This window comes from Chryseobacterium sp. YIM B08800 (assembly GCF_026163565.1).
GTDB lineage: Bacteria > Bacteroidota > Bacteroidia > Flavobacteriales > Weeksellaceae > Chryseobacterium.
The window spans coordinates 1-57,671 of sequence record NZ_JAPDKN010000041.1; the positions used below are offsets into that span (position 1 = coordinate 1).

The following is a 57,671-nucleotide window of genomic DNA, read 5'->3' on the forward strand; positions in this document are numbered from 1 at the left end:
GAATAAATTTAGTCTTTTTTATAGAATCCAAAGTAAAGGCAAAGTTTAATAAAATAATTTCTTATTTTAAGGAGCAAAGAATAGCAAACAAGTTGCTTAAGCTTGAAGAATATGCGTTATTTTATTATGAAAGATTATCCAGGTTGAGCAGATTTTTAATTTAATGATCTGCGAAATTAGCTCAATCTGCGAGAGAAAACTCAATCCATATAAGCTCTTGCCTGCTTAATGTATAATTGCTTGTCATCACCCAAATATTTGAATTCAATATCTAAAGGATAGCTTCTTTTTGTCATTTTTCTTTTCTGCCAAAGCAAATACATTTTACGCTCCAAAACCGGAGAAATATCAAACAACTTTTTGATTTCAGTTTCTGTAAGAATTGGTTTTCCGTTGTTTAGGCTTGATGTAGAACGATAATCCACCACAAACGAACCGAATCCGTTGAAATTATGGCAGTAAAATTCGTCACAGGTTACTTCAGGTTCAGGCTTTACAACAGATTCTTCACCCAGCTGGACATTTACAGTTATGCCATAATATTGTTTGCGGTACAAATTTGTTGTGACTAAAACTCCGTTGGCTTTTTCGTCAGGAAAAGACCGATGTACTAAAACTCCCATTGCGCAACTTTCATGATTGATTCCAAACAAATCACGCTCCTGAAACGCACGGAAATTCCAAAAACTTGACCACACATCTAAAATTGCTTTTTCTACAGTTTTGTCTGCATCTCCGATGATTGCGGTTTTAGAATCGTACAATCCGGCTCCGTTGAATCCTTCCATATCTTCAGCATTGGTTGAAGAACGGAATCTGAAATTTTTAAAATCAGTTTGAGTATTGAGCTTTTCTTCTATTTTCTTTAAGAGTTCAGGATTTACTTTTGAGCTTTTCACCGTTTTTCTGAATGCTTTTAGTTCCCTCTCCAAGAGCTTTACAGAATCTTTTGGAATCGCATACAATGCATTAATCTTATCTTGAAAATTGTTTGCTTTAATATGCTGATCAAAGTAGTAAAACGGAATTGCAAAAGCGTATTCCGGAGTTTTATAGGACTTTAATTCTTTCTGGATCTGCTTTAAAAGTCCAAGATTTGTAGCTTTTGAACCGATAGAATTGACAATATTTAAAGGCATTGTTGTTTCTAAATCGACCAAATTGGTAACCGAAAGATCTTTCTTCAGAATAATTTCTTTCACTGCTTTTTTAGCAGGAATTGGTTTCTGAGAAGCTTTTAATGAATATGAATTTTCTTTGGTTATCAACTCCACTTTCTTACCTAAAAGGTTATTAACAGATTGTTTATCCCAAACTTTCGTATCAACATACACCGGAATATTTCTATTTTTTGCCAGCAAAACCAAATGGCTTAAAGGGGTCTGAAGTTCCGTAATAATAATCCCGCGCACGGTTGGAATAAATTCCGGAGTTGTATTAATGATGATAATTTCATCAGCTTTAGGATTGAAATCTTCTTTTTTCTGCAAATCATACTTTTTCAAAATTCCGACATTAGAAGCATTCTCAATCGACTGTTCTGTAATTCGTTTAAAAATAAAATCTGAGAAAACAGTTGGAATTTTTAATGTTTTTTTTGAATTTAAGCCGATTACATGCGGAGAATTCAGATAAAACTTCAGCTTATCTTTGAAAAACACATTTTTATTGACCTCATTAAAAAAGAAATTGATCAAACCTGCATTCATCTCGTCTGAAGCAGCCAGTTCCATCACCCAATCATCAGAATCTTCTAAATAATTGATATTGGCGAGAAGATAGGTTCTCTTGTTGGTCGGATTGTAAGATTCTTTGTTAAACTCTCCTATTTCCTGACTATATCCCAAAACCTGCGAACAGAAATCATAATGATAGGTATATCTTGTACTGTTAAAGAAGTATAATTTTTTCGCACCGTAATCATAAACCACTTTTACAGACTTCATATTCGTAAACTTATCGGTCAACGGTTTTCCGGAAAGATTGAGAAACTGTTGTTTCTTGGTGATAGAATGCACATAATTATCCTGTGAATACGATAAAAGTGAGAAAGTGAGAAATAAGAATAATAAAATATTTTTCATGTCTTTGTGAAGATTACCTCACAAATGTAGAAAATATCCTGAATGTGACAAATAGTAATAAACTTGGTGACATTTTGAATTCCCCTCCTTTGGAGGGGTGGATTCGACCGAAGGGAGAAGACGGGGTGGTTTTAGAATATCTTTTTAAAAAACAGGGAATTATTTTGATATACTCCTACCTTCTAGCCCCGATAAAGACGGCATCCTTTTGTGGAGCAAAGCGGAACAAAAGATATAGTGGATAGCGGGAAAAAGCTACGAAAAACATAAGTAATCGGTAATGATCAATAGGTAATGGTTCTTATTTATTTTTGATGGTGAATATTCTTCAAAAGCAAAGTCCCGTTTTGAAAATAAAACGAGACTTCACAGGTAAAAACAAGGTATCTTTAGATGACAGGTCCTGCTGCATCTTTTATTTCTTCTAATAATCTTTTGCGTTCTTGTAATCTTCTTCTGGCAATGACAGATTTCCCGCTGATGAGTCTTATCAATCTTGGGTATTTGAATTTTTCTTCCCCAAAATGATGCGTCAAAACAAACAATAAAATTCCGAAACCTGCAACGATGATGTAACCGAAAATTTTCTTGTTGGCAGAAAGGATCGCATTGAGCTGAATACTTTTTAAATTGGCTGAAAGATTTTGTGAAGTAAGCGTCATTCCATCTAAATAAACCGCTAAATTGCCCAAACTTTCAATCTGAAACTGATATTGAAACCACGAAAATAAAGCCGAGAAAAATCCTACCGCAAGAAATGTACGCCAAACTAAAACCAATCCGATAGCAGCCAACATATCATCGAGTTCCAACTTATCTAAAGTATAATACCACACAGAAATAAAGAGCGATCCCATCCCAAAACCTTTCAGAAACATCGGCAAATACCAACTTTCATAATTGAATTCGAGCACCATTGAAAAGTACATAATAATCATATACCCTATCATCGCTGAAAATCCTGAAAAGATGAACATTTTAAGAGGTTTTTCTTTTTTAAACCAATATACAGCGACAATTCCGGCAAGAATTAATCCAGGGATCATCATTAAATTCAGTTTGGCATTCGTCAATTGGTCATATCCTAAAACTCCGACTGAAAAAATATTTTGAATTGAAGCAGTTCCTAAAAACATTCCTAAACAAAACAGTAAAAACAATCCGTTTTGAACATTGTTTCGTTTGAAAATTTTGAATGACAAATAAGGTCTTTTCAAAGTCATCTGACGAATTGCCAACAAAGCAAAACTAACAAACGCAGCTATACTCGCATTAATGATCCTTGTAGAATTCAACCAATCCTGCTGTTTTCCAAATGAAAAAACATAAGCCGAAAACATGAAAGTAGAAACAAATAAAAGAATACTCAGCCAATCGATATAATGCAACGGAACTTTTAAAGCAAAATATTTATTATGCATAAAGATCCAGCAAATTAAAGCCATCGCAAAACACTGAAGCGATGCGATGATGAAAAACTGTTGCCAATTATAGAGCATCGAAATTTCTACCGCATAGTAACCGGAAATCTGCGTCAAAGTTAAAACGAATGTATAAAACACCCCGTAGAAAACCCCTCTTCCACCCATGATGACCATCAACGGAAGAAAAAGCTCGATGGTGATCATCATTTTTAAAAATCCAATAACCAAAGCACTTACAATGATAATTGCGGGCTCCATGGTAGTCCCATTGATGTAACTTAACAATCCTAAAAGCACCAATAAAAGCACCACTTTATCACGCACTTTATATCTCATTTTAAATCTGAGAACAACGGGCATACAAGCTCCCATCCCAATAGTTGTAGCGTAATTTGCCCACATAAAATATTCAGTAAGATGACCGGTTCCGCTCGTCATAAAGCTGATATTCCCGGCATAAACACCTCCTAAAGGCATTACGACCACAAGCAGCAAAACTATAAGTAACAGCTGAACAGGCTTTGGAACCCAATCGCTGAAAAGACCTTTGTTATACATTTTTTTATAGATATTAGATTTCAGATATTAGACATCAGATTTCCAGCATTCTTCATTTTTTCATACACCAGGTCTGGAATCTGATATCTGAAATCTTTTAGTCGTTAATTTTAATTAACTGAAACATTCATATTCATCCCTGCGCTAAGTTTAGCGATATCTTCCTTTTTGTTGGAGGCTGTAAACTCAATTCTTACTGGAATTCTCTGCTGTACTTTTATAAAGTTACCGGTAGAGTTATCTGTCGGAACACTTGAATATCTAGAACCTGTTGCTGCAGAGACCGCCGTTACTGTACCTTCAAATTCTTTTTTACCTAAAGCATCGGCTGTCATTTTCATTTTTTGTCCGATCTTAATATTGGGCATTTGGCTTTCTAAAAAGTTTGCGGTTACCCATTTTTGATCATTCAAAACGATAGTTCCTACTTGTTGACCCGGCTGGATCAGTTGTCCTTCAGCGATCAATCTTCTTCCCATTACTCCGTCGTAAGGTGCGGTAATCACAGTATATGAAAGATTGATTTTCGCCATTTCCAATGCAGATTTTGTTCTTTTGATTTCCGCATCGTTAATTCCTAATTTGCTTTTTACTTCAGTTGTAGAAAGATTGGCCGTCTGCTTCTGATTAACCAAGGTTTCGTATGCCGCTTTTTGAGCATCGTACTCTGTTTTCACCTGGTCGTATTGCTGTTTCGTAACTGCTTCAGAAGCTAAAAGATTTTTGTATCGGTTTAAATTCTGTTCAGCATTCCAAAGTCTGGCTTTTGCTCCTGCAATATTAGATTCCATAACACTTACGTTATTAGAAACCGTGTTTACCGATGAACTTGTTGCTGATCTTTGTGCTAAAGCATTTTGATAAGCCGCTTCAGCCTGACCCAATTGAGTAAGAATTTCCCTCTTGTCTAAAATCACCAAAGTATCTCCTTTTTTTACCGTTTGATGTTCGATAAATCTAATTTCATTGATATAAGCCGAAACTCTTGTATTGATCGGATTAATAAATTCCTCCACTTGAGCTGCTTCGGTATACGTTTTATCACCAATGTGAAAATATTGACGAATTAGCCAGAATAAGCCCAAACCAATCACCAGAAAAACGATGATATTTGAAAGGATAGCTCTTATTTTATTCTTTTTATTTTGCTTTTTCTTAGCTTCTGCGCTTGAAACCGCAGGTTGTGTATCTTGAGTATTTTGTTCCTTGTTTTCCATTGTTTTGATGTATGTTTTTGAACACAAAGTTCACAGAGTTTTTACTATTAATTGCTTTTTAAGTTTCACAAAGGCGTTTCACTTAAAAGATTTCCGTTTTGATTTTTTAAACGCAAAGATTTTATTCTGAGACATTAGATTTTTAAGTCTGCAAAGGCAAATAAATTTGCTTCGCAAAGCTTATACAGGAGCTTTATAAAACCAACTTGTTAATTCATCTTTGCCCACTTTATTTATTTTCATGAATCTTAAACTTTGCGTTTAAATTTTTCTATAATTAAAAATTGCTAAAGCGTTCCTGTTGATTTCAGCAGATTATAATATTGATATAGAACATTGATTTCGGCATTCGCCAAATCTAGTTCCGACTGTAGTTTTTGAAGTTGTGCATCAATCATCTCAGCTTGCACAGCCAATTGATTAAGATATTTAGCTTCTGTGATTTTATAGTTTTCTTCAGCTAAACTTTTAGCATCATTCAAAATTGCAGTTTGCTGGATCGCTTCCTGATATTTTGTGTACGCTGCATTCACAGCCATATCAAGATTCTGTTGCACCAAAGTCATTGCATCATTGGCCTGGTTTTTCTGTAGCTCACCAAGCTTCACTCTTTCTTTGGTTTTATATAAATTATCAATATTATAACTCAAAGAAACACCGCCTTGCCAACCGCTCGAATACATATCCAAAACAGGGTTTCTTGTGGTAATTGGTCGTTGTAAAGAATATCCTCCAAAACCTGAAAGTGTCGGCATTTTATCAGTTTTAATAACTTCTATGTTTTTATCGGCAACAGCAATATTGGTTTTTGCAGATTTCATTTGTTGATTGCTATCGTGAGCTAAATTCAGATAATAATCCATCCCGATTCCGGTTTCTTTATTGCCTAAATTTTCTACAGGAATTATCTGAGTTTCGGAATTTAATCCTAAAGCGATATTCAGATTATAATTGAGAATTTTTCTATTGTTGACTAAGGTTAACATTCCCTGGTCTAAATTTTTAATCGCCAATTCACCACGAATCACTTCGTTTCTGGTAACCATTCCTTGCTGGTAAAATTTTTGAATATTTTTCAGCCTTTCCTGAGCCAGCTTTTTATTGTTTTGAATAACAACTTCCTGATTTAAAATTTTATAAATATCTAAATAATTAGAAATCACCAAAAACTTGATATCCTGTTTTCTACTTTCAAAATCTAATTCTGAAAGCTGTTCGCGAAGTCCTGCCAATTCGATAGATTTATTCACCAAACCTCCTTTGAAAATGAGTTGAGTCGCCTGAACACCATACGAACTTCCGTAATGCGGCATCGGAATCGTCGTTGAATTGGAAAAATCTTTGTCGATTGCCATTACATTTCCCAAATAGAATTGGCTTGTTGAAGCTGTGATCGTAGGAAGCTTCTGAAGCTTTGTAATATCTTTCTGCTGTTTGGCAATATCGATATTCTGAGCTGAAACTTTAAGTTGCTGATGATTTTGAATTGCCAATTGGGCAACTTCATCCACTGTCATCTGTTTTATGTCTTGTGAAAAAAACAGCGCAGGAAAAAGACCTATCAAAACTGATAGAGCTGTTTTTATGTTTTTTACCATTTTACCTTGCTTTACAGATGCAAAGTTAGGCGAAGCATAGATTCAAACAAATGTTTGAATTTTGGAAAAAGATGTTCAAATGTAGGATTCGGTTATTGATATTGTTGTCTGTACTGACTCGGGCTCAGCTCTAAATGTTTCTTAAAAAAGTGTGAAAATGAATATTGGTCACTAAAACCAAGAATTGTAGAAATCTCTGAAACAGGCATTTTAGAAGAGTTCAAATACACTTTTGCTTCATTGATAACTATAGAAGAAATGATTTGGCTTGCTGACCTTCCTGTCACCGATTTTACTACTGATGAAAGATGTCTGGTTGTAATCGACTGCCGCTCGGCATAAAACTCCACCGTTCTGTTATTCAAATGATGAGACGACAAATCATTTAGGAAAACAAAAACAATTTCTTCCTGTCTCGACATCTGATTCATTGCGCTGTTGTCTTCATTAGAAATGATTCCAGCAATCTGATAGCAAAAAACTGAAAAAAGATGCTCTACAATCTCTTTTTTGTAAGTCATTTCGGTTTCAGAATCTAAAATAGATTTTAAAAAATTAACACTTTTCCAAATTAAATCTAAATCATCTTTAGAAAAAGGAACTCCCACATTCATTTGCTGACGGAAATACCGATAAGTGATTAACCTATTGAATTTCAAAGATAAAGCAGAAATAAATTCACGTTTATAAGAAACCATTCTCGACTGAAAATCATCACTTACAGAAATCATCTCATAAACCGTTTGCGGATCTGTCACCATAAACGTATTTGCAGTAAGCTCAAGATCATTGAAATGCTGACGAAGCTTTATAGAACCGCTTTTAATAAAGATAAAAGCAGGATTATCCGGACGGAAAGGCTTATCCACAGATATTCTTTCGAAAATATTATGTTGCGTAAAAACATCAACTCCGAACTTTTCTAAAGCATTCATTTTATCCATTTAAATTTAATCTTCCAAAGCATACACCGCAAAACTTGCCAACCAATGATCTCCACCATAATTTCCTTGAAATAAAAGTGGAAGCCCGTTGTTTAAAAAGATATTTGCTGTTTTTTGAAATTGTTTTTTCAACGGATGATTATCGGGAAGAGACTTAGCAATTCCTTTCATACACCAGGCTTTTGTAAAAGATAATCCAACTAAATGTACGGTTTGATAATCACTCAAATCACTTACTACAGGAATTTTCTCGATATTTTCGATACTTCTTTTCTCATAAAATTGGTCAAGCCATTTTACAAACTCTTTCTGAGGAAGAATTCTTCTCATCAAATCTGCAATTTCCAAACTTGGCGAGAAAAAATCGGAGCCATCGGGTTCTAGATATGCAGGAGTTTTAGTATTATTTAGATAGAAATATTTTGCCTTTTCAATCAGTTCATTCTCAAAAGTCTTGTCGCCTGTTGCTCTTGCCCAATCTAATGCAAAAACCATTGCAAACGCTGTGTTTGGATGAACTCCCGTTCTGTTGGGATACGTTTGTTTCGGAAGATAAGTTTTCCATGAATTCAAAATTTTGTCTGTCAAAGGTTTTAGATTCTGATGCCAGATTTTTGCTTTCGGGTGATTCCATGTCGTTAATTCTTCATCTAACTTTAATAACCACGCCCAACCATAAGTTCTTTCGAAAGTGGTTGTTAACTGATATTTCGTAAAATAATCAGCTTCAGTTTGTAGATTTTCTTTTGTAAATGAATTGTCGAGAATTTTTTCAATGTCTTCAGCAACTGATAAGTTCGGTTTTGTTTTTAGTAGTCGAACCAACATCCAATGACCATGAACTGAGCTGTGCCAATCAAAACACCCATAAAAACTTGGATGAAGATCTTTCGGGCTCAAAGTTACTTCATTCGCATTATTAATAATGTGTGCTGTTTTGTTCGGATACTCCTGATTGATACAATGAAGCGGTTTTTCCGATAACTTTATCGCCATTTCATCCGATAATTTCGGGCTTTCCTGGGCAAAAATTAAGAATGGTGAAAATGCAAATGCTAAAAGACTTTTTTTCATTCAATAAAAATATAAAAGTAATTCTAGATTTTAAGCATAGTTTTTAAAATTAATCTTAATTGTATTTATCACATAATTATAGCAAAAAAATGAAAAATCCGAACATCAAATAATATTCGGATTTTTATTTTGACATTACTTTATTGAAGATTGCTTCACTTTCGGTTCGCAATGACATTATTTTCCTAAGACAAAAACAGCTGGAATTTTATGTAGTTCCGGTTTTTGTTTTTGCCAGTCTTTAATGGTTTTTGTTTTGATGAACTCATGCTCAGGATCATTGATGTTTGCAGCAATACAAAGTTTTGTATTAGGCGATAAAAATTTGGTTAAATCTTCGAAAAGCACATTATTTCGATAAGGTGTTTCCATGAAAATCTGAGAATATCCTGTTTTCTGAACCATCGATTCCAAATGCATGATCTGCTTTTTCTTTTCGCTTTTATCGATTGGTAAATATCCGTTAAAAGTAAATTCCTGTCCGTTAAAACCGCTTGAAATTAACGCTAAAATAATCGAAGAAGGTCCTGAAATTGGAATAACTCTGATGTTTTTTTCGTGACACCATTTTACAATTAAATTTCCTGGATCAGCAATACACGGAAGTCCGGCTTCAGAAAGCAGTCCAAAATCCTGTCCGTTGAGCATTCTATCCTGCGCTTCTTTAATATCTGCGTTTTCAGTATATTTATCTAACAAAAAAAGCTTAAGATCTGACTGTTTTTTTTCCGGCGCAAAGAACTTTACGACTTTTCTGGCTGTTTTTTCGTTTTCAACAAAAAAATAATCCGTCTGCATAATATAATCTTTTATAACAGGCGAAAAATGGCTGATTGAAGTATTTTCTGAAAGATAAGCGGGAAGTAGAAAAAGCATTTTTGGTAAGTTATGAGTTGTGAATTATGAGTTTTGAGTTTTTGAAATGAGAAGTTTTTCAGCGATTTTTTCGCAGGCTTCATCTAATTGATGATAGACTTTTTCAAAACCATCGATTCCGTCCCAATAAGGATCGGGAACTTCTCCTGAAGCATGATTAAGATCTGCGGCTTCCATCAATAATGAAATTTTGCTTCGCTGCTCTTCGTTTTGAGCTAAAGAAATTACATTTTTCAAATTATTCAAATCCATACAGTAAATTTTATCAAAGTGATTTAGATCTTCTGTAGTAATCGGTCGGGAAAGTTGTTTTGAAATATCAATTCCGTATTTGGCAGCGGTTTTTACCGATCTTCTATCAGGATTGCTTCCCTGATGCATATCGATTGTTCCGGCAGAATCTACTATAAAATCTTCAGGAAGTTTTGATCTCATAATTCCTTCTGCTAAAGGACTTCTGCAAATATTTCCGAGACAGACCATTAAAATTTTCATTTCAATATCATTTACAATTTAATTAATAAAATTTTCTTCAAACAAAGCTAAATAAAAAAGGAGAATAAGCCTATTCTCCTTTCTATAAATATTTTGTACAGAATTAATTTTTGATTTTTTCTGTTAAGTCTTTTACGTATTTCTTAATTTCTTTATCAATTTTAGAAACGTCTTTTATGGTATCGCAAGCGTACATTACTGTTGAATGATCTTTACCTCCCATTTCTTCACCAATTTTACTAAAAGTAGCATTGGTATATTCTTTTGAAAAATACATCGCCAATTGTCTAGGAAGGGCAATTTCTCTTTTTCTTGTTTTAGATAAAAGCTGCTCTTTTTTAATCCCGAAATAATCGCAAACTACATCCTGAATATAAGGAATATTAATCACTTTTTTCTGGTTAGCCGCAATCTTATTAATCGTTTCTTTTAATAATTCTAAGCTTAAATCTGATTTATAAATCGTAGAATAAGCGATTACAGAATTAATAATTCCGATCAATTCTCTTACATTGGTTTTCGCTTCTGCAGCAAGGAAATCAAGCATATCTTCGGTAAGAACGATACCGTCTCTGCTTAATTTAGCCTGAATAATCTGTTTACGTGTATTTAAATCCGGAGATTTGATCTCTGCAGAAAGTCCCCATTTGAAACGGGAAACAATCCTGTCCTGAATATCCATAATATCAACCGGAGCCTTATCTGAAGTAAGGATAATCTGTTTTCCATTTTGATGCAAATAATCAAAAATATGGAAGAAACTGTCCTGAGTTGCAGATTTACCTGACAAGAACTGAATATCATCAATAATCAGAACGTCTACCATTTGATAAAAATTGGCAAATTCTGTCTGTTTATGAGCTTTAGCAGCCGAAATAAATTGCTGAATAAATTTTTCAGATGATAAATAAAGAACTACTTTATCCGGAAACTGACTTTTCACCTCCAAACCTACAGCCTGACCTAAGTGCGTTTTACCAACACCATAACCTCCATATAAAAATAAAGGGTTAAAAGCAGTTGCTCCTGGTCTTTTTGCGATTGATCTTGCAACGGTAGAAGCAAACTTGTTGCTTTCACCTTCTACATAGTTATCAAAAGAAAAATCTGCTTTAAGGTTAGAATCAATATTTACTTTTCTAATTCCCGGAACTACAAAAGGATTCACAATATTTCCGGAAAATCCTTGAGGCATGGTTTCCTGAACTTTCGGAGTGGAAACAGACTTCCCTTTCATATTCATGGTAACCGGTCTTTCTAAACCGCTTGGTTTATTTTCCATTACCGAATACCAAAGTTTTACTCCTTTACCGATATTTTTCTTTAGAGCAGCAGAAAGCAATGACAGATAGTTATCTTCAATATATTCTTTGTAAAAATCACTCGGAACCATCAACGTAAGATTGTTCTCAACCAACGAAATTGGTTGTACTTTGTCGAATAGTAAATCGAAAGATTTTTCAAGTTTTTTAAGATCAGAATTATCTTCAGCTGCGTTAAGATTATCACGCATAAACTGAAGGCACTTCTGCCAAATCATCATTAAATTTTCATCCATTTTTATGCCCTGATTAATTCTTTGGTTAGTCGTTTTTACGAGGAAGACAAAGGTCTCATTTTTTATTTTCAAAAAAAAATATTTCGCATATTGATTATTTAAAAATATATTTGTATGTATAATTAAGAGATAAAAATGATACACTCAACACACTCATTACGAGTACGTTACGCAGAAACAGACCCCATGAAATACGTCTATTACGGCAATTATGCAACCTATTTTGAATTAGGTCGCGTGGAACTTTTTCGAAGCATCGGCATCTCTTATGACGAGATAGAAAAGCAAGGAATTTGGCTTCCGGTTTCTGATTATAAAATTAAGTATTTAAAACCAGCACTATACGATCAAAAATTAGAAATTCACACTTTTATGAGAAAAATTCCGGGAGTAAGAATTGAATTTGAATATGAAATTTACAACGAAGAAGGTACTAAAATCACAGAAGCTTCCACTACTCTATTTTTTTTGAATGCTGAAACCAATAAAGTCATAAAATGTCCGGATTTTTTAATGAAATTAATTGAAGAAAACTGGAAAGAAGAAAATCATTAAATATGATTTAAGGTTTTTAAACGACTAAATTTTCAAATCACTATATTTGGTAGTAAATCAAGCCAATGATTTATGCACTTATCATAATATTAATTGTAATAGTTATTTTAGTTTATCAAAAGCTGAACAGAAAGATTCAAATTCTGGAACAGAAGATAAATGATTTATCGAAAGACAAAATAACAACTGAGCAACTTTTAGAAATTCCCCAGGAAACAATCAGGGCTGAAACTTTACCGACTGATAAAATTGATCTTGAACAAAAAGCAATTCCTGAAATCATTGAAGGAGATTCAGAACCTGAAAAAGACTGGCTGACTCCTCTTTTTGATTTTATTAAGCAGAATGTTCTTACAATTATCGGAATCTTTACATTGGTTTTAGGAATCGGGTATTTTGTAAAGTATGCCATCGATAAAAACTGGATTGGCGAAAGCGCAAGAATAGGCATTGGTTTTCTGGCAGGGTTTATTCTTATCATCACCGCTCATTTTATCAGGAAAAATTACACTATTTTCTCATCCATTATTATGGGCGGCGGAATTGCTGTGCTTTATTTTACCACAACGATTGCATTCAGAGAATATCATTTGTTTACGCAGAATACGGCATTTGTAATTACTTGTGCGATTACTCTGCTTTCGATTTTCCTTTCTTATCGTTATAACAGTGAGACACTGATTATTTTCTCTTTGTTCGGAGGTTTTCTGGCACCGTTGATGATCAGTACAGGGCAAAGCAATTATATTTTCCTTTTTACTTATTTATCTCTTTTAAATATCGGAATGCTGATTACCGTTTATTTGAAAAACTGGAAAAGTGTAGGCTGGATCGCTTTTATTTTCACGGCAATCTACCTTTATTTCTGGACCATCGAAAAAACCGATCTTACAAGTATTTTATTTTACATTGTTACTTATATTATATTTTACGCTTTTGCACTTCAGAACTATTTTAAAATCAGCCAGCTTTCTAAGCTTGATATTTTAATGTTGGTTCTGATTAATTTTTCAAGCATTATCGGATTGGTTTATATCTTTTCTATTTTAAAATATGAACCTTTAAGTGTTTTCCCGCTCAGCTTTGCGCTCATCAATATCTTTTTTGCGTTCAGAGAATATCAGAATAAAAAGTTTAAAAGAAATTATTCCGTTTTTGCAGGAATCGGAATCAGTCTTTTGACTTTGGCTGTTGCATTACAATTTAAAACCCATCTTATCACGAGTGTTTGGGCAATTGAAGCTTCTCTTTTATTATATATATGGAAAAAAACCGATCACAGTATTTTCAAAATATTTTTCTATCTGCTTTTTCCGTTGGTTATTTTGTCTCAAATGATAACCTGGACTGAGTATATAAATAATGAAAGACATTTGACTTTAATTTTCAATCCTGTTTTTCTAACGAGTTTGGTGGTTATTGCAAGTTGTTTTTTCAATTTAATTTTGCTGAAGAAAGAATCTAAAGAAAAAAATGATACCGAGTTTTTTGAAAGCGCCTTTAAAGTTTTATGCTTTGGAGCGATTTACTTTTCTATTTTATTTGAATTGATTTATCAGCTTTCTTCTCAAAATTTTGTTGTTATCATTACGTACAGCTTTTTATACAGCTTTGTTTTTACAAGTTTATTACTCATACTAAAGAAAAGCTTAAGCATTTCAGAAGACTTAGAAAACCTGTTGATTTATGGCTTGTTGTTTTTATTTATTGCGCACATTACAAATTCACAAATTGTAAACGCAGTAATAGCAAAGGAAATTAGATTAAGTTTCTATTGGATTCATTTGATTTATTTGGCGCCGCTTTTATATTTAATTATAAAACTGATTCCACAATCAGAGTTTCTAAAGCAAAAAGCCGGTTATTTACTTGTTTCATTAGTTTGCACCCTTTCTGTAAGTTTTGAGCTCTATCGAATTTATATTTTCTCAAACAATACGACTTCTCAAAATATCATGCAGCTGCAAGAGCATTTCAGTATTCTGTATCTTCCTATTATTTGGGCAGTTTTATCATGCGGATTTATTTTTGCAGGTCTAAAGAAGAATATTACAGAACTCAATAAAATTGGTTTTGGTCTACTTGGGATTACCATTCTTAAATTATATCTCTATGATGTTTGGCAAATGGATAACGTTTCTAGAATTATCGCTTTTATTATTTTAGGTATTATTTTGTTGTTAAGCTCATTTATGTTTCAAAAATTTAAAAACATGCTTAAAAATTTAGTTGAAAATAGTGAGAATTCTATCGATAAGGATATTTAAAATCTTTAATAAACTATGATTCATCAACATTTTACAATTAATCTAAAATTTTACTTGATATTTTACAAAAAGTAAGTATATTTATCACGTTTTTAACGTTTATATTATTAATTATGAAAAAAGTCCTATATTCCCTTTTCATCTTTGCTTCTGCCACACTATTTGCTCAGAAAAATACAAAAGTAAAATTTGCTGTTTTAGAAGACATGGTGGGTACAACAACATTGTTTGAAAACCAAAAACAATATATAAAAAGTACACAGGCATACAAGAGTGCCAATTTACCTCAAAAACTTAAAAAATTCAGCTTTATTGCAGATCAAGGTCTTACCGAGGTTAAGCTTAAAAATGATGCAGGTATTTTAGACAATATAAGTTTGGCACAGCTTAATGAACAAAACAATCTTCCTAAAAATACTCCTGTTATCATCGAAGGATATGAGTTTAAGGATACCGCAATGAGAATATTTGCAGAAATTGCACAAGTAGTAGACGTTAAAGACTACAACGGTGTAAAATCTCTATTCATTACTACAACAAGGAAATAAAAAATAAGATTTAAAAAAAACGGATGCTCTTTTGAACATCCGTTTTTTTGTGATTAATATTTGTTAGTCCATTTTTTCTTAAGCTCGTCGTAGATTTTCTTTTCGGTGGCATTATTTCCGGGTTCATAAAACTTAGCATCTTTTATTTCCTCCGGCAGAAAATCCTGATCTACAAAATTCCCTTCAAAAGAATGGGCATATTTATATTCTTTACCATAATCTAAATCTTTCATCAGCTTTGTCGGAGCGTTTCTCAAATGTAAAGGCACAGGAAGATTTCCGGTCTTCTTCACAAAAGCCAAAGCATCATTAATTGCCATATAAGCAGAATTACTTTTGGGTGAAACCGCAAGATAAATAGCCGTTTCGCTCAGTAAAATTCTTGCTTCAGGATTTCCAATAACATTGATCGCCTGAAAACAGTTATTGGCAATAACTAAAGCATTCGGATTGGCCAAACCAATATCTTCAGAAGCAAGAATAAGCATTCGTCGTGCAATAAACTTGATATCTTCACCACCTGCAATCATTCTTGCCAACCAATAAACTACGCCGTTTGGATCGCTTCCACGCATCGATTTTATGAAAGCCGAAATAATATCATAATGTTGTTCGCCATTTTTATCATAAAGCGCCATCGTTTCCTGAAGAACCGACATCACATCATCGTTTGAAATTTCTTTAGTATCAGAATTTTTAAACTGATTCAAGACCAGTTCTACAGAATTAATCAACTTTCTGCCATCACCTCCGGAATATTGTATGAAAGCTTGTTTTTCTTTAATTGTAAAATCAGTTCCTTCATCTTTATTAAACCTTTCAGATGCAATATCAATAAGCTCTTCCAGTTTTTCGTGGCTTAAAGCTTTCAATATATAAACCTGACTTCTTGAAAGCAATGCAGATACCACTTCAAAACTTGGATTTTCGGTAGTGGCGCCAATAAGAACTACCCAACCTTTTTCTACGGCATGAAGAAGAGAATCCTGTTGAGATTTATTAAAACGGTGAATCTCATCAATAAAAAGAATGGGTGATTTTCCCGAAAAAAGATTTTGCTTTTTGGCATCTTCAATCACATCACGCACATCTTTTACCCCAGAAGAAACTGCAGAAAGTTTAAAAAACTTCCTACCCGATTTTTCCGAAATAATTTCCGCCAAAGTCGTTTTCCCCGTTCCCGGAGGTCCCCAAAGGATAAGAGAATTTAAGGTGTCATTTTCCAGCATTTTCCGGATGGTACCTTTTTCACCGGTAAGATGCTCCTGCCCTAAAACTTCATCTAAGGTTTTTGGTCTTAATCTTTCTGCTAAAGGAGTGTTGTGATTCAAGATTTTATCTATTTGAATTTTAAATATTTGGCGAAAGTAAACAGAATTGATAAAGCTATCAATTGATCCGACGAATCATTTGTTTACTCTCTGAAACTTCAAACAAATTTAAACTAAATTTCAATTTTTTACCCTACTTTTGCAATGTTTTGAAACTTTCATTTAACAAAATCATCACTTCTCCTTTGGTAATTCTCATCAAATTTTACCAATGGTTTATTTCGCCCTTACTTCCCAAGAATTGCCGATACGAGCCTACCTGTTCACATTATATGGTAGAATCTCTGCAAGTTCACGGTATTTTTAAAGGATTTTGGTTGGGTGTAAAAAGAATTTCAAAATGTCATCCTTGGGGCGGAAGCGGTTATGATCCTGTTCCTCCAAAAAAATAAAATATTCAATAATAAACAAATAAAAATGAGTAATATTTTCTTCCGAATTTATTTTGTGCTGTTTGCATTGGTTACCCAATGTTTTTTTGCACAGAATCATCAAGACAGCTTATCAGACGGAACATTAAAAATCAATTCTGCCGAGTTACCTGTAAAAATTTATGCCAGTACAGAATTTAGAAATATCAATAAATTTGCTGAGGTGGTAACCAATGACAATACTTTGGTTATTTTCACCAAAACCAATGTAGAAGCAGATCCTTATCATTCTAATGCAATTCTTATTAATAATTACAAGAACGCAAACTATCAGTTTTTTGATAAAGATTTTAAGCTTGTAGAAAACTCAAACATCTCTGAAGATAAAATTGAAACACTCAAATATGCATTAAAAACCAAAAAACCGGTAACTTCAGGTGACACTGTTTCATTAGAAACTCCGTTTAAAATTTGGGATATCACTCCCGGAATCCAATTGGGACCTGTTACATTGCACTTTTATAGTTTGATGTTTATTTTCGCATTCGGAATAGGATATGTTTTGATGACAAAAATGTATCAAACTGATAATGTAAACCTGAAATATGTAGAACCTATTTTTACATGGACATTAATCGGAACAATTCTGGGAGCAAGAATGGGACACGTTATTTTTTATCAGCCCGAATTATTCAAAGAAGATTTCTGGAGTGTTTTCTTACCAATAAGTACAAAGAATGGTTTAAAATTTACCGGTTTTTCCGGATTGGCAAGTCACGGAGCTACAATTGCCGTGATTTTAACAACGCTTTATTATTCATTTAAAATTATCAAGAAAAATCCGTTTTGGGTTTATGACAGATTAGGAATTGTAGTTGCCATTGGTGGAGCTTTTGTTAGAATGGGGAATTTTTTCAATTCTGAAATCATTGGTAAACCAGTTGATCCTAGTTCACCATTTGCCATTCTTTTTCCACAACAAAGCAGTGAATATGGTGTAACCATTCCGCGTTATCCTACTCAGTTATTTGAAGCGGTAGGTTATGTTTTATTGTTTATTTTACTTTGGACTTTGTACAGAAAAACTGACAAAAAATATCAGCAAGGATGGTTATTTGGTTTATTCTTTATCATTTTGTGGGCAATCAGATTCTTTGTAGAATTTTTGAAAGAACCTCAAGGTGACGAATTTATTTCTTTTGCAGGATTAAATACCGGACAAATTTTATCAATTCCATTTATGATTGCAGGGTTCATCATTATGATCTATTCTAAAAATTTAAAAATTACAGAAGCTGAAAACGCTAAACCTGAATAATTTTTAAAACACATAAAAATCTGAAAGTCACAACTTAGTTGTGGCTTTTTTGTTTAAATAAAGAAAGACATTACCAATCTCATCGATTACATCTGTAGGCTGCATAGCTTCTTTAGAATGTTTTTCAGCAGCAAAATCAGCGGCTTTTCCATGAAGCCAGACTCCTAAAATAGCAGCTTCCTGTTCAGAATATTTTTGAGCTAAAAGTGAAGTAATAATTCCGGTAAGAATATCTCCGCTTCCACCTTTTGCCAAACCCGAATTTCCGGTGATATTGTAGAAAACTTTTCCTTCTGGAGTTACCACTTGCGTATGATGATCTTTTAAAACGATATAAATCCCCAATTCTTTTGCTTTTGTTCTGGCTAAATCTAACCTTTCAAATGAGTTTTCCGTTTTTCCGAAAAGTCTTTCAAATTCTTTCGGATGCGGCGTTATAATTGATTTTTTAGGAATTAATTCTAAATAAACCTTGTCTTTAGAAATAATATTTAAAGCATCTGCATCCAAAATCAAAGGAGCTTGGTAATTTTTAAGAAATTTCAGCAAAGCTTTTTCCGTTTCTTTTCCTGTACCTAAACCAGGACCAATTCCAAAAACAGTCTTTTCCTCATCTTCAATTTGATTGATAAATTTCTCACCGCCCTCAATAAACATTGCTTCGGGAACATTTGTCTGCAGAACTCCATAACCACAATTGGGAGCCAAAACAAATGTTAAACCCGAACCTGTTTTTAAAGCCGATTTTGTCGCCAAAACTACCGCTCCTATTTTCCCGTAACTTCCACCAACAATAATTGATTTTCCATAAGTTCCTTTATGAGCGAAATCTTGTCTTAATTTAAAAATATTTAGAATAACTTCATCATCAATTACAAAATCATTGGTTGGAGTATTTTCAATAAATTCCTGAGATAAATTGATATCTAAGACAATAACTTTTCCGGCAAAAACTCCAATTTCAGGATGAAGAAAAGTTTTTTTCCAGAACTGAAAAGTCAATGTATAATCTGCTTTAAATATTATTGAATTTTCATCATTGATTTGATCTGCAAATAGTCCTGACGGAATATCAATCGAAATTTTAGGATTATTTTTGGAGTTTAAAACTTCAATCACCGTTTTAAAAATACCTTCCAGTTTTCTTGATAATCCGGTTCCGAAAAGCGCATCGATGATTACTGTTTTTTCATCAAAATTGTATGTTGAAACTTCTTGAAAATCTTTCACCGAAATTCCGGAAATATCTTTCAGCCTTTTATAATTAATTAAAGCATCATCAGAAAATTTCAACTGATCTTTATTGATAAATACATCAATATCAAAACCTTTCAAATACAGCATTCTCGCAATGGCAAAACCATCACCGCCATTATTACCGTTTCCGCAAAATATTGCAAATTTTGTATGATATTTACAATTCGAAAAAATCCATTCTGCACAAAGTGAAGAAGCTCTTTCCATTAATTGAACAGACGAAATCGGCTCATTCTGAATGGTATAAAGATCAGCCAATCTGATATTTTCTACAGTAAAAATTTTCATTTTGCTTGTTTTTTTTCAATTTAATGATAGTTTCTGATAATTTAAAGCAAAAAAAATACCCAAAACATCTAAGATTTATTATATTTAAATGATACTTTTGTGTAAAACAACTAAAAATATAAATTATGGGATTTGTTAAAGAATTTAAAGAATTTGCCATTAAAGGCAACGCTTTTGATCTGGCGGTGGGTGTAATCATCGGTGGAGCTTTCGGAAAAATTGTAACGAGTATGATCGATGATTTAATCATGCCTATCGTTGCAGCAATCGTGGGAAAACCAGATTTTAGCAGTATTTATTTCGCAATGGGAAAAGGTTCTGAAAATATTCCTGCAGGATCAACGCTTGCAAAAGCTAAAGAACTTGCTCCGGATGCAGCAATTTTTGCCTACGGAAATTTCATTACAGTAGCAATCAATTTTATACTTCTTGCGTTTGTTGTTTTCATGCTTGTAAAAACAATTAACAGAATGAGAAAAACTGAAGCTGAAACTCCTGCAGAACCAGCTGCACCAACAACTACAGAACAATTACTTTCTGAAATTCGTGACGAATTGAAAAAGAAATAATAAAAATTTTACATAAAAAAACAAATCCGCCGCAACTAAAGTTGCGGCGAATTTTTATAACGATAAAACAATATTTTTACTGAATTTGTAAAATACTTGTAATCTGCTCTGCCAAAGAAAGCCCGATTCTATCCTGAGCTTCCAAAGTTGAAGCACCTGTATGTGGTGTTACAGAAATTTTAGAATGCGTAATAATTTCTTTTGATGGAGTCGGCTCATTAATAAAAACATCAAGACCTGCAAATCTTACTTTTCCTGAATCTAAAGCTTCAATTAAAGCAGTTTCATCAATCACACCACCTCTTGAACAGTTAACAATAGCAACACCATCTTTCATCATTTCAAACTCAGATTTGCCGATCATATAACCTTCTTTCTGAGCCGGAACGTGAAGCGTAATAAAATCTGAATGTCTTAAAACTTGCTCCAAAGGTTCAGTTTCAATATCTACATTGATGAACTGATTGTTGTAGAAAGTTACTTTAATACTTGCTTTCCCAACCATATTATCAGCAGCAATTACTCTCATCCCTAAACCTAAAGCAATTTTAGCAACTTCCTGACCGATTCTTCCCATCCCAACGATTCCGATGGTTTTTCCTTTCAATTCAATACCTGCAGCATAAGCTTTTTTTAGCGATGCAAATTCTGTATCTCCAATCAAAGGCATTTTTCTGTTGGAATCCTGCAAAAATCTAGCTCCTGAAAATAAATGGGCAAAAACCAATTCAGCAACCGATTCTGAAGAAGCAGAAGGCGTGTTGATCACATGAATTCCTTTTTCTCTTGCATAATCTACATCAATATTATCCATTCCTACTCCACCTCTACCGATGATTTCCAGTGACGGACAATTATCAATAATATCTTTTCTTACCTGTGTCGCACTTCTCACTAAAACTGTACGAATCTTGTGCTCGTTGATGTAATCTAAAAGAAGCTCCTGCGGAACTTTTGTAGTAATTACCTCAAAGCCTTTTTCAGTTAATGCATCAATCCCAGACTGATCTAAACCGTCGTTTGCTAAAACTTTCATAACTAACTTATAATCTATTTAAAATGTAAAAAGATTTAAAAATTAAAAGAATTTCTGGTTTTCACCTTTCGTTTAATCTTTAAATCTTTTCTATGATTTAATCTTCTTTAAAAACTTCTATGGTCACTTGCTTTTCAATCAAGTCGGTAAATTTACCTTTGTATCTTGTAGCTCTTACCAAGTGATTATCAATCCAGTGATAATTTCCTCCTCTTGGTTTACCACACAAAACACTGTGATATTTGAAACCATGTTTATCTAACCAATCTATTGTAATTTGTTTCAAATTTTCAGTTCTTGAAGTGAAAAAACAAATTTGGTGACCTTCATCATACCATTTGTTAATGGTTTCCAGCGCATCGGGAAAAGGCTCACAGGTTACCATTCTTTCTGGCTCTTCGTTTGGAACATCGTCTGTAATTGTTCCGTCGATATCTATCAGATAATTTTTAATTCCGTCTTTTAGAATCGGACTGATATGCTCAATATAATCTAGTTCCATCGTTCAAAAATTTTAAAGTGCAAAGTTACACTTTCTCATCCAAACAGATACATTAATCTTAGTTTATGTTAAAAATTTAACACAAAATCAATTTTTAAATTAACGAAACTTAATATTTCATTGCATTTTTCATAAATATAGAGAATGTTTTTCACATTCAAAAAAGCTAAAATTTCATAAATAATTAAAAAAACTAAACATTTATTTTACAAAATCACGTTTTAAACTTAAATTTGTAGGAATGGAAGAATTGGTAGTATTAGTAAATCCGGAAGATAAAGTTTTAGGTTTGATGGAAAAACAGCAGGCTCATATTAATGGGCTTCTTCATCGTGCTTTTTCGGTTTTTTTATTTAATGAAAACGGCGAAATGCTTTTGCAGAAACGCGCTGCAGAAAAATATCATTCTCCGCACCAATGGACCAATGCGGTTTGCTCGCATCCCAGAATTGAAGAAACCTATCTTGAAGGCGCAAAAAGAAGATTGAATGAAGAACTCGGAATAGAAGCTGAACTTTCAGAAAAATTTCATTTTATCTATAAAGCTGATGTTGGAGGCGGACTTTGGGAGCACGAGCTCGATCACGTTTTTACAGGAACTTATAATTCTGATTTCAATCTGAATAAAGATGAAGTGGAAGAAGTTCGCTATATTACACTGGAAAATTTAGATAAAGAAATATCAGAACATCCCGAACAATTTACAGAATGGTTTAAAATTATTCTGGAAGAATATAAACATCATTTTTAAAACACACAGATGAAAAAAATTGTATTAATCACAGCTATTTTATTGAGCATTTACTCGTTTTCTCAGAAACTGGGAACTGAGCTTTATGAAAGTGAAAACTATTCGATCACAATACCCGATACATGGAAAGCAACAAATGATGAAGGAATTGTAAACATTTTCCCCACCAATGAAATTGGCGCAGTTACCATTTCAGAATATCATAATCTGGATTTGCCAAAAGCAGAAGTGAAAAAATTCATCCTTGCTTTGTACAACTCTCCGGATGACGAAAAGAAAGTAAAAAATACGGGAAGTAAAAAAGGATATTCAGAATATCAGTATGAATATTTTGATGAAAAAGAAAAGCTGTTCTGGATTACAAAATTATATCAGAAAGATAAAAGTATGTTTTTGGTAAGCATCAATTGCCAACAAAAACACTGGAACGGAAATTATATGAAAGTTTTTAACGAGACTTTTGAAAGTTTTAAAATAAAAAAATAGAAAACATATTGTTGATTGTTTTTAGTTTACGGTTGATAGAATAACATTTCAAACTAAAATTATCATCTGCTATTTAATTAAAATATATAATAAGATAAAAATGAAAAAAACAGCATTGTACGACAAACACGTTTCTTTGGGAGCGAAAATGGTACCTTTTGCAGGATTTGATATGCCTGTACAATATTCCGGAGTAACGGAAGAACACTTTGCAGTAAGAGAAAAAGCAGGATTGTTTGACGTATCTCACATGGGACAGTTTTTCGTTGAAGGTGAAGGTGCAAAAGATCTTTTGCAGTTTGTAACGACAAACAATGTTGATGTTTTAGAAAACGGAAAAGCTCAGTACTCTTGTCTTCCGAACGAAAACGGAGGAATTGTAGATGATCTTATCGTTTATAAAATGGCAGATCAAAAATATTTTGTGGTTGTAAATGCTTCAAATATTGATAAAGACTGGGATCATATTTCAAAATACAACAGTTTCGGAGCAAAATTAACCAACGCTTCAGACGAAATGTCTTTATTGGCAGTTCAGGGACCGAAAGCGACTGAAATTCTTCAGAAATTAACAGAAACTAACCTTTCTGAAATTCCTTATTACAATTTCACTGTTGGAACTGTTGCAGGAGTAAACGACGTGATCATTTCAAACACGGGTTATACAGGAAGCGGTGGTTTTGAAATCTATTTCAACAACGAGTCTGCAGAAAAATTGTGGGATGCTATTATTGAAGCCGGAGCTGAAGAAGGAATTATCCCTTGTGGGTTGGCTGCAAGAGACACTTTAAGATTAGAAAAAGGATTCTGTCTTTACGGAATGGATATTGACGATACAACGTCTCCTATTGAAGCCGGATTAGGCTGGATTACAAAGTTTGATAAAGACTTTGTGTCGAAAGATATTTTTGCAAAACAGAAAGAAGTAGGTGTTTCGAGAAAATTGGTTGGTTTCGAATTGACAGACAAAGGTGTTCCAAGACACGATTATCCTGTAGTGGACGCTGAAGGAAATGTAATCGGGAAAGTTACCTCAGGAACGCAGTCGCCAATGAAAAAAATCGGTTTGGGGATCGCTTATGTAGATAAGCCTCATTTCAAATTAGGAACTGAGATCTTTATTCAGGTAAGAAATAAAAATATCCCTGCAAAAGTGGTAAAAATGCCATTCGTTTAAGCTGATATTTTTAATTAAATATAAAACCGCTTTATCATTTTGATGAAGCGGTTCTTTTTTACAATTGTGTCTTTTGTGATGCTCTTAGTGAACCTTGTGGTTAATAAATCTAAACACTAAGTTCACAAATATTTTTCACAAGATTCACAACGCACCTGTTAAGATTTCGTCTACTGCATCTTATTTCCCGCAAGTTGTTTGAAACTTCCTGCGACCGCATTTTCTTTCCCGTAATCTGTTTGAGACTTCCGTCAACTGTGTTTTGTTTCGCACAGTTTGTTTGGAACTTTCTACGATTGCATTTTGTTTCCCACAATCTGTTTGAGACTTCCGTCAACTTTATTTTATTTCCCGCAGTTTGTTTGAAACCAAACAACTTTTACTTTTGTTCCAAACAAGCTGTTAAAATTCTAAAAATCATTTTCGATTAAGCACACAAAAAAACCTCACAGGTTTTTAAAACCTGTGAGGTTTGGGTATATTTTCAAAAAGATATTTAAAATTAGTGAATTCGTGGCAGACTTACTCCACTCCAAAAAATATCTTCAAAGCTTCTACATTTTTCTTATCATTTCCAACAAAAATTTCTTTATCAGTAATAAAAACAGGACGCTTTAAAAAAGTATAATGATCTAAAATAAGTTCTTTAAAATCCTTTTCTGTTAAAGATTTTACATCCAGTCCTCTCAATTTGATCTGAGTAGATTTCTTGCTGAATAATGCTTCGTAAGACTTTGTATGCTCGTACATTTCAGCCAATTCTTCTTTGTTGATCGGTTCTTTTCTTATTTCTCTTTTTTCCCAGTCTGAAAGATCAAACTGTGCTAAAATCTTTCTGCAGGTATCACAAGTATTAAGATGAAAAACTTTCTTCATAAATTAAATTTTCCCCAAAAGTAAGGCTAAATATAAAATTCTGAAAATTATTAAATACCTTTATTAAAATTAAAAAAAATGGATAACAAACCTGTTACTTTTCAGTTTATCTCTGAGCCTTCAGATGTAAATTATGGTGGAAACGTACACGGCGGAAGTGTAATGAAGTGGATCGACCAAGCTGGTTACGCCTGTGCAACCACATGGAGTGGAAATTATTCTGTAACAGTCTACGTTGGAGGAATTCGTTTCTACGAACCTATTAAGATCGGTGAAATTGTAAAAGTAGAAGCACAGGTAATTTATACTGGTTCTTCGAGTATGCATATTGCGATCAATGTTTTTTCAAGAAATTTGAAGCAGCCTACTTTTGATAAGAAAACGCACTGCATCATTGTATTTGTAGCCGTAGATGAAAATGGAAAGAAACTTCCAGTTCCGAAATGGATTCCTGAAACTGAAGAAGAAAAACAACAGGAGAAATATGCAAAACGTCTAATGGAGCTAAGAACTCAGATTGAAGATGAAATGAAACCTTTTTTGTAAAGATTTATTGTTTAAAGTAAAAACCCTTCCAAAGATAATTTGGAAGGGTTTTATTATTTTAGTCTTTGCAATTATAAACTTGCGGACAACCCATATACTGAGTACAATATGAAGGTCCGGTAACGGCTCCTGTGCAACTGCATCCACAAAGAGATAAATCTGGATTTCCAACTTTAATTCCTCCTACGATGTTTTTAAGGTCAGCCTGCTTTAATTTTTTAGCGTTTTTTAAAATGTTTGTCATGTGATTTGTTTTTTTAATTAATATAGTTTGATGATCAAATTTAAATATTATTTACAAATAGAACGCAAATAAATGATAAATATTATCAAATCATTACACATAATTCAATTTTGAAGTTAAATTCCCTTGTAGCATTTACAATAAAATCAACTTTAAAAAGTATAGAAAGAATGAATATGACATTGAAACATAAAAAAATCTGCCTCAAAACTGAGACAGATTCATATTTTTTAACGTCAAGATCTAGTATACATCTTTGCAAGTATATACTTGCGGACAAGCGATATACTGTACACAATAGAAAGGACCTGTAACGGCTCCTGCACAATCGCATCCACAAAGAGATAAATCGGGGTTTCCGCTTACTCCTCCTACGATGTTTTTAAGATCTGCTTGCTTTAATTTTTTAGCGTTTTTCAAAATGTTTGTCATGTGATTAGTTTTTAGTTTAACAATATAGTTTGAGTACCAAATGTAAGCATTATTTAGAAATAAATCACCAACAACAAATTAATATTATCAAATTATTACACATAATTCAATTTAATACGAAACATCCATAAAAATAATATTTAATCTTCAAAAATTTTCATAAAAAAAACCTTTCAATTAAATGAAAGGTTTCTATGTATATTCTTGTATTAAACTTTAATTATCTTGCGATATTTACCGTTCTTGTTTCTCTGATTACCGTTACTTTTACTTGTCCTGGATAAGTCAATTCATTCTGAATTTTCTCTGAAATATCGTAAGAAAGCTGAGAAGACATTTCGTCGTTTACTTTACCACTTTCTACCATAACTCTCAGTTCTCTACCCGCCTGAATTGCGTAAGCTGAAGAAACACCTTCAAAGCTTAATGCTGCAGCTTCAAGATCCTTTAGTCTTTGAATATAAGATTCTAAAACCTGTCTTCTTGCTCCCGGTCTTGCTCCTGAAATTGCATCGGCAACCTGAATAATTGGAGACAATAAAGAAGTCATTTCTACTTCGTCGTGGTGAGCTCCGATGGCATTGATTACTTCTGCATTTTCACCATATTTTTCTGCCCATTGCATTCCTAAAAGTGCGTGTGGAAGTTCAGATTCCTGCTCAGGAACTTTACCAATATCGTGTAAAAGACCTGCTCTTTTTGCTAATTTTACGTTTAACCCTAATTCTGCAGCCATTGTTGCAGCGATGTTGGCTACTTCTCTTGAGTGCTGTAGAAGGTTTTGTCCGTATGAAGAACGGTATTTCATTCTACCAACGATTTTCACCAATTCAGGATGCAAACCGTGAATTCCTAAATCGATAATGGTTCTTTTACCAACTTCAATAATTTCTTCTTCGATTTGTTTTCTTGTCTTTTCTACAACTTCTTCGATTCTTGCAGGGTGAATTCTACCGTCTGTAACCAATCTGTGAAGTGATAATCTTGCGATCTCTCTTCTTACCGGATCAAAGCATGAAAGAAGAATAGCTTCCGGAGTATCATCAACGATGATTTCTACACCTGTAACCGCTTCTAAAGCACGGATATTTCTACCTTCTCTACCAATAATTCTACCTTTTACTTCATCAGATTCAATATTAAATACAGAAACTGAATTTTCAATCGCCTGTTCTGTACCAATTCTCTGAATAGTCTGAATAACGATTTTTCTTGCTTCACTTTTCGCATTCAACTGAGCTTCTTCCATAATGCTCTGAACGTGCGCCTGAGCTCTGGTTTTAGCTTCTGCTCTCATGGTTTCTACCAATTCTGCTTTCGCTTCTTCTGCAGTATAATTTGAAATTTTCTCAAGCATTTCAACTTTCTTGGCAGTTGCCTGATCCAGATCGTGTTGTTTTTTCTCTAAAATTTCGTTTTTCTTAGCATAATCAGCAATCTGTTTGTCAAGATCTTTTTCTAATTTCCCTGCTTTGCTAAGCTCGTCATTCAGCTTATTTTCTTTGTCTTTTGTTCTTTTTTCAGCATCTTGCATTTTCTTTTCGCGTGCCTGAATATCTGCATCGTGCTGTGACTTTAGTTCTAAGAATTTTTCTTTAGCCTGAAGATTCTTTTCTTTTTTTATGGATTCAGCTTGTACATTAGCTTTTTCTATTAAATTATCTGCATTTTTCTTTGCATCGTCTATAATAAATTTTGCCTTGGTATTCAGGGAGCTTTTAGAGAAAAACATTCCTGCTACTGCACCGATTACTAAGCAAATAACGCCTATAATAATAGCGGTTGTTGTCATATATATTGAGTTTTAATTGTCTTGTTAATTTAAAATAAAAAACCCACAGCAATCCAGTGATTTAGAGTAAACTCCTAATCTTCACGATTTGATCTGATTTCTTCTCTCTGTAATCTGCGTAATGCAGCACGCCATTGAAAAGACTTTCGAACATTAAATTGTTTAGCGTTGAGTTTACCTTAATGTGTTAGAATTACTGTAGGCAGTCTTTTTGGAAAAAAAAATCTATTTTCCTATATCGTCCAATGACCGATTAATTTCTGCTAATCTTTCGTTGGTTGATTTTATATTTTTATCATGATTCAGAGCCACTACTTCTGCGTTGGTTCCCAATTTTAGGGCACACATTGCCAAAGCATCCTGTTTATCTCTTACATCAAAATTTTGTTCAAAATCTTTAATCATATTTTCTATTTGCTTCCCCACTTTGCGCAGAGTTTCTTCTTCTGCTGCGGGTACATTTAGCGGATATACTCTTCCTGCAATGTTGATGGTTATTCTCCTTACCTCCATTATAATCCACTATTTTGAAGCTGTGCAATACAAAAGTCTACTTCTTTCACCAATCTGTTGATATGGTTTTTCATGAGTCTGTTGTGTTCAGGATTTCCTGATATTGCTGAATACAATTTTATATTTTTCTGTTCTTCTGCCAAGACCTGATTTTTCTTTCTCTCTTCATCATATTTCGTCTTCAGCTCAGCATGCTCCTTATTTAATTCTAAATATTTTTCAGATAGATTTTGATAGCTTTTTTGGAGGATCAAAATCTTTTTTTCTATTTCTGAAAAATTATTTTCTAATTCTTGAAGCATTTCAGGTTTATAAATTTTCTAACTATTAGCAAAAATAGGAAAATATTAGTACCGATGAAAATAATAATCTCTATATTTTAACAAAAATAAAAAAGGAGATGCCAAGCACCTCCTTTTTATATTAATTTTATATTATATTATTCAAATTTCAATACAAACATAACCGCTCTTGTTTGTAGTGTAGAAACTGCTGCAGACCAATATGGAGGTGTAGTAGCGTTATCTGCAACCATTTCGTTATTCATAAAGAATGTACCTCTGATTGCCGGAGTTAATTTAAATTTATTAAAATAGAACTGAATTCCCATTTCAGCAGACCAAGCAAAGTTGTGCGTTGTCGATCTGAAAACCTGTTGCATGTTATCGTCCTGAGAATCTGAGTTTGATTGTAAATTAACAATATAATTTACACCAGCTGCAACATAAGGTCTTGAATTGTACCATCTTTCTCCATGTAATTCCAACATTACAGGGATGTCTACCAAAGTAGATTTGATATCTCTTACCCTATCTTTTTCTGTTAAAGCAATAGGAATAAAAGGAGCATTCGTTAAACTTCCATCCTGATACATTGCATTGCTATCTGTATTAAAAGTCAGTTGTCTCTGAGCAAACTGCAAACCTGGCTCTACTCTTACATCTAAATAGTCATTTAATCTGAATTTGGCAATAAGACCCGCTCCAAAGCTTGTGCTTTCTTTTGAAGACACCAAATTATGATTTTCATACATTCCGTATCTTGGGTTGAGTACAATTCTATAATCCAGTAAATTACCATTCAGATAAAACCCCCAACTCACTTTTTTCTGGTCAAAGTCTTCCAACTTGTCCATCCTGTTACGGGTTCTAAATTGAGCATTTGCAACTGTTGCAAAACTTACTGAGGCTAAAACCAGAGCTTTTAATAGAAATTTATTCATAGGTTATTTTGTTGCTTTATAAATTGTGGCTATACCTAAACTTAATTTTTTGTATTCTACTTTTTTAAATCCTGTATCTAAAAGAATTTGTCTCATCTTTTCTCCAAAAGGAAATGCATTTACAGAATCGGGAAGATAAGTATACGCCCTGTTGTCTTTAGAAACCAATCTGCCGATTGCCGGCAAAATATTTTTGAAATAAAACATATAAAATGGTCCTAAAAAACCCTCTACCTTTGAAAATTCAAGAATATAAACACTCTTATTTTCTTTAACCACTCTTCTCAACTCTGCCAAACCTTTGGTAAGGTTCTCAAAATTTCTCACTCCAAAAGCAACGGAAACTGCATCAAATCTATTGTCCTCGAAAGGTAAATTTTCTGCATCGCCCTTTTGCATGGAAATTTTGCCGTCTAAATTAAGTTTTTTTATTTTAATAACGCCAACATTTAACATTTGTTGCGACAAATCTAATCCTACTACTTTTGCACCGGTTCCTTTTTCTACCGCAATGGCCAAATCTCCGGTTCCTGTAGCGACATCCAACGTTTCTTTCGGGTTGTCATGATTCATCCATTTTACCAGTTTATTTCTCCACAACACATCTATTTTCATAGACAAAACGTGGTTTAATAAATCGTATTTAGGCGCAATGTTGTCGAACATATCCTCTACCTGACTCTTTTTACTAGATTCAGAATTGTAGGGCGTTACTTGGTTGATATCTTTTGTCAAAACTTAAAACTTATAGTATTCTTTATAATAATTAAGATAATCCTGCTTGCGGAAAATCTTTGTACGGGACTCTACTTTCTGAATATTTTTGATCATCTGATCGTAATCTTCATCTACATTATAATAAAAATCATCTGTGTAGAGTTTGTTAAAACGTTTAGCTCCCCCATAATATTGTTTTCCGTCAATCATGGTTTTATCCAGTGCCAAAAGTAATGAATCTTTTTTAAGATTGTATCCATAATATTGCTCATTGATGTAATAATCTTTATGGGCAATATTTAAAAGACCACGAATTTTATTTACCTCAAAAGCAGAATCATAAAGCATTTTCTTATTCTGATCAAAAACTTTTATAGAATTTTTCCCTTTCTGTAAGTCTACCTGCACAGATTGCCCTGCAGAAATAATACCTTCAGGCTCATTATTTATCTTAAAATAGTAGGTATTGGGAGTAGGGTTATCTACAAGGTAATAATTTTTCTTTGCTAAAAAGAAGTTGTAAATGGCAAAAGCACCGATAAATACCACAACAGCAATAATTAAACCTTTTAAAGACGGATTGTTTTTCATAGATTGGCTGAAACAATTTTTGCAAATTTAATAATATTTTTAATTCTTTCTTATTAATATTAATTATTAACTTTGCATCTTTAAAAAATTACATAAGCGAATGCCAAATACGATCATTATTGGTTCCGGATCTTATCTTCCGAATAGAGTAATTGGAAGGGATTTTTTCTTAGATTCAGAGTTTTATACAGAAGACGGGGTGAAGATTGACAAGCCTGCTGAGGAAACTATTGCAAAATTTGTAGAAATTACAGAAATAGAAAACAGGAGATTTATTGACGAAGATCTTTCAAATTCACAAATCGGTTTTGAAGCTGCAAAAATTGCTATTGCAGACGCAAATATAGACCAGGAAGAGCTTGATTATATCATCTACGCAAGTAATTTTGGTGAAGTTACCGTAAACGGATATGTAGACTTTATGCCGACAATGGCAGCAAGAGTTAAAAATAAACTAGGCATTAAAAACAGAAAATGTATTACTTATGATATGATTTTCGGTTGTCCGGGTTGGGTTGAAGCGATGATTTTAGCTGATAATTTAATTAAAGCTAACGTTGCAAAAACAATTCTTGTTATCGGTGCAGAAACTTTAAGCCGAGTAACCGATCCTCACGATAGAAACAGAATGATTTTCGCAGACGGAGCCGGAGCTGTAGTAGTAAAAGCGACTGACGAAGAAAATGTAGGGATTATTGCTCATAATACAATTTGTGATAATGGTCCTGAATTGAATTATCTTGCAAACGGACCTTCTATCAACGCAGAATCAGATCAGACTCGTTTATTTGTAAGAATGCAGGGAAGAAAAATTTATGAGTACGCTCTTAAAAATGTTCCTGCAGCTATTAAAGAAACTATTGAAGACGCAAAATTATCGATTGAAGATATCGACAAAATATTGATCCACCAAGCGAATGCTAAAATGGATTATGCAATGATAGACAGACTTCACAAGCTTTATGATGTGAAAGATTACGATCATTCTGTATCTCCTATGACCGTTCAGGATCTGGGAAATACCTCTGTAGCAACAATTCCTACCATGTTTGATTTAATAATTAAAGGAAAAATGGAGGGTCATACGTTTAAAGATAAAGGGAACATTGTGATGACTTCGGTTGGAGCCGGAATGAACATCAATGCGATCGTTTATAAATTTCCGTAAGAATATTAATTAAACAATATAAAAAGCACAGGAAATTTATTTTTTGTGCTTTTTTTAAACCTGATTATGCAAAAAAACTTCTTATTTATAGCCGCAATCTTCTTATTTTTAGAAGTTTATATTTTTCAGGCGATAAGAACCTTAACAGACAATTTCTGGGTAAGGCTTGGCTATGTCGTTCTGTCTTTAGCCGTTTATGGCGTTTTTGCGTACGAAGTTTCTCATTTCGAAAGAGCAGATAGAAGTACAATGCGAGCTCAGATCATGATTTCATTATTTTTAGTCTTTATTTTACCTAAGATTTTTATTGTTATTGGTTTATTATTTGAAGATTTTATAAGAATACCAACAGAATTTTATAGAAAACTTATGTTTAACGAAATTTCTATAATACAAATTTTGATAATAATTGCATATATTTTATTTTTAATTTTGGCACCATTATCATTATCCACTAAAGCAAAAATAACAGCTGTTGTTTTAGTAGTTGTTTCAATTATTTATTATAAAGAAATTTTCATAACCGATCGTCCTTATCTGCCAGAAAGAAGAAAATTCATCAGTCTAATTGGTCTTGGTTTAGGCGGCGTACTTTCTGCCCTTTTCATAGACGGAATCACCTTTGGAAAATACCGTCACAAAGTAAGAAGAGTAAAAGTAAAGTTTGCTAATCTTCCTAAAAGTTTTAAAGGATATAAAGTCATTCAGATTTCAGATGTTCACAGCGGAAGTTTTTCAGACCCAAGCAAACTTCAACATGCGATTGATTTAATTAATGAACAAAATCCAGATTTAGTTTTATTTACCGGAGATATGGTCAACAATGTTGCTGATGAATTCAAACCATTTATTCCTTTATTTTCTAAAATTAAAGCGAAAGACGGGAAATTTGCAGTCTTAGGAAACCATGATTATGGTGATTATATAAAATGGAATTCTAAGGATGAACAAAACAAAAATCTTGAAACCTTAATTGATTATCAAAGACAAGCTGGTTTTGATATGTTGCGTAATGAAAACAGAATTATTGAAAAAAACGGAGAGAATATCTATATTTTAGGGGTTGAAAATTGGGGATTAAAGCCTTTTCCGCAATATGGAGATATTGATAAAGCTCTGGAAAACGTTCCACAAAATTCCACTAAAATATTAATGAGCCACGACCCTACTCATTTTGATTACGTTGTGAAAAAACACCCTAAAGATATTCATTTAACACTTTCAGGACACACACACGGAATGCAGTTTGGTTTAGATTTAAAAAATATAAAATGGTCTCCTGTACAATACCGCTATCCAAAATGGGCAGATTTGTACGAAAGTGAAGGAAAAATGCTTTATGTAAACAGAGGTTTCGGAGTTTTAGGTTATCCAGGAAGAGTTGGTGTTTTACCGGAAATTACGCTTTTTGAATTGAGTTAGAGATGCGAGCTACGCGATACGAGTTTCGTGTTCCGAGATTTGTGATGAGATATTCGATTTTTTCGGTTTTTAGTCCTAAATAAATTTCGAATTTCAATCTACGAATCTTTAAACTCGAATCTCGGAACCCAAAACTCAAAACTCGAAACTCGAAACTCGAAACTAAAAAATATAATCTTTCATTCTTGAAGTCGCCAATTCTTTTTCATTGATCCAAGAAAGAAAAGCTTCTAGTTTATCCTCCATTTTTTTTCCTAAATAAAACCTTCGGTAAAACGGAACTTTAAACTGATATTTATTAAGGTTGGTAAACTGCCAAGATTCAAGGTAAACCAAAACAAAATCATCATTTTTTAAGGTTTCAAAAACCATATTCTGATAATACTGCATTGGCAAAATCTGAAAAACAAAATCGTTATAAGGTAACTGACTGTATGGAGAAATACTTTCCGGAACAATGCTTAAACCGTTATCTTCGATGATTTCAGAAGTTCGTTTTAAACGTTTAAAAGGAAACAGAATATCCGCGTGATCGATGTTTGAGATATAATTAAAACCAATTGATTTTAAAGCTTCCAAAGAAAACTGGTTGTCTTTCTGGCGAATTCCTTTGATTTGTTTTTCAAGAAGTTCCTGAATCGTTTTTTTTACTTGATCGATCTTTTCAAGACTAGAATCTTTATTATAAAAAGCAATTTCATGCCCTTGAGCAGAAATTGCTTTTAGTAAATTCTGAAGTTTTTCTGCAATAGAAATTTCTACAAAAAAACTTGCTTTTATATCGTGAAGATCTAAGATCCTGAGAATTGCTTTGGTATTACTTTCGGTAATTTTCAATCTTTCATCATCAGAAATAATGCTGCTGTTTTTGGTTCCAGCTTCAAAGTTTATGATGTTAAAAGTGAGCAATATCATTCAATAGATTTTAGATGAAATTAATTATTAAAAGAGTGATTAGCACTCAGTTTAATTAATTTTTATTCAATTTTATTTTTAAATTTTTGATCATATCTTTCGACATCTCAGAAATTCCGAAATCATAAGATAATCCCCAATCTTTTTTAGCGACAGAATCATCAATTGAAGCTGGCCAAGAATCTGCGATTGCCTGTCTGAAATCCGGTTTGTAATCAATTTCAAATTCAGGAATTTCTTTTTTAATTTCTGCTGCCAATTCTGCTGGAGTAAAAGACATCCCACCTAAATTATAAGACGAACGAACGGTAAGACTTTCTTTTGGAGCATCCATTAACTGTAACGTAGCGTTGATGGCATCATCCATATACAACATCGGCATTCCTGTATTTTCAGAAATAAAACTTGTATATTTTCCTTCTTCGATTGCTTCGTAGAAAATTTCAACGGCATAATCTGTAGTTCCTCCACCTGCAGGAGTTTTCCAAGAAATCAAACCAGGATAACGGATACTTCTTACATCTACTCCATATTTATCAAAATAATATTCGCACCATTTTTCTCCCGCCATTTTAGAAATACCGTAAACAGTTGTAGGGTTTAAAACAACATCCTGACCTACATTTTCTTTTGGAATTCCTTTACCGAAAACAGCGATAGAACTTGGCCAGAAAATCTTTTTAAGCAAACCTTCTTTTGCAAGCTCACAAAAATGAAGAAGTGGCTCAAGATTTAATTTCCATGCGAAAATGGGTTGCTTTTCTGATGTTCCTGATAAAAGAGAAGCCAAATGATACACTGTTGTAATTTCATAATCTTTGATGACCTGTCTTACCAATTGCGTGTTGGTAACATCCATTCTTTCGTAATGTCCAGCAGAAGTAAGACCTTTCTGATATCTGTCAAGACCTGAAGCAACGACATTCTCAGCTCCATGTATCTCTACCAATCTGTTCGTCAGCTCAGTTCCGATTTGCCCTAAAGCCCCTGTAATCAATATTTTTTCCGTATAAGACTCCATTTTACTTTTTATTATTATGATAAAAGCAAAAATAGAAATTTTAGACCCTATTTTAAAACAAAATTGTAAATTCGATTACAATTTTTACAAATGAAAAAAATTATTATTTCGTTAATCTTGTTTTCTTGCTCGCTTTCAGCACAGTACACTGATATCAATATTGTAAAAGAAGTTAAGGTAAAAAATAAAGGAGTTGTAGTTTCTGCGCATCCTTTGGCGAGTGAGGCCGGAGCAAAAATTCTTAAAATGGGCGGAAATGCTTATGATGCAGTGGTCGCTACACAATACGCTTTAGCCGTTGTTTATCCTCAAGCCGGAAATATTGGCGGTGGCGGATTTTTGGTAGGTGTAAAAAATAACGGAGAAAAATTTACGCTCGATTACCGTGAAACCGCACCTAAAAATGCATCCAAAAATATGTATATCAACAAAAACGGAAAAGCCAATACCGATTGGTCTCAAAACGGGAGATTAGCGGTTGGAATTCCTGGAAGTGTGGCGGGATTTTTTGCAACTTTAAAGCATTGCAGTCTTCCGATGGAAAAACTGATTCAACCTGCCATTGATTTGGCTGAAAAAGGTTTTGCAATTACCGAACAGGAAGCCAGATTATTAAATTCCCATAAAGAATATTTTCAAAAATATAATAAAAACTCCAATGCATTTGTAAAAAACGAGGCTTGGAAATCAGGTGACATTCTGATGCAGAAAGAATTAGCAGAAACTTTAAAATTAATTCAAAGATCAGGATCAAAAGGATTTTATGAAGGAAAAACTGCCGAACTTCTGGTTTCAGAAATGAAAAAAGAAAACGGAATCATTACTTTAGAAGACCTGAAAAACTATAAAGTTGCCGAAAGAAAAGCACTCGAATTTGATTATAAAGGAAACAATGTTATTTCGATGCCTTTACCTTCAAGCGGCGGAATTCTTTTAGCACAAATGTTAAAGATGTCGGGTTATGAAAATCTAGAAAAATATCAACAAAATTCTACGCAGGCAGTTCAGATTATGGTGGAAGCCGAAAGAAGAGCTTTTGCCGACAGAGCCGAATATATGGGCGATCCCGATTTTATTCAGGATAAAACAGCCTATTTAATTTCTGATGATTATTTGAAAAACAGATGGAAAAGTTTTAGTTTTAGTAAAGCTACGCCAAGTTCGGAAGTAGGAAAAGTCATTAACCATCCCAAAGAATCTACGGAAACCACACATATTTCAGTGATTGACAAAGATGGAAATGCCGCCGCCGTTACCACAACTTTAAATGGTTTGTACGGAAGTAAAGTTGTTGTTTCCGGAGCAGGTTTTTTCTTAAATAATGAAATGGATGATTTCTCGATAAAACCAGGTGTTCCCAATATGTTTGGTGCAGTTGGCGGTGAAGCAAACGCAATTCAGCCTAATAAAAGAATGCTTTCCTCGATGACACCAACCATTGTTCTGAAAAACGGAAAACCTTATATCGTTGTAGGAACTCCGGGCGGAACAACCATTCCGACTTCTGTTTATCAGTCGATTGTGAATGTGATTGATTTTAAATTGAATACCAATATGACTGTTAATTCTCCAAAATTCCATCATCAATGGCTTCCTGAAACAGTATCTTTTGAAAAGAATTTTCCGGAAAGAACGATCAAAGATCTAGAAAAATTAGGTTATAAAGCTGAAAGAGTGAATCAATTGGGAAGAACGGAAATGATTGTCATAGACGATAATGGAAATATTCATGCTGTTGCAGATGGTCGTGGTGATGACTCCGTTGCAGTAGAATAAATTTTATTTGAGGTTCGAGGTTTGAGATTCGAGGTTCGAGATTCAAAGTTAAGATTGGAGATTTGGGGAATTAGGTGAAGCTTTTAAATTTAATTAAACTTTTCAACAAATTAAATTTAAGTTTGTTTCAAATTTTCCTATTTTTCGTTCTTAAAAAAGTAAATCCATCTCTTTTGAAAGCAAAAAAATTCTACCAGCAACTCTATTTTCAGGTAATTATTGCCATTACTTTAGGAATTCTCTTAGGAAATTTCTACCCCGAATTAGGCGAAAAAATGAAACCTCTAGGCGATGGATTCATTAAATTGGTTAAAATGATCATTGCCCCGGTCATTTTCATTACACTTACTTTAGGAATTGCCCACATGACGGACTTGAAAAAAGTGGGACGAATTGCCATAAAAGCAATGCTCTATTTTTTCACATTTTCAACGTTAGCATTGATAATCGGTTTAATTGTAGGGAATATTATTCAACCCGGAGCTGGTCTAAACATTGATCCGGCAAGTTTATCGGGTGACGTTTCTCAATACCAGCAAAAAGCACACGACACGACGCTCACCGGATTTATCATGAATATTATTCCGGAAACATTATTCAGTCCATTGATTGGAGATAATATTCTTCAGGTTCTTTTGGTAGCTATTTTAATGGGAATTGCTTTAGTTTTAACGAAAGAAAAAAGCGGAAAAGTCACAGAATTTTTACAGGTTTTAGCTGCTCCAATTTTCAAAATTGTTCATATACTGATGAAATTAGCACCGATCGGAGCTTTCGGAGCGATGGCTTTTACGATTGGAAAATATGGTTTAGCTTCCGTTTTAAATTTAATTTTTCTTGTTGGAACTTTCTATATCACCTCTATCCTATTTGTCGTTTTGGTTTTGGGAGCAGTTGCTTGGTACAATGGTTTTAATATTTTTAAACTGATGTATTATTTAAAAGAAGAACTTTTGTTGGTTTTGGGAACAAGCTCTTCAGAATCTGCACTTCCCGGAATTATGGAAAAGATGGAAAAAGCAGGATGTTCCAGAGCGATTGTAGGTTTGGTAGTTCCCACCGGATATTCTTTTAATCTTGACGGAACCAATATTTATATGACTCTCGCCTCATTATTCATTGCGCAAGCTTTAAATATTGATCTTTCTATTGAAAAGCAACTTATGCTTCTTTTGGTGGCAATGTTGAGTTCTAAAGGAGCTGCAGGTGTTACAGGAGCTGGTTTTGTGACTTTAGCAGCAAACTTTAGCCGTTGTTCCTGAAATTCCGATTGCGGGAATGACCTTAATTCTAGGAATCGATAAATTTATGAGTGAATGTCGTGCTTTAACGAATGTCATTGGAAACTCTGTAGCAACTGTAGTGGTAGCTAATTGGGAAAAACAATTTGATAAAGAACAACTTCAATATTGCCTGGAAAATCCAAATGAAATTGAGAAAAAACTGGAAGTTTAAAGATCATTTTAATGAAAATTTTCGCAAAATTCATATTACTATTTATTGCAGGAATTTGTTTAGCCTGCAACGAACAAAATAATAACAAAAAGATGAATGGAAATAATCCCGTTGTATATTTTGAAATTCCCGTTACCAATATTGAACGGGCAGAAAAATTTTACACCCATGTTTTTAATTTTAAATTTGAAAAAGAAATCATTGACGATTACGAAATGATGCTTTTCCCTTTTGAAGAAGCCCAAAGTGGAATTTCCGGAGCTTTGGCAAAAGGAGATGTCTATAAACCAACGAAAGATGGAGTGATTATTTATTTTAAAACCAAAAATATTGATTCTACATTAAAAAAAGTTTTAGAAAACAAAGGAAAAATTCTTTATCCAAAAACGATTAATGAGAAACATGGTTTTGCGGTTGCAGAATTTGAAGATAGTGAAGGAAACCGAATTGCCCTTCATGAAACCATAAACAATAGGCAATAGGCAATAGGCAATAAAATTAAGTTTTTTAATCTATATGATTAAAGCCATAAAAAATATAGGTTCTAAGTATTTACTTTGTAATACATTATTATCGTAATGATAATTTTTTCATCATTTGTGTTTTTAGCCTTCTTCACGGAAGGCTTTTTTATTTCACAATGATCTTAAATTAAAATATTCAGGCTTGAAGGCTGAACTTTCACATGAATAGGAGATTTTATTTTGTTAAATTCTCCATCAAGATGCCAGTTTTTAGTATTTACTTTAAACTCGATTTCTGAAACCGGAAGATATGTGATGTAATCATCTTCTTTCAATTTTTTGGTAAACATTCTGAACGCAAAAAGCGGTGAATACGTCAACGGAAATTTTTTCACCAAAACCATATCAACCAAACCGTCACTTTTACTCGCCATTGGCGCAATATAAGCGTTGTTGCCAAACTGACGGGTGTTTGCAATATTCACCATCAAATACTTCCCATTGTACTGCTTATAATTTTCATCAAAAAATTTAAGCTTGATCGGTTTATAATTAAAAAAAGTCTTCAAAGAAACTTTAATGTAATTTTTAAATCCGCGGTTAGTTTTTTCAAATTCTTTAACGACTTTCCCATCAAAACCAGTTCCCGAAACATTGATAGAAAGCCTGTCGTTTACCGTAAAAGTATCTATTTTACGAGATTTCTTCGCCTTTAATTTATCTAATAATTCATCCAAATTTTTGCTGAATTGTGTTTCATTAGAAAAACCATTTCCCGATCCTGCCGGAAAAATAGCCAAAACTTTTTCGGTATTAATGAGTTGTTTAGCAACCGTAGAAATCGTTCCGTCTCCTCCGATAGCAACAAAAAAATTAACCTCATCGAAGTGTGTTTTGATAAAATGATCAGTTCCCAAAATAGACTCAGAAATATAGTACAAAGGATTTTTGACCTTATTTTTAAGTTCGTTCAAGAATGGCTGATAATTTTTTTTTGCCGAAAAAGGATTGATGATAAAAGCTACTTTTTCCATTGCCACAAAAGTAAAAAATGCTTCCTGATTTGGAAGCATTAATATTAGTTAATTTTCATTCTCTTTTTAAATTCCGGATTAATTGTTCCGTCGAGCTCTTTCCAAGAGACAGGAATTACAATATCTCCGGCTGCAAAAGCTGCAATTTCATAAGGACTGTAATGAAAATATAAATTCTTTTCATCAAAATAAAAATCTTTGTTTGCTGGGATTACATCTACCAAAAGCATATCTGAGTTTTTAACTGAGCCATCAGAATCGGTTGTTCCGCTCGGAAGTTTGTCAAGATTTTTCATTAAAAGTTCTTCTAGTCTTGCTTTCGGCATTGTGGTAATATCTTTTAAATCTAATTTTTTGTTGTTGTTTAAATCGAAAACTCTTGTATCGAAAGAATAGTTACCGTGCGCTCCGCCTTGATATGAAGTATGTAAATATTCAATCTGAAGAAAATCGTCATTTTGAGAAATAAGTTTCATAAATGAGCCAGCTTCCCAGGTTTGCGGATTCTGAATATCGGAAATCCATTCTTTACTGTCTTCTTTTACAGATGAAACAAATTCAGCTTTATCTTTATCTAAAAAATTTTGTAATCCTTGTTTTGAATAGTCCGTAATTCCTGTTTTATCGTAATAAATACTGTCTAAAAGGGCTTTATCTTTTAAAGTTGGGAAAACCAATACTTTTGAAGCATAATTTACAGAAAGTTTATCGTTAATCTTCACAGAATCATTCACTTTAAGAGAATCTATTGTGAATTTTTCAGGACTTTTATTCTCAGCTTTTGTGTCAACTTTTTCTGATTCTGTCTTTTTACAGGCAGACAAAAGGAAAGCTGCCGAGAACAAGATTAGTACAACTTTATTTTTCATAATAATTTATTTTCCGACTAGAATGCAAAAACCATTCACAAAATGAATGCTTTTTAAATTTACATCAATAAATGATTATTTTTATCTATATCCGCTTTCAATCATAATAAAAATTTTAACGCAAAGAGGGCAAAGATTTCTTTAAACAATTCGCTGTTTGTAAGCTCGCAAAGGCGTTTCACTTAGCTAAGCTCACGAAGATTTTTTAATATGACAAAAAGCGGACAATCATATTATTTTTTAATTAAACTCATGACCTGGCTTTCAGAATCTGAAATTACTTTCCAGATTTGTTTGAATGCGGGATAATATTCTTTAGGGTAGTCTGCACTTGCAATTTTCACTTCAGATGTTACAGTAATTTTATTGTCTTTGTTTTCTACAATATAAGAATATGAAATTTCTTTATCATCTGTTATAATCTTTTTACTTTTTGGCAAATCGGCAACTGTATATCCTTCAGGAATTTCAATTTCTACTTTCTTAGTCCTTACATAAGGTGAAACAAAATTAATCATGTATTTTCTCTCTTCTGTTTCATCAAAACCATTAGAAGACTGGTGAAGAAATAATAATGGATTAAAAATTTTCTTTTTCCCTACATTGTCAATTAGATTATTCGAAGAAAATTTCATTTTAGATTCAAAATCGCCGTTACTTAGAACCGCAGAGTTAATATCTGAAAAATCTATAGAGTAACTTTCTTTGTATTGTTTTTTATACTTATCGGGATTTTCATCGTAGCTTTCTTTAGCATTCAAAGCAAAAAGTCCTGCATCTTTATCTTCATAAGTTCCGCTTACTGTACCGTCATCATTTATTTTGGCTTTAGTAAGATAAGTTCCATAACTCATTTTCGCATTAAACATCGTAATTACTTCTGCTTTATCGTCTTTAATTAAAAGCCCACTATTATTCCACACGCGTGAAGGTAAAAGATTTGCCTGTGATTGTTTTGACGTAGCATCGAAAAGATAAAATCTTTTGTCGATTTCTGCTCCTACAACAACATAATTAAAATTACCTACGTTAGGAAATGCTAAATTTAGTTGCCCATTTCTAACCGTAGAAATAAGAATAGGATAAGCCGAAATGTTTGCACTTCTAAACATTGCTGTCAACATCAAGTTTAAATCGGCATCATTTCCGATTTTATTTTTTATGAGATCTCTAATTCCATTTTCAGCATAAATACCATTATTTTGATTCCATGTAAAATTAGTTTTCACATAATCTAAAATTTTATTAGCTTTTAAAAGCTCATCTTTTTCATCGACAATTCCGGCTGGTAAAAGTTCTTTAACTAATCTATCTTTTTTATACTGAGAGCCAAAATCATCATGATCCCATAATTTTTTTCTAATATCTTCCCAAGTAGAGGTATACATTTTAAGATTGTCTCCAAAATAAGTTGAATGAAGCTCTGCCCTAATTTTAGTTCTATAATTATCATTATTCTTTACATATTTTTCAGATTTGAAACCTTTAAGATTTTCATAACCAAATCTATATGTTTTATGTTGCGAACCATAAATAATATCTTCTTTTACGATATTGTATTTAGGAGCTAAACTACCCGTAAAATCTACACTGTAAGACATTTGCAATGGTGTATCAAAAACGTATTCAGTATAAACAGAAGGCGTATCTAGTTCAATATATATTAACGGGATTTCATATGCGAAAGGTGAAGAAACTTCATAATGATATTCTATAACAGAACCATTTTTAATATTTGGAAAAGCATATTTACTTATTGTTATATATTTATTTTCCTTCGATTTAAATTTAGAACTTTTATCAACTTTTGTCTCAACAACATTTTCATCCTCAAGATTATAAACAAGAGCTTTCATATTAACCAAAACTTCACGATCACCAGAATTATTGTCATAGAGTGATATTTCTAAATTATGCCATTCTTCAGATTTATCTTTATCATAAATTTTTATTCTATACGTAAATTCTTTAATAAGATGTCCTGTTCTATTATCTATTCTATAGTGTATAGCACGATAAAGTAGTTCTGCTGGAGCTTTAGAATCAATTTCTGATTTCTCTTTTTTAAGATCAGCTTTATCAAATTTTGGCATTTTTAAAAACTGTTGCTTTTGAGCAGAAAGTTCTAAGCTCATCAAAATAATACATAAAAAGGTTATTATATTTTTCATTTATGACTTTTTAGAAATTAAAATTTTAGCGTTATCAGCATTCATAATTTTTTTTCGAAAACTGATATAATCATTGTATTTATCTTTAGTGTGAAGTCCTTTTTTCATTTGAAAAAATCTTTTTACAATTAATTGATCCTCTTTTTTCTCAAAAGAGATTTTGTAAGTTCCAAATTCGGAATTTATATTTCCATTTTCCGGCATTTCTTCAATAGTATATCCCGCAGGAAGCTTATAGGTAATCTCATATTCATCTTCAAAAGAAAAACGGTTTTCAAATGGGAGATTTCTATTTTCATCTCGGTGAAATGCAGCATTCGTGTAAATAGGAACAGCTCTGAAAATATAGCTAGAGCCCACTATTTTAGAATAATTAACAGCTTTGAAATTCAGATCAAAATCGATTGTTGCTAAATCTCTGTTATTTTTAAAATCAGCCATCTCAACTTTCTCAAAATCTAATGTAGAAAGCATATTTTTTATGGTATTATTTTTCTCAGTCTGCCCTAATCCGGCAAATACTAAATTAAAATCATACTGATTTCCCGTATAAGTAAATTTACCGCTCCCTGTAATCGTTTTATCTGGATTTAATTGAATATTTAAAACCTGTTTTTCTTTATTTTGCTGTGAAGAATAGCTTGGTGTTTCCATAATTTCGATTCCATCAGGTTTTACAGCCAAAACGTTTCGATCAGTAGTATTGAAACTTAAATGATTGTAAGCCATTTCCTGAGACGTATTTTCTAGCCAGATATTTCCTTTTTCTGTTGGGATAACCAAAATCACGTGATTACCACCCATTTTTGGAAAATCTATATCAAAACTTATCGGTGAAGAATTAGAATTAATAATTACATAATAAGATTTTATTCCTGCTTCATCCAAAAGCGTTTTCATGTAATTGGTAAGACCTTTACAATCGCCATATCCTTTTTTCTGAACTTCATCCGGCATCATCGGCTGCCAACCTCCAATTCCTAAGGCTACGAAAACATATCGTGTTTTGCTTTGCATATACTGATAGATTTTCTTCACTTTTTCTTCCGTAGATCCAGAAAGATTAAGCGCAGCAATTTCAGATTTTATTTGCGGAGTAGAAACCGAAACTGGTGTCAAAAGATTATTATAATACCATAAACCGAAATCTTTCCAAGTTGTGATATTCCCTTTTTTGCCAACCAAATTAAACTGATCCAAAGAAAAACTTACTTTAGGCAGTATTTTTTGAGGATTCGGAACCATGTCTTCATGATCTATTGCCGGAATATTTTGATAAGTATATAATTTACCTCCATCTTCTTCTGAAACATTTACCGAAGCAAATCCAAAAGGCGAATCATACGTTTTCGAGCGTAAATTGATTCCTGATTTATTGATAACTTTAAAACTGCTTTTCTGTAAAGAAATATTAAAATCATTATAAGGCGTAAAATCTGGAATAAAGACCGTATTCTGATCTTTTTGATCGTAACTAAACTCAATCGTATAAGGATAACTTGTAGGTGTATAAGATAAATACATCATTCTGTTATCAGAATAAAATGACCCTTGAGAATTGGCTGCTACATCGGTAAAATCACTTTTAGAATAACTTTTTATTTTAGCTCCCTTTTCGTCATATACCGTTACTTTAACATTCGAAACGGTGTTACCTTTTTCATAATAGATTTTAGGAAGCGAAAAACCAACCGCATCTTTGTTGATTACTGTAATTGCTGAAGAATTTCGGTAAACAATTTCATCCACTTTATTGATTTCCAAAACCGTGCTTTCATTTCGGATGACTGCACTTGCATTTTTCTTTAAAACATCACTAATTTCAGATACCGGATAACTTTGTGCATAGTAAAAAGAAGCTAAAGAAAATGCTCCAATACACCATAATTTCATCATTCGTTAATATTTTCCCCAAAAATATAAAAAATCTTAATAAAATATTAAAAAAACATCATAAATATGAGAATTATTAGATTTTTATTAATCAAAAAAAAGACCCCATTAAAAATGGAGCCTTAAAATATTATTTAAAAAGATGATTAAACATCAATCTTAGCATATTTTGCATTTTTCTCGATAAACTCTCTTCTTGGTGGAACTTCATCTCCCATCAACATAGAAAATACATTATCTGCTTCTACTGCATTATCAATCGTTACCTGCTTCAAAATTCTGTGTTCCGGGTTTAGCGTAGTTTCCCAAAGCTGTTCCGGGTTCATTTCCCCAAGACCTTTATAACGCTGAACTTCTACCCCTCTTCCATCTGGAGACATTTCTAAAGTTAATTCTTCACGCTCTTTTTCATTGTAAGCGTAAACTTTCTTATTACCTTTTTTCAATAAGTATAAAGGCGGTTGTGCAATATAAATATATCCGTTTTCAATCATTTCTTTCATGAATCTAAAGAAGAACGTAAGAATCAAAGTAGAAATGTGAGAACCGTCAATATCGGCATCGGTCATGATTACTACTTTATGGTATCTTAGTTTAGCCAAATTCAAAGCTTTACTATCTTCTTCAGTTCCTACAGAAACTCCAAGAGCCGTATAAATATTTTTAATTTCTTCGTTATCGTAAACTTTATGAAGCATTGATTTCTCAACATTCAAAATCTTACCTCTTAACGGAAGAATCGCCTGAAAATGTCTATCTCTACCCTGTTTTGCAGTTCCACCTGCCGAGTCTCCCTCAACTAAGAATAATTCAGATTCTGCAGGATCTTTTGATGAACAGTCAGATAATTTCCCTGGTAAACCAGAACCTCCCATCGGAGATTTTCTCTGAACCATTTCACGAGCTTTCTTTGCAGCCTGTCTTGCTTTAGCAGCCAAAACAACTTTCTGTACAATAAGTTTTGCTTCGTTAGGATTTTCCTCAAGGAAATTTGTAAGCATTTCACCTACAATTTTATCAACAGCACCTGAAACTTCAGAGTTACCCAATTTAGTTTTTGTCTGTCCTTCAAACTGAGGTTCCATTACTTTTACAGAAACTACAGCCGTTAAACCTTCACGGAAGTCATCACCCGTAATTTCTACTTTTTCTTTAGCAGGAATTCCTAAATCATCTGCATATTTCTTCAGCGTTCTCGTCAAAGCACGTCTAAAACCAGCTAAGTGAGTTCCTCCTTCATGCGTGTTAATATTATTAACATAAGAGTGAAGATTTTCGCTAAATGAAGTATTGTAACGCATTGCTACTTCAATAGGAATATTTTCTCTTTCGCCTTCCATGAAAATAACGTTTTCCATGATAGATTCACGATTTCCATCGATGAATTCAACGAATTCTTTCAAACCACCTTCAGAATGGAAAACCTCAAAGGCGAAAGTTCCATCTTCGTTTGGCTCTCTTTCGTCAACCAAAGTAATGGTGATTCCTTTATTTAAGAAAGATAATTCTCTTAATCTTGCAGCAAGAGTATCATAATTATACACCAATTCCTGGAAAATAGTTCCGTCTGGTTGGAAGAAAACTTCAGTTCCTCTTTCGTCGGTAGTACCAATTTCTTCAACCTGCGTTAAAGCTTTACCTTCAGAATATTTTTGCTGATATAATTTACCGTCACGGCTTACTGTAGCCACCAACAAAGTAGAAAGTGCGTTCACACAAGAAACACCCACACCGTGAAGACCACCAGAAACTTTGTAAGAATCTTTATCAAATTTTCCACCCGCTCCAATTTTGGTCATTACAACCTCAAGCGCCGATTTTTGTTCTTTTTCGTGAAAATCTACAGGAATACCTCTACCATTATCTTTTACAGAGATACTTTCACCTTTGTGTATGGTAACTAATATCGTATCACAATGACCTGCAAGAGCTTCGTCAATAGAGTTATCTACCACTTCATAAACCAAATGATGAAGACCTCTTGTTCCTACATCTCCAATGTACATAGATGGTCTTAATCGAACGTGCTCCATCCCTTCTAAGGCTTGGATACTACTAGCTGTATATTGTTTTTGACTCATATAAATTTAAATATATTTGCTTAATGCAAAGACCCACAAATATCGTGATTTTTTTCGACTTATGAAAGTAATTCACATCATAAAATATCAGAATTTATCCTAAAAAACAGAGACAATTTTTAAATAAAAAAACAATAAAGTTACAATCCAGATCCGAATTGATTGCAATGTTTTAAATCATATAAAGTTACCGTGATTTTATCCGTAACTTTAAACTTGAAAAATTAAATTTATGGATGATTTTATTGCTGCACGTGCCCAAATGGCGCTTTCTTTAGGTTTTCATATCATCTTCGCCTGTGTTGGAATGGTCATGCCTTTTTTAATGGCTTTCGCTCATTGGAAATATCTCAAAACCGGAAACGAAATTTATAAAGGGCTTACCAAAGCTTGGAGCAAAGGAGTTGCAATTCTTTTTGCTACCGGTGCAGTTTCCGGAACAATGCTTTCGTTCGAACTCGGATTGCTTTGGCCAGGTTTTATGAAACACGCCGGACCTATTTTCGGAATGCCGTTTTCTCTTGAAGGAACAGCATTTTTTATTGAAGCGATTGCCATTGGCTTTTTTCTTTATGGTTGGGATAAATTCAACAAATGGTTCCATTGGTTTTGTGGATTTTTGGTCGGCTTAAGTGGTTTAGCTTCAGGAATTTTAGTGGTTGCAGCAAATGCATGGATGAATTCACCAACCGGATTTGACTATATCAATGGACAATACATCAACATAGATCCTATAAAAGCCATGTTTAATGATGCTTGGTTTCCGCAGGCATTGCACATGACAGTTGCTGCTTTTTGTGCGACAGGATTTGTAGTTGCGGGAGTTCATGCCTTTTTAATTATGCGAAAAAAAAATGTAGAATTCCATACTAAAGCATTTAGAATTGCTGCTGCTTTTGCAATGATTGGAGCTTTTGGTGCGCCTTTGAGTGGTGATGTTGCTGCAAAATCTGTTGCAGAAAGACAGCCTATAAAACTCGCTGCAATGGAAGCTCATTTTGAAACAGAAAAAGGTGCTGCTTTTGTATTAGGCGGAATTCCTGATGAAGAAAAAGGAGAAATTAAATATGCTATAAAAATTCCAAAAGTTTTAAGCTTTTTGGTGAGTAATGATTTTAATTCGGAAGTGAAAGGATTGAATGATTTTCCAAGAGATGAATGGCCTCCGGTTGCTGTGGTACACTACGCTTTTCAGATTATGATTTTCTTCGGCGTTGTGATGATTTGTATTGGAAGTCTGTATCTTTATGCTTTCTTTTTCAAAAAAGATTGGCTGAATAAAAACTGGCTGTTAAAAACATTCCTTTTTGCCACACCTTTCGGATATATTGCTTTGGAAGCAGGTTGGACAGTCACCGAAGTCGGCAGACAACCCTGGATTATCTATGGAATCATGAAAACCGTTGACGCTGTTACACCAATGCCCGGAATTCAGTATTCATTTTATTTCTTCACAGCTATATTTATTTCATTATCATTGATTATTATTTTCCTTTTGAGAAGACAAATACAAATGGTTCCTAAGCTTTACGATCCTACAGACCCTCAGTTTAATTCTAAAAACAAAAAATCATGATCTACGTTGTAATTGGTTTTCTATGGCTTTCCGTATGTCTTTATGTGATTTTGGGTGGCGCTGATTTCGGAGCCGGAATTGTAGAATTAATGACCAAAAAGAAAAACAGAAAGTACACCGAAAAAATCATGTACGAGTCGATTGCTCCCGTTTGGGAAGCCAATCACATGTGGCTCATCATTGCGATTGTAATTCTGTTTGTAGGATTTCCTGAAATCTACACCACCTTATCAACTTACCTTCACATTCCGTTAGTATTAATGCTTGTCGGAATTATTGCAAGAGGTACAGCATTTACTTTCAGACATTACGATGCCGTGGAAGACCGATGGCAGATTATTTATACTCAGATTTTCTATTATGCAAGTCTTTTAACTCCTTTTTTCTTAGGTTTAATAGCGGCTGCAACTGTTTCGCAATCTATTAATCCTGATGCAAATAACTTTTTAGACCTGTATGTTTTTAGTTGGCTAAATTGGTTTGGTGTTGCTGTAGGATTGTTTACCGTTTCACTTTGTGCTTATTTGGCATCTATTTTTTCTTTACGGGAAACCAGCGATAGACTGGAATTAGAATTAATGATTCACAAATCACATCAAACAATGATTTTTGTAGTCATTACAGGATTATTGGTATTTTTAGCAGCATATCTTTCCGGTATTCCTTTAACAAAATGGATTTTCTCAAAATATCTTGGGGTGATGTCAATTAGTTTTGCCACCGTTGCTTTAGGTTTAATTTTAAGAGCGATGCATAAGAAGAAATTACTTCCGGTAAGAGCTTTGGCCGGATTTCAAATCATTATGATTCTGGTTGCAGCAACTTATCAGCACAATCCTGATATTATTTTATTAGGAAACGGACAGCACCTCTCATTATTAGAACATATTGCTTCTCCAAAAACTATTTCGGCTTTAGGATGGGCTTTGTTATTGGGTTCCCTATTTATTTTACCTTTTTTATTTTATCTGATGTTTTCATTTACCAAACAAAGAAAATAAATTGGTTTAAAAAATAATTTAAATGAATTTAAATAAAGAATATCATCTTAAAGATTATGAACTAGTCTCTTTTAAACCCTATCTCTATAGACTTTTTAAAAGTAAGCAAAATACATTTTTACTGGAGATAACCTGCGGAATGCATGGAATTTGGCACGTTTGGATTAAATTAAACCAAGAAGAAATATCTTTATATAAAGAAGAAAACGACTCCGCTTTGGAAAAAATTGCAGGAATATTTTCTTATTATTGCTATGATGAAGAATATAAAAAAAGATATGTGGAAGTCATTCAATAAACAACCTCGAGATATTCTTTTAGAATAATTTTGAAACCCAGAAAATATCTACATTGTTTTAGGCCAGTTTATATCCAATGTTCTAACAGGGAACGGAACATTGATTTTATGCAAATCAAAAGCTTTTTTTATAGAAACAATTGCATTATGCCCTACTGTAAGATAATCTATTTGCTCAGCAGAATTGCACCATAAACGAACTGTAAAATTGATCGAACTATCACCAAATTCCTCGTAAAAAAGTGTAATTTTTTCTTCAGGAGCAAGTCCTTCAATATTTTTTAAAGCATCTACAGCTATTTGAGCCACTTTTTCCAGATTAGAATCATAAGAAACTCCTACCTTAAGATCAAGACGACGTTTACCTAAAATTGAATAATTTTCTACAGGATTCTGAAAGACATCTTTATTCGGAATAATAACTATTTTCCCTTGAAAAGTTTTGATAACAGTATCACGAAGGTTTACTTCCATTACTTTTCCCATATAATTTTTAACCGAAACAATATCACCGATATGCAAAGGTTTACGGAACGATATAAAAATACCCGAAATAAAATTGGATGCGATATCTTGGAATGCAAACGCTAAAGCCAACCCAAAAATTCCGGCTCCGGCAAGAATGGAAGTGACTGCTTTATCGAGTTTTAAAATACTCAGCGCCGTAAAAAAAACGATGCCAAGAGCAGTAATATAAATAAATGTACTGAATAGATTGGTTATGGTATGATTGGAAGAAATTTTTTTGAAAATTTTTAATGTCAGCTTACGAATCCATTTTGCAATAAAAAATCCGATTAATAAAACAAATACTGCCAAAAGCAGATTGGGTAAAATTTCTACAATTTCGCGAAACCAGAGGTTAAGTTTTTCATCGATTAGCTCTATAGCTTTGTTTAAATCAAACATAGTTTAAAGATTTTGTGTTTTTTGGGCTACTTCAGTCTTAGTAAATTTATAAAAAAATAAATAAGTATAACTTTTTTCTAAAATTTCAAATTTTTAAAGCATTATTTTTTGATCAAGACCAATTCGACACGGCGGTTTTTCATGCGATCTTCTTCTGTTTCCTCGGGATAGACCACAGGATTGAGATGACCAAGTCCTCTTGCAGTAATTCTGCTCGATTCAATTCCGCTTTTCAACAGAAATTCTTTGATTGCATTGGCTCTGGTGAAAGAAAGATTGAATGTTTTTAAATCTAAATCTTCACCATCAAAATTTTCGTAGTCGCAACAGATATGTCCTTGCAATTCGATTTCTAATGTTGGGTTTTCTTTCAGCATTTTTAAAAGTTTCACAATCTCAGATTGTCCTTTCGAAAGCCAAACATGACGACCACCAACAAAACTCACATTCGGAAGCGCAAAAGTATCTTTCACTTTCATCTGAGAAATTTCCATACTTAAAAAACTGGGCAAAGCATTTCTTGAAATTTTCTCTCCCGAAGCAAAAGTTTTTTCGATAAAAATATCGACTCTACGGTTCTTCGCACGTAATTCGTCGGTACTGTTGTCATTGATTTGTTTCTCTTCACCCAAACCAATAACACTGATTAATTGTATATTTTCTGAAATTGCATTCTGAAGATAATTACGAACTGTATTTGCACGATTTTCTGAAAGTTTCACGTTATATTCATTTGTTCCGGAAGAATCACAGTTTCCAAAAATTTTGAATTTTAAACTGGTTCTCAATTGTACTAAACTATCCAGTTTTTGTTTAGATTCAGGATTTATTTCGTAAGAATTGTGTGCAAAATAAACAGAGGTCATCATTTGCGCATTCAATCCTGTTGAAATTAAAAAGAACAAAACAAAGTATTTCATCGGGTTTTGAGTTTCCTTTAGAACGGAAAAATATTTAATTATTGTTTTAGAAAACAAAAAATCCTGAAAATAATTTCAGGATTTTAAAATATAATTTTTAAAACTCTTTTATAAACGATTCTATAGGATTTGTTAATCTCGCTTACTTTCCATGTTTCTCCAATATTCTATCATCTCATCTTTAGAAAAGAGCTTATTGACAATTGTCCCAAGTCCAGGTAAATATTTATCGTCAGATGTAATTTCATCTTTAAATTCCTGTCCAATAAAAAAATACCAATTTTTATCAATTGTTAATTGAGTCCTTGAAAATTCTCTAATTGGGCCAAAAACAGAATCAGAATCAATTTTTACAGTTTTAAATTGTAAGGCCTTACTTTTATTTTCAAATGCACTCTCAACTATAGTATCAGATTTTTGCTGAAGTCTATTATGCATATCTTGAACCCATCCCTCACCATAAACTTGACTCCAAAGATAAACAGGTTGATTACTTAAATTAAGATAACCTCCTTTTTCTTTGAATTCTGGTGTTACCACAAATACAGTATCTAATAATTTTTTATCTGCAAAAGAATATACTTTATGTTTACCTATGGAAAGACTTATATGAGAACCTGATTTTGAAGGAAGCTCAAAACTCATATCATCAATTTTTACTTTCATAACATCATCATAAGGATTGTAAATTTCTATTTTATCAACCTTTGTACAAGAAGAAGTGAAAATTAATAATATAAATAGATAAGCTCTCATTAAAAGCAAATATTACACTAACAAATTTTTTAAACCAATTTCATCAAAACAACTTCGTCAATTTTCTCTACTTTTACCAAGTTTCCTTTCGTTAAAGTTTTAGAAGCCTTATCCCATTTTTTACCTGATAATTTACTCATCGTTTTCACTTCAGCCAAAGCAATTTGCTCACCTGATTTCAATATATCAAGAATCAAATGCTCATCTTCTCCCAATTCGATTTGAGGAGCCAATTTTTCCGGTTTCATTTGAGGGAAGAATAATACTTCCTGAATTGAAGGATTGTTGGTTAAGAACATGATCAATCTATCCATTCCGATTCCCATTCCTGAAGTTGGCGGCATTCCGTATTCTAAAGCTCTCAAGAAATCTTCATCGATAAATTGCCCTGCTTCATCGTCTCCCTTTTCAGCTAATTTTAATTGGTCTTCAAAACGTGCTCTTTGGTCGATCGGGTCATTTAATTCTGAATAAGCATTTGCGATTTCTTTACCACAAACCATTAATTCAAAACGTTCCGTCAAACCTTCTTGGCTTCTGTGTTTTTTAGTCAAAGGCGACATTTCTACCGGATAATCGGTAATGAAAGTTGGCTGAATAAAGTTTCCTTCACATTTTTCACCAAAAATTTCGTCGATCAATTTTCCTTTCCCCATCGTTTCGTTTACTTCGATTCCGATAGATTTAGCAAAGTCAAACAATTCCTGCTCAGATTTTCCTGTAATATCAAAACCTGTATATTTTTGAATGGCTTCTGTCATCGAAACTCTAGCATAAGGTGCTTTGAAATCAATTTCCTGATCACCGAATTTTGCTTTTGTAGTTCCGTTCACAGCTATTGCACAATGTTCTATCATTTTCTCGGTGAAATCCATCATCCAATAGTAATCTTTGTAAGCTACATAGATTTCCATAACGGTAAATTCAGGATTGTGAGTTCTGTCCATTCCTTCATTTCTGAAGTTTTTTGAGAATTCATATACTCCGTCAAAACCACCAACGATCAATCTTTTCAGATATAATTCATTCGCAATTCTCATATACAAAGGAATATCCAAAGCATTGTGATGCGTGATGAATGGTCTTGCTGCAGCTCCACCAGGAATAGCCTGTAAAACCGGAGTTTCTACTTCAATATAACCTGCATCATTAAAAAACTGACGCATTGCTGTGTACATTTTTGTTCTCTTCACGAAAGTTTCCTTTACGTGAGGATTCACAATTAAATCTACATAACGTTGTCTGTATCTTAATTCAGCATCATTGAAAGCATCGTGCACTACTCCATTCTCATCAGTTTTTGCCTGAGGAAGGGGTCTTAAAGTTTTCGTTAAAAGCGTAAAGTTTTTTACCAAAACCGTCATTTCACCAACCTGAGTTGTGAACAATTCTCCTTCGATACCGATAATATCACCGATGTCTAAAAGATGCTTATAAATGTCGTTGTATAAAGTTTTATCTTCTCCTGTACAGATTTCGTCTCTGTTGAAATATACCTGAATCTTCCCTGTAGAATCCTGCAATTCAGCAAAAGAAGCCTTCCCCTGAATTCTACGAGACATCAATCTTCCCGCAATCTTCACCTGTTTACTTTCAGAAAAATTCTGTTTTATAGATTCTGTAGTATCTGTAACGTTGTATTCTTCCGCAGGGAATGCGTTGATTCCCATTTCAACAAGCTTATTCAGCTTTTCTCTTCTAATGATTTCCTGTTCTGATAATTGCATTGTAATTCAATTTTTTCGAATTGCAAATTTATGAAATAATATCATATTTTAATATTAAAAACCCTTTCAGAATTTGAATTTCCGAAAGGGTTTCTAAAATGACGTTTTTTTCTATTTTTTACAGTAAAATCTAATGTCTAATTTTTAATCATTTTTTTAGTTACAGTGGTTCCATTTTGAAACTTCACATTCGCAAAATACACTCCTTTTGGTAATTCTGTAACGCTTTGATTGTCTTCTCTAAGAGTCTTGATTAGTTTTCCATCTGTAGAATAAATTTCAATCATAGAAACCTTTTCTTTTGATTTATAAACAAAATTTGACTTCATTGGATTCTCAAACCAAATTGATTCTTTAGAAACTTCCTCATAAACCCCAAGGTTTGATGTTATAATAAATTTACCTAAATAAATGCTATTATTGGTTCCACTTATTTCTCCCGCAACAATAATAGAATTGGGTGATATTATATTAAAACTCTCTGCCCATTCTGAAGTACTATTGGTATTGAAAATATAAATTCCATTGTTGTTAAATCCATTATCCAATGTTCCATCTAAGTTTAACCTTCCTAGTAAAAGATTTGTGGTTCCGCCATCAATACTTGCTCCACAAAAATAAATTTGATTTGAAAGTATTTTTAAACCTGAAATTATAGCATTTGCTAAAACATAGCTTCCGTTGTTTGCGAAGCTTGTTGAAAGTATTCCTGTTGAAGAATATTTTTTAATTGTTATTGTAAAATTATTTTCATTCGATAATCCATAGATAATATTTTGAGCATCATCTATTGAAATATAATCCGATGTGGCTTCTATTTCATTCGAAGATCCAAAAGAACCTACAATCACACTCCCATTTGTTCCAAATGCTGAATCTAAACTCCCATCTGTATTTACAAGAGTTATTGAATGTGTGAAGTTCTGATTGTTGGTTGATTGTACAATCAGTTTATTATTTGGACCAAGATAGATTCCGTTTGCATTTACAAGTCCCGAAATTACGGATGAAGAAATTACAACACCAGTATTTACATCAATTTTATCTAAAAATACCTGAGAAGATGTATTTCTAACAGTATATAAATTATTTCCAATCAATACATCTTCTGATCCGTATATTGTTGAAGCCAATGTTACAGTACCATTTGTTCCAAATGAATTATCAAGACTTCCATCATTATTAAGCCTGATTAACGCTCCTTGTTCCGGATAAAAAATTAATATTTTATCTCCAATCAAATACAAATTGGCAGAATAAGCATTTGCATTTTGAAAAGAAATAAAATACCCTGAATTCGCAAATGTTGTATCAAGAACTCCATCCGAATTAAATCTTGCAATAAAAACCTCATCGTTATTAGCACCATTAATTCGCATTCCTGCGACAATTATCTTTCCATCAGGCTGAACAATCGATTTTATAATCGAATATCCTTCAGTCTGATAATTTAGCACAGAAACACCGTTGGTTCCAAAAGTATTGTCTGTTGTAACAGATTGTGCGTTTAGAAATATGGCTGTGATACAGCCTAAGATTGTAATAATTTTTTTCATTATGTGTGTTTTAAAATTTTTATGCTTTTAATTTTAGATGAAGCATACAAAATCATTTGTTGTAAAATTAATATTTTTTTTTACAAGTCTGACTTTTTTTATTTAAAAATTCACAACATGATTATTAAAACCAATCTTTCCTTTTTTCTTTTGGAATAAATGTCCACGCTAATATTCTGCTGATTTTCTGTCCTTGCGCCATATCGATAGTTTTTACCTCAACAGCTTTTACTTTGTTTAAAAGAGAATTCAGCTTAAAAAGATTTTCCTGTTTTGAAACCAAACACGTAAACCAAAGAATTTGGGATGAGAATAAAGCACTTTCTTCAATCATTTTTGAGATAAAAGCCAATTCGCCACCTTCGCACCATAACTCAGATTGTTGTCCTCCAAAATTGAGATTGGTTTTTGAAGTCTTTGATTTTTTAAGATTTTTTGTCTTCCTTAGATTTCCTTTCATTGCAGATTCTTCGGAATCATGGAAAGGTGGATTACACATCGAGAATGTGAATCGATTTTCGGGAGAAAGAATATTTTTGAATATAAAATTCGAATCCGGTTGAAATTTCAACTGAATATGGGCTGAGAAATCAGGATTATCATCTAAAATCTTCTGAGCATTTTCCAAAGATTTCTGATTAATATCGGTTCCCAACATTCCCCAACCGTAAGATTGATGGGCAATTAAAGGATACACCAAATTCGCTCCTGTTCCGATATCAAGACCTTTTACGGAAATACCTCTTGGAATTTCTTTAGAATTTTCAGTCAATAAATCTGCGAGATAATGAATATAATCTGCACGCCCAGGAATTGGCGGACAAAGATTCTGGTCTGGAATATCCCAGTTTTTAATTCCATAAAAATGCTGCAACAAGGCTTTATTTAGCAATTTAACAGCTTTTGGAATACTGAAATTAATGGTCTGAGTACCGTAAGAATTGACGAAAACATAATGTTTCAATTCTGGCACACAAGAAATCAGCTGTTCAAAATCGTAAGAATTTCGGTGCAGATTTCTTGGGTGCAGAGTTGATTTTTCGACAGTCATTTATTTTTTCTGACTTAAAATATATTCTACCATTTTTTTGGCGTCATCTTTAGAAACTTGTGGGTGTGGCTGCATTGGTACGCTTCCCCAAACACCGCTTCCGCCTTCAATAATTTTTGAAGCCAAGATTTCGATATCTTTTTCAGAATATTTCTCAGCAATTTCTTTATAAGATGGGCCTATCGTTCTTTCCACAGCATTATGACATGCCATACAATCAGAACCTTCAATTAAATCTTTTCCCGAAACATTGCTATTTACAGGAGTCGAAATATCTGTAGAATCTGTTGATAAAGCTTGTGAATCTTCTTTTTTAGAACAGGAAACAATAAATAAGCTTATCAATCCTGTCAAAAACAGTTTTTTCATTATTTTGCAGCTGTAGAATCTG

The 57,671-nt window shown here is 33.1% G+C and carries 56 protein-coding genes (1 of these 56 running past the window's edge); 19 read left to right on the forward strand and 37 right to left on the reverse strand.

Going from position 1 to position 57,671, the window contains the following annotated elements; genetic code table 11:
• Positions 1 to 200: 200 nt before the first annotated feature.
• From OEW74_RS15120 to dnaA, 9 genes are all read right to left on the reverse strand, one after another.
• Positions 201 to 2,084, reverse strand: a complete 1,884-nt coding sequence (locus OEW74_RS15120) for a PEP/pyruvate-binding domain-containing protein (protein WP_265429267.1) — start codon at positions 2,082 to 2,084, stop codon at positions 201 to 203.
• Between the two features lie 389 nt (positions 2,085 to 2,473).
• Entirely contained in the window at positions 2,474 to 4,066 is a 1,593-nt protein-coding gene (locus tag OEW74_RS15125) for an MFS transporter (protein ID WP_265429268.1), read from the reverse strand.
• Positions 4,067 to 4,176: 110 nt separating this feature from the next.
• Entirely contained in the window at positions 4,177 to 5,283 is a 1,107-nt protein-coding gene (locus OEW74_RS15130) for an HlyD family secretion protein (RefSeq protein ID WP_265429269.1), read from the reverse strand.
• Positions 5,284 to 5,570: 287 nt separating this feature from the next.
• Positions 5,571 to 6,881, reverse strand: coding sequence for a TolC family protein (locus OEW74_RS15135; protein WP_265429270.1), 1,311 nt, complete (start codon positions 6,879 to 6,881; stop codon positions 5,571 to 5,573).
• 92 nt (positions 6,882 to 6,973) lie between these two features.
• The gene (locus OEW74_RS15140) at positions 6,974 to 7,816 is read right to left on the reverse strand and encodes a helix-turn-helix domain-containing protein (RefSeq protein ID WP_265429271.1); all 843 of its coding nucleotides are present in this window, start codon (positions 7,814 to 7,816) and stop codon (positions 6,974 to 6,976) included.
• Positions 7,817 to 7,831: 15 nt separating this feature from the next.
• The gene (locus tag OEW74_RS15145; protein WP_265429272.1) at positions 7,832 to 8,899 is read right to left on the reverse strand and encodes a DUF2891 domain-containing protein; all 1,068 of its coding nucleotides are present in this window, start codon (positions 8,897 to 8,899) and stop codon (positions 7,832 to 7,834) included.
• A 177-nt stretch (positions 8,900 to 9,076) separates the two neighbouring features.
• Positions 9,077 to 9,775, reverse strand: a complete 699-nt coding sequence (locus tag OEW74_RS15150; protein WP_265429273.1) for an SAM-dependent methyltransferase — start codon at positions 9,773 to 9,775, stop codon at positions 9,077 to 9,079.
• Positions 9,776 to 9,799: 24 nt separating this feature from the next.
• Positions 9,800 to 10,270, reverse strand: a complete 471-nt coding sequence (locus tag OEW74_RS15155; protein ID WP_265429274.1) for a low molecular weight protein-tyrosine-phosphatase — start codon at positions 10,268 to 10,270, stop codon at positions 9,800 to 9,802.
• A gap of 103 nt (positions 10,271 to 10,373) precedes the next feature.
• A complete protein-coding gene (gene dnaA, locus OEW74_RS15160) occupies positions 10,374 to 11,828 on the reverse strand; it encodes a chromosomal replication initiator protein DnaA (RefSeq protein WP_265429275.1) in 1,455 nt (484 codons plus the stop codon).
• A 135-nt stretch (positions 11,829 to 11,963) separates the two neighbouring features.
• On the opposite strand from dnaA, the gene OEW74_RS15165 reads away from it, so the two are divergent.
• The 3 genes from OEW74_RS15165 to OEW74_RS15175 all read left to right on the forward strand — a co-directional run bounded on the left by OEW74_RS15165 (position 11,964) and on the right by OEW74_RS15175 (position 15,198).
• Positions 11,964 to 12,383 (forward strand): acyl-CoA thioesterase, encoded by a 420-nt coding sequence (locus tag OEW74_RS15165; protein ID WP_265429276.1) that lies wholly within the window; start codon positions 11,964 to 11,966, stop codon positions 12,381 to 12,383.
• 65 nt (positions 12,384 to 12,448) lie between these two features.
• Positions 12,449 to 14,650, forward strand: coding sequence for a DUF2339 domain-containing protein (locus tag OEW74_RS15170; RefSeq protein ID WP_265429277.1), 2,202 nt, complete (start codon positions 12,449 to 12,451; stop codon positions 14,648 to 14,650).
• A 113-nt stretch (positions 14,651 to 14,763) separates the two neighbouring features.
• Positions 14,764 to 15,198 (forward strand): hypothetical protein, encoded by a 435-nt coding sequence (locus OEW74_RS15175; protein WP_265429278.1) that lies wholly within the window; start codon positions 14,764 to 14,766, stop codon positions 15,196 to 15,198.
• Between the two features lie 53 nt (positions 15,199 to 15,251).
• Here the strand turns inward: OEW74_RS15175 and OEW74_RS15180 are convergent, their stop codons facing one another.
• The gene (locus OEW74_RS15180; RefSeq protein ID WP_265429279.1) at positions 15,252 to 16,529 is read right to left on the reverse strand and encodes a replication-associated recombination protein A; all 1,278 of its coding nucleotides are present in this window, start codon (positions 16,527 to 16,529) and stop codon (positions 15,252 to 15,254) included.
• Positions 16,530 to 16,678: 149 nt separating this feature from the next.
• Between OEW74_RS15180 and yidD the strand changes: the two genes are divergently transcribed.
• Both yidD and lgt read left to right on the forward strand, forming a co-directional pair.
• The gene (gene yidD, locus OEW74_RS15185) at positions 16,679 to 16,921 is read left to right on the forward strand and encodes a membrane protein insertion efficiency factor YidD (protein WP_066677245.1); all 243 of its coding nucleotides are present in this window, start codon (positions 16,679 to 16,681) and stop codon (positions 16,919 to 16,921) included.
• 448 nt (positions 16,922 to 17,369) lie between these two features.
• Positions 17,370 to 18,218, forward strand: a complete 849-nt coding sequence (gene lgt / locus OEW74_RS15190) for a prolipoprotein diacylglyceryl transferase (protein ID WP_265429323.1) — start codon at positions 17,370 to 17,372, stop codon at positions 18,216 to 18,218.
• A 27-nt stretch (positions 18,219 to 18,245) separates the two neighbouring features.
• Here lgt and OEW74_RS15195 read toward each other — a convergent pair whose 3' ends face one another.
• Complete coding sequence (locus OEW74_RS15195) at positions 18,246 to 19,763, reverse strand: NAD(P)H-hydrate dehydratase (protein ID WP_265429280.1); 1,518 nt, start codon at positions 19,761 to 19,763, stop codon at positions 18,246 to 18,248.
• Between the two features lie 125 nt (positions 19,764 to 19,888).
• Between OEW74_RS15195 and mscL the strand changes: the two genes are divergently transcribed.
• A complete protein-coding gene (mscL, locus tag OEW74_RS15200) occupies positions 19,889 to 20,332 on the forward strand; it encodes a large conductance mechanosensitive channel protein MscL (RefSeq protein WP_074229257.1) in 444 nt (147 codons plus the stop codon).
• Positions 20,333 to 20,408: 76 nt separating this feature from the next.
• On the opposite strand, the gene OEW74_RS15205 is transcribed toward mscL, so the two are convergent.
• Both OEW74_RS15205 and OEW74_RS15210 read right to left on the reverse strand, forming a co-directional pair.
• Positions 20,409 to 21,368 carry a D-2-hydroxyacid dehydrogenase gene (locus OEW74_RS15205; RefSeq protein ID WP_265429281.1) on the reverse strand — a complete coding sequence of 320 codons (960 nt, stop codon included), beginning with the start codon at positions 21,366 to 21,368 and terminating at the stop codon, positions 20,409 to 20,411.
• Positions 21,369 to 21,465: 97 nt separating this feature from the next.
• Entirely contained in the window at positions 21,466 to 21,870 is a 405-nt protein-coding gene (locus OEW74_RS15210; protein WP_265429282.1) for a phosphoheptose isomerase, read from the reverse strand.
• 241 nt (positions 21,871 to 22,111) lie between these two features.
• On the opposite strand from OEW74_RS15210, the gene idi reads away from it, so the two are divergent.
• The 3 genes from idi to gcvT all read left to right on the forward strand — a co-directional run bounded on the left by idi (position 22,112) and on the right by gcvT (position 24,284).
• The gene (gene idi / locus OEW74_RS15215) at positions 22,112 to 22,621 is read left to right on the forward strand and encodes an isopentenyl-diphosphate Delta-isomerase (protein ID WP_265429283.1); all 510 of its coding nucleotides are present in this window, start codon (positions 22,112 to 22,114) and stop codon (positions 22,619 to 22,621) included.
• Between the two features lie 9 nt (positions 22,622 to 22,630).
• Positions 22,631 to 23,107 (forward strand): hypothetical protein, encoded by a 477-nt coding sequence (locus OEW74_RS15220; RefSeq protein ID WP_265429284.1) that lies wholly within the window; start codon positions 22,631 to 22,633, stop codon positions 23,105 to 23,107.
• 100 nt (positions 23,108 to 23,207) lie between these two features.
• A complete protein-coding gene (gene gcvT / locus OEW74_RS15225; protein WP_265429285.1) occupies positions 23,208 to 24,284 on the forward strand; it encodes a glycine cleavage system aminomethyltransferase GcvT in 1,077 nt (358 codons plus the stop codon).
• Positions 24,285 to 24,806: 522 nt separating this feature from the next.
• Here the strand turns inward: gcvT and OEW74_RS15230 are convergent.
• Positions 24,807 to 25,160 carry an arsenate reductase family protein gene (locus OEW74_RS15230; protein ID WP_265429286.1) on the reverse strand — a complete coding sequence of 118 codons (354 nt, stop codon included), beginning with the start codon at positions 25,158 to 25,160 and terminating at the stop codon, positions 24,807 to 24,809.
• Between the two features lie 78 nt (positions 25,161 to 25,238).
• On the opposite strand from OEW74_RS15230, the gene OEW74_RS15235 reads away from it, so the two are divergent.
• Positions 25,239 to 25,706 (forward strand): acyl-CoA thioesterase, encoded by a 468-nt coding sequence (locus OEW74_RS15235; RefSeq protein WP_175622008.1) that lies wholly within the window; start codon positions 25,239 to 25,241, stop codon positions 25,704 to 25,706.
• A gap of 58 nt (positions 25,707 to 25,764) precedes the next feature.
• Here the strand turns inward: OEW74_RS15235 and OEW74_RS15240 are convergent, their stop codons facing one another.
• From OEW74_RS15240 to OEW74_RS15275, 8 genes are all read right to left on the reverse strand, one after another.
• The gene (locus tag OEW74_RS15240) at positions 25,765 to 25,950 is read right to left on the reverse strand and encodes a hypothetical protein (protein WP_074229264.1); all 186 of its coding nucleotides are present in this window, start codon (positions 25,948 to 25,950) and stop codon (positions 25,765 to 25,767) included.
• A 243-nt stretch (positions 25,951 to 26,193) separates the two neighbouring features.
• Positions 26,194 to 26,382 (reverse strand): hypothetical protein, encoded by a 189-nt coding sequence (locus OEW74_RS15245; protein ID WP_265429287.1) that lies wholly within the window; start codon positions 26,380 to 26,382, stop codon positions 26,194 to 26,196.
• Positions 26,383 to 26,602: 220 nt separating this feature from the next.
• A complete protein-coding gene (gene rny / locus OEW74_RS15250; RefSeq protein WP_265429288.1) occupies positions 26,603 to 28,174 on the reverse strand; it encodes a ribonuclease Y in 1,572 nt (523 codons plus the stop codon).
• Between the two features lie 225 nt (positions 28,175 to 28,399).
• Positions 28,400 to 28,687: a cell division protein ZapA gene (locus OEW74_RS15255; RefSeq protein WP_191179082.1), complete on the reverse strand. Its 288-nt coding sequence runs from the start codon at positions 28,685 to 28,687 to the stop codon at positions 28,400 to 28,402.
• Positions 28,687 to 28,989, reverse strand: coding sequence for a hypothetical protein (locus OEW74_RS15260; protein WP_265429289.1), 303 nt, complete (start codon positions 28,987 to 28,989; stop codon positions 28,687 to 28,689). The genes OEW74_RS15255 and OEW74_RS15260 overlap by 1 nt, the downstream gene beginning before the upstream one ends.
• Positions 28,990 to 29,126: 137 nt before the next feature.
• Entirely contained in the window at positions 29,127 to 29,909 is a 783-nt protein-coding gene (locus OEW74_RS15265) for a porin family protein (protein WP_265429290.1), read from the reverse strand.
• Between the two features lie 3 nt (positions 29,910 to 29,912).
• Complete coding sequence (gene ubiE / locus OEW74_RS15270) at positions 29,913 to 30,644, reverse strand: bifunctional demethylmenaquinone methyltransferase/2-methoxy-6-polyprenyl-1,4-benzoquinol methylase UbiE (RefSeq protein ID WP_139423312.1); 732 nt, start codon at positions 30,642 to 30,644, stop codon at positions 29,913 to 29,915.
• Between the two features lie 3 nt (positions 30,645 to 30,647).
• Positions 30,648 to 31,217 (reverse strand): hypothetical protein, encoded by a 570-nt coding sequence (locus OEW74_RS15275; protein ID WP_265429291.1) that lies wholly within the window; start codon positions 31,215 to 31,217, stop codon positions 30,648 to 30,650.
• A 100-nt stretch (positions 31,218 to 31,317) separates the two neighbouring features.
• Between OEW74_RS15275 and OEW74_RS15280 the strand changes: the two genes are divergently transcribed.
• Both OEW74_RS15280 and OEW74_RS15285 read left to right on the forward strand, forming a co-directional pair.
• Entirely contained in the window at positions 31,318 to 32,385 is a 1,068-nt protein-coding gene (locus OEW74_RS15280) for a 3-oxoacyl-ACP synthase III family protein (RefSeq protein WP_265429292.1), read from the forward strand.
• Positions 32,386 to 32,451: 66 nt separating this feature from the next.
• Positions 32,452 to 33,807, forward strand: coding sequence for a metallophosphoesterase (locus tag OEW74_RS15285; RefSeq protein WP_265429293.1), 1,356 nt, complete (start codon positions 32,452 to 32,454; stop codon positions 33,805 to 33,807).
• Positions 33,808 to 33,969: 162 nt separating this feature from the next.
• Here OEW74_RS15285 and OEW74_RS15290 read toward each other — a convergent pair whose 3' ends face one another.
• Both OEW74_RS15290 and OEW74_RS15295 read right to left on the reverse strand, forming a co-directional pair.
• Complete coding sequence (locus tag OEW74_RS15290; protein WP_265429294.1) at positions 33,970 to 34,722, reverse strand: polysaccharide deacetylase family protein; 753 nt, start codon at positions 34,720 to 34,722, stop codon at positions 33,970 to 33,972.
• A gap of 55 nt (positions 34,723 to 34,777) precedes the next feature.
• On the reverse strand, positions 34,778 to 35,743 hold the full coding sequence (locus OEW74_RS15295) for an NAD-dependent epimerase/dehydratase family protein (RefSeq protein ID WP_265429295.1): 966 nt from the start codon (positions 35,741 to 35,743) through the stop codon (positions 34,778 to 34,780).
• 90 nt (positions 35,744 to 35,833) lie between these two features.
• Between OEW74_RS15295 and ggt the strand changes: the two genes are divergently transcribed.
• The 4 genes from ggt to OEW74_RS15310 all read left to right on the forward strand — a co-directional run bounded on the left by ggt (position 35,834) and on the right by OEW74_RS15310 (position 39,456).
• Entirely contained in the window at positions 35,834 to 37,519 is a 1,686-nt protein-coding gene (ggt, locus tag OEW74_RS15300; protein WP_265429296.1) for a gamma-glutamyltransferase, read from the forward strand.
• Positions 37,520 to 37,692: 173 nt separating this feature from the next.
• A complete protein-coding gene (gene dctA / locus OEW74_RS15305) occupies positions 37,693 to 38,781 on the forward strand; it encodes a C4-dicarboxylate transporter DctA (protein WP_322645580.1) in 1,089 nt (362 codons plus the stop codon).
• Positions 38,782 to 38,797: 16 nt separating this feature from the next.
• Entirely contained in the window at positions 38,798 to 38,974 is a 177-nt protein-coding gene (locus tag OEW74_RS19650) for a hypothetical protein (RefSeq protein WP_322645581.1), read from the forward strand.
• Positions 38,975 to 38,985: 11 nt separating this feature from the next.
• Positions 38,986 to 39,456 (forward strand): VOC family protein, encoded by a 471-nt coding sequence (locus OEW74_RS15310; RefSeq protein WP_265429297.1) that lies wholly within the window; start codon positions 38,986 to 38,988, stop codon positions 39,454 to 39,456.
• Positions 39,457 to 39,620: 164 nt separating this feature from the next.
• Here the strand turns inward: OEW74_RS15310 and OEW74_RS15315 are convergent, their stop codons facing one another.
• From OEW74_RS15315 to gyrB, 5 genes are all read right to left on the reverse strand, one after another.
• Entirely contained in the window at positions 39,621 to 40,511 is an 891-nt protein-coding gene (locus tag OEW74_RS15315; protein ID WP_416207912.1) for a diacylglycerol/lipid kinase family protein, read from the reverse strand.
• A 5-nt stretch (positions 40,512 to 40,516) separates the two neighbouring features.
• Positions 40,517 to 41,341 carry a DUF3298 and DUF4163 domain-containing protein gene (locus tag OEW74_RS15320; RefSeq protein ID WP_265429298.1) on the reverse strand — a complete coding sequence of 275 codons (825 nt, stop codon included), beginning with the start codon at positions 41,339 to 41,341 and terminating at the stop codon, positions 40,517 to 40,519.
• A 233-nt stretch (positions 41,342 to 41,574) separates the two neighbouring features.
• Positions 41,575 to 43,512: a transglutaminase-like domain-containing protein gene (locus tag OEW74_RS15325; RefSeq protein ID WP_265429299.1), complete on the reverse strand. Its 1,938-nt coding sequence runs from the start codon at positions 43,510 to 43,512 to the stop codon at positions 41,575 to 41,577.
• Positions 43,513 to 45,408, reverse strand: coding sequence for a DUF3857 domain-containing protein (locus OEW74_RS15330; RefSeq protein WP_265429300.1), 1,896 nt, complete (start codon positions 45,406 to 45,408; stop codon positions 43,513 to 43,515).
• 143 nt (positions 45,409 to 45,551) lie between these two features.
• Positions 45,552 to 47,486 carry a DNA topoisomerase (ATP-hydrolyzing) subunit B gene (gyrB, locus tag OEW74_RS15335; RefSeq protein WP_265429301.1) on the reverse strand — a complete coding sequence of 645 codons (1,935 nt, stop codon included), beginning with the start codon at positions 47,484 to 47,486 and terminating at the stop codon, positions 45,552 to 45,554.
• A 232-nt stretch (positions 47,487 to 47,718) separates the two neighbouring features.
• Here gyrB and OEW74_RS15340 point away from each other — a divergent pair, with 232 nt between their 5' ends.
• The 3 genes from OEW74_RS15340 to OEW74_RS15350 are packed head-to-tail and all read left to right on the forward strand — an operon-like array spanning position 47,719 to position 50,361.
• Complete coding sequence (locus tag OEW74_RS15340; protein WP_265429302.1) at positions 47,719 to 49,062, forward strand: cytochrome ubiquinol oxidase subunit I; 1,344 nt, start codon at positions 47,719 to 47,721, stop codon at positions 49,060 to 49,062.
• A complete protein-coding gene (locus tag OEW74_RS15345; RefSeq protein ID WP_265429303.1) occupies positions 49,059 to 50,063 on the forward strand; it encodes a cytochrome d ubiquinol oxidase subunit II in 1,005 nt (334 codons plus the stop codon). The genes OEW74_RS15340 and OEW74_RS15345 overlap by 4 nt, the downstream gene beginning before the upstream one ends.
• A 22-nt stretch (positions 50,064 to 50,085) precedes the next feature.
• Positions 50,086 to 50,361, forward strand: coding sequence for a hypothetical protein (locus OEW74_RS15350; RefSeq protein WP_265429304.1), 276 nt, complete (start codon positions 50,086 to 50,088; stop codon positions 50,359 to 50,361).
• A gap of 48 nt (positions 50,362 to 50,409) precedes the next feature.
• On the opposite strand, the gene OEW74_RS15355 is transcribed toward OEW74_RS15350, so the two are convergent.
• The 8 genes from OEW74_RS15355 to OEW74_RS15390 all read right to left on the reverse strand — a co-directional run.
• A complete protein-coding gene (locus OEW74_RS15355; RefSeq protein WP_265429305.1) occupies positions 50,410 to 51,270 on the reverse strand; it encodes a mechanosensitive ion channel family protein in 861 nt (286 codons plus the stop codon).
• A 101-nt stretch (positions 51,271 to 51,371) separates the two neighbouring features.
• Positions 51,372 to 52,190: an OmpA family protein gene (locus OEW74_RS15360; protein ID WP_265429306.1), complete on the reverse strand. Its 819-nt coding sequence runs from the start codon at positions 52,188 to 52,190 to the stop codon at positions 51,372 to 51,374.
• Positions 52,191 to 52,322: 132 nt separating this feature from the next.
• Complete coding sequence (locus OEW74_RS15365; RefSeq protein WP_265429307.1) at positions 52,323 to 52,946, reverse strand: hypothetical protein; 624 nt, start codon at positions 52,944 to 52,946, stop codon at positions 52,323 to 52,325.
• A 29-nt stretch (positions 52,947 to 52,975) separates the two neighbouring features.
• Positions 52,976 to 54,673 (reverse strand): lysine--tRNA ligase, encoded by a 1,698-nt coding sequence (gene lysS, locus OEW74_RS15370; RefSeq protein WP_265429308.1) that lies wholly within the window; start codon positions 54,671 to 54,673, stop codon positions 52,976 to 52,978.
• 137 nt (positions 54,674 to 54,810) lie between these two features.
• A complete protein-coding gene (locus OEW74_RS15375) occupies positions 54,811 to 56,229 on the reverse strand; it encodes a T9SS type A sorting domain-containing protein (RefSeq protein ID WP_265429309.1) in 1,419 nt (472 codons plus the stop codon).
• Between the two features lie 124 nt (positions 56,230 to 56,353).
• Complete coding sequence (gene rlmF / locus OEW74_RS15380; protein WP_265429310.1) at positions 56,354 to 57,280, reverse strand: 23S rRNA (adenine(1618)-N(6))-methyltransferase RlmF; 927 nt, start codon at positions 57,278 to 57,280, stop codon at positions 56,354 to 56,356.
• On the reverse strand, positions 57,281 to 57,649 hold the full coding sequence (locus OEW74_RS15385; RefSeq protein WP_265429311.1) for a c-type cytochrome: 369 nt from the start codon (positions 57,647 to 57,649) through the stop codon (positions 57,281 to 57,283).
• Positions 57,649 to 57,671 carry the 3' end of a hypothetical protein gene (locus OEW74_RS15390; RefSeq protein ID WP_066677951.1) on the reverse strand. The gene runs 178 nt beyond the window's last position, so the window shows 23 of its 201 coding nt (coding positions 179-201); the start codon falls outside the window, past its right edge — the gene reads right to left on this strand; it ends in the stop codon at positions 57,649 to 57,651. Before OEW74_RS15390 ends, OEW74_RS15385 begins: the two co-directional genes overlap by 1 nt.

What these genes read in the sequence shown, in the direction of transcription:
- OEW74_RS15120 (WP_265429267.1), bottom strand. Translation starts at nt 2,084, where the DNA reads ATGAAAAATATTTTATTATTCTTATTTCTCACTTTCTCACTTTTATCG.
- OEW74_RS15125 (WP_265429268.1), bottom strand. Translation starts at nt 4,066, where the DNA reads ATGTATAACAAAGGTCTTTTCAGCGATTGGGTTCCAAAGCCTGTTCAG.
- OEW74_RS15130 (WP_265429269.1), bottom strand. Translation starts at nt 5,283, where the DNA reads ATGGAAAACAAGGAACAAAATACTCAAGATACACAACCTGCGGTTTCA.
- OEW74_RS15135 (WP_265429270.1), bottom strand. Translation starts at nt 6,881, where the DNA reads ATGGTAAAAAACATAAAAACAGCTCTATCAGTTTTGATAGGTCTTTTT.
- OEW74_RS15140 (WP_265429271.1), bottom strand. Translation starts at nt 7,816, where the DNA reads ATGAATGCTTTAGAAAAGTTCGGAGTTGATGTTTTTACGCAACATAAT.
- OEW74_RS15145 (WP_265429272.1), bottom strand. Translation starts at nt 8,899, where the DNA reads ATGAAAAAAAGTCTTTTAGCATTTGCATTTTCACCATTCTTAATTTTT.
- OEW74_RS15150 (WP_265429273.1), bottom strand. Translation starts at nt 9,775, where the DNA reads ATGCTTTTTCTACTTCCCGCTTATCTTTCAGAAAATACTTCAATCAGC.
- OEW74_RS15155 (WP_265429274.1), bottom strand. Translation starts at nt 10,270, where the DNA reads ATGAAAATTTTAATGGTCTGTCTCGGAAATATTTGCAGAAGTCCTTTA.
- dnaA (WP_265429275.1), bottom strand. Translation starts at nt 11,828, where the DNA reads ATGGATGAAAATTTAATGATGATTTGGCAGAAGTGCCTTCAGTTTATG.
- OEW74_RS15165 (WP_265429276.1), top strand. Translation starts at nt 11,964, where the DNA reads ATGATACACTCAACACACTCATTACGAGTACGTTACGCAGAAACAGAC.
- OEW74_RS15170 (WP_265429277.1), top strand. Translation starts at nt 12,449, where the DNA reads ATGATTTATGCACTTATCATAATATTAATTGTAATAGTTATTTTAGTT.
- OEW74_RS15175 (WP_265429278.1), top strand. Translation starts at nt 14,764, where the DNA reads ATGAAAAAAGTCCTATATTCCCTTTTCATCTTTGCTTCTGCCACACTA.
- OEW74_RS15195 (WP_265429280.1), bottom strand. Translation starts at nt 19,763, where the DNA reads ATGAAAATTTTTACTGTAGAAAATATCAGATTGGCTGATCTTTATACC.
- mscL (WP_074229257.1), top strand. Translation starts at nt 19,889, where the DNA reads ATGGGATTTGTTAAAGAATTTAAAGAATTTGCCATTAAAGGCAACGCT.
- OEW74_RS15205 (WP_265429281.1), bottom strand. Translation starts at nt 21,368, where the DNA reads ATGAAAGTTTTAGCAAACGACGGTTTAGATCAGTCTGGGATTGATGCA.
- OEW74_RS15210 (WP_265429282.1), bottom strand. Translation starts at nt 21,870, where the DNA reads ATGGAACTAGATTATATTGAGCATATCAGTCCGATTCTAAAAGACGGA.
- idi (WP_265429283.1), top strand. Translation starts at nt 22,112, where the DNA reads ATGGAAGAATTGGTAGTATTAGTAAATCCGGAAGATAAAGTTTTAGGT.
- OEW74_RS15220 (WP_265429284.1), top strand. Translation starts at nt 22,631, where the DNA reads ATGAAAAAAATTGTATTAATCACAGCTATTTTATTGAGCATTTACTCG.
- gcvT (WP_265429285.1), top strand. Translation starts at nt 23,208, where the DNA reads ATGAAAAAAACAGCATTGTACGACAAACACGTTTCTTTGGGAGCGAAA.
- OEW74_RS15230 (WP_265429286.1), bottom strand. Translation starts at nt 25,160, where the DNA reads ATGAAGAAAGTTTTTCATCTTAATACTTGTGATACCTGCAGAAAGATT.
- OEW74_RS15235 (WP_175622008.1), top strand. Translation starts at nt 25,239, where the DNA reads ATGGATAACAAACCTGTTACTTTTCAGTTTATCTCTGAGCCTTCAGAT.
- OEW74_RS15240 (WP_074229264.1), bottom strand. Translation starts at nt 25,950, where the DNA reads ATGACAAACATTTTAAAAAACGCTAAAAAATTAAAGCAGGCTGACCTT.
- OEW74_RS15245 (WP_265429287.1), bottom strand. Translation starts at nt 26,382, where the DNA reads ATGACAAACATTTTGAAAAACGCTAAAAAATTAAAGCAAGCAGATCTT.
- rny (WP_265429288.1), bottom strand. Translation starts at nt 28,174, where the DNA reads ATGACAACAACCGCTATTATTATAGGCGTTATTTGCTTAGTAATCGGT.
- OEW74_RS15255 (WP_191179082.1), bottom strand. Translation starts at nt 28,687, where the DNA reads ATGGAGGTAAGGAGAATAACCATCAACATTGCAGGAAGAGTATATCCG.
- OEW74_RS15260 (WP_265429289.1), bottom strand. Translation starts at nt 28,989, where the DNA reads ATGCTTCAAGAATTAGAAAATAATTTTTCAGAAATAGAAAAAAAGATT.
- OEW74_RS15265 (WP_265429290.1), bottom strand. Translation starts at nt 29,909, where the DNA reads ATGAATAAATTTCTATTAAAAGCTCTGGTTTTAGCCTCAGTAAGTTTT.
- OEW74_RS15275 (WP_265429291.1), bottom strand. Translation starts at nt 31,217, where the DNA reads ATGAAAAACAATCCGTCTTTAAAAGGTTTAATTATTGCTGTTGTGGTA.
- OEW74_RS15280 (WP_265429292.1), top strand. Translation starts at nt 31,318, where the DNA reads ATGCCAAATACGATCATTATTGGTTCCGGATCTTATCTTCCGAATAGA.
- OEW74_RS15285 (WP_265429293.1), top strand. Translation starts at nt 32,452, where the DNA reads ATGCAAAAAAACTTCTTATTTATAGCCGCAATCTTCTTATTTTTAGAA.
- OEW74_RS15290 (WP_265429294.1), bottom strand. Translation starts at nt 34,722, where the DNA reads ATGATATTGCTCACTTTTAACATCATAAACTTTGAAGCTGGAACCAAA.
- OEW74_RS15295 (WP_265429295.1), bottom strand. Translation starts at nt 35,743, where the DNA reads ATGGAGTCTTATACGGAAAAAATATTGATTACAGGGGCTTTAGGGCAA.
- ggt (WP_265429296.1), top strand. Translation starts at nt 35,834, where the DNA reads ATGAAAAAAATTATTATTTCGTTAATCTTGTTTTCTTGCTCGCTTTCA.
- OEW74_RS19650 (WP_322645581.1), top strand. Translation starts at nt 38,798, where the DNA reads ATGACCTTAATTCTAGGAATCGATAAATTTATGAGTGAATGTCGTGCT.
- OEW74_RS15310 (WP_265429297.1), top strand. Translation starts at nt 38,986, where the DNA reads ATGAAAATTTTCGCAAAATTCATATTACTATTTATTGCAGGAATTTGT.
- OEW74_RS15315 (WP_416207912.1), bottom strand. Translation starts at nt 40,511, where the DNA reads ATGCTTCCAAATCAGGAAGCATTTTTTACTTTTGTGGCAATGGAAAAA.
- OEW74_RS15320 (WP_265429298.1), bottom strand. Translation starts at nt 41,341, where the DNA reads ATGAAAAATAAAGTTGTACTAATCTTGTTCTCGGCAGCTTTCCTTTTG.
- OEW74_RS15325 (WP_265429299.1), bottom strand. Translation starts at nt 43,512, where the DNA reads ATGAAAAATATAATAACCTTTTTATGTATTATTTTGATGAGCTTAGAA.
- OEW74_RS15330 (WP_265429300.1), bottom strand. Translation starts at nt 45,408, where the DNA reads ATGATGAAATTATGGTGTATTGGAGCATTTTCTTTAGCTTCTTTTTAC.
- gyrB (WP_265429301.1), bottom strand. Translation starts at nt 47,486, where the DNA reads ATGAGTCAAAAACAATATACAGCTAGTAGTATCCAAGCCTTAGAAGGG.
- OEW74_RS15340 (WP_265429302.1), top strand. Translation starts at nt 47,719, where the DNA reads ATGGATGATTTTATTGCTGCACGTGCCCAAATGGCGCTTTCTTTAGGT.
- OEW74_RS15345 (WP_265429303.1), top strand. Translation starts at nt 49,059, where the DNA reads ATGATCTACGTTGTAATTGGTTTTCTATGGCTTTCCGTATGTCTTTAT.
- OEW74_RS15350 (WP_265429304.1), top strand. Translation starts at nt 50,086, where the DNA reads ATGAATTTAAATAAAGAATATCATCTTAAAGATTATGAACTAGTCTCT.
- OEW74_RS15355 (WP_265429305.1), bottom strand. Translation starts at nt 51,270, where the DNA reads ATGTTTGATTTAAACAAAGCTATAGAGCTAATCGATGAAAAACTTAAC.
- OEW74_RS15360 (WP_265429306.1), bottom strand. Translation starts at nt 52,190, where the DNA reads ATGAAATACTTTGTTTTGTTCTTTTTAATTTCAACAGGATTGAATGCG.
- OEW74_RS15365 (WP_265429307.1), bottom strand. Translation starts at nt 52,946, where the DNA reads ATGAGAGCTTATCTATTTATATTATTAATTTTCACTTCTTCTTGTACA.
- lysS (WP_265429308.1), bottom strand. Translation starts at nt 54,673, where the DNA reads ATGCAATTATCAGAACAGGAAATCATTAGAAGAGAAAAGCTGAATAAG.
- OEW74_RS15375 (WP_265429309.1), bottom strand. Translation starts at nt 56,229, where the DNA reads ATGAAAAAAATTATTACAATCTTAGGCTGTATCACAGCCATATTTCTA.
- rlmF (WP_265429310.1), bottom strand. Translation starts at nt 57,280, where the DNA reads ATGACTGTCGAAAAATCAACTCTGCACCCAAGAAATCTGCACCGAAAT.
- OEW74_RS15385 (WP_265429311.1), bottom strand. Translation starts at nt 57,649, where the DNA reads ATGAAAAAACTGTTTTTGACAGGATTGATAAGCTTATTTATTGTTTCC.